The organism is Flavivirga amylovorans, from assembly GCF_030540875.1.
GTDB classification, from domain to species: domain Bacteria; phylum Bacteroidota; class Bacteroidia; order Flavobacteriales; family Flavobacteriaceae; genus Flavivirga; species Flavivirga amylovorans.
In genome coordinates this window covers 1-57671 of record NZ_JAUOEM010000011.1, presented here as the reverse complement: position 1 = coordinate 57671, position 57671 = coordinate 1, and the positions used below count along the sequence as shown (strand labels likewise).

44 protein-coding genes, 1 tRNA gene and 2 pseudogenes (1 of these 47 running past the window's edge) are annotated in these 57671 nt (G+C 32.9%); 16 read left to right on the top strand and 31 right to left on the bottom strand.

The features are described from left to right. The 4 genes from Q4Q39_RS20330 to Q4Q39_RS20315 form a co-directional block, all read right to left on the bottom strand. Positions 1–324: the beginning of an alpha-E domain-containing protein gene (locus tag Q4Q39_RS20330; RefSeq protein WP_303284439.1), read on the bottom strand. Its footprint begins 654 nt before the window's first position; the window shows 324 of its 978 coding nt (coding positions 1–324); its start codon is at positions 322–324; the stop codon falls past the left edge of the window. Positions 325–337: 13 nt separating this feature from the next. Continuing rightward, positions 338–1771 (bottom strand): circularly permuted type 2 ATP-grasp protein, encoded by a 1434-nt coding sequence (locus Q4Q39_RS20325; protein ID WP_303284438.1) that lies wholly within the window; start codon positions 1769–1771, stop codon positions 338–340. 114 nt (positions 1772–1885) lie between these two features. Further along, positions 1886–3154 carry a serine hydrolase gene (locus Q4Q39_RS20320; RefSeq protein WP_303284437.1) on the bottom strand — a complete coding sequence of 423 codons (1269 nt, stop codon included), beginning with the start codon at positions 3152–3154 and terminating at the stop codon, positions 1886–1888. Positions 3155–3158: 4 nt separating this feature from the next. Continuing rightward, positions 3159–6071, bottom strand: a complete 2913-nt coding sequence (locus tag Q4Q39_RS20315) for a PEP/pyruvate-binding domain-containing protein (protein WP_303284436.1) — start codon at positions 6069–6071, stop codon at positions 3159–3161. Between the two features lie 470 nt (positions 6072–6541). Here Q4Q39_RS20315 and Q4Q39_RS20310 point away from each other — a divergent pair, with 470 nt between their 5' ends. After that, a complete protein-coding gene (locus Q4Q39_RS20310) occupies positions 6542–6973 on the top strand; it encodes a tellurite resistance TerB family protein (RefSeq protein WP_303284435.1) in 432 nt (143 codons plus the stop codon). 10 nt (positions 6974–6983) lie between these two features. Further along, a complete protein-coding gene (locus Q4Q39_RS20305) occupies positions 6984–7820 on the top strand; it encodes a hypothetical protein (protein WP_303284434.1) in 837 nt (278 codons plus the stop codon). A gap of 100 nt (positions 7821–7920) precedes the next feature. Here Q4Q39_RS20305 and corA read toward each other — a convergent pair whose 3' ends face one another. The 18 genes and pseudogenes from corA to Q4Q39_RS20215 all read right to left on the bottom strand — a co-directional run bounded on the left by corA (position 7921) and on the right by Q4Q39_RS20215 (position 40119). Continuing rightward, on the bottom strand, positions 7921–8985 hold the full coding sequence (gene corA, locus Q4Q39_RS20300) for a magnesium/cobalt transporter CorA (RefSeq protein WP_303284433.1): 1065 nt from the start codon (positions 8983–8985) through the stop codon (positions 7921–7923). 5 nt (positions 8986–8990) lie between these two features. Next, positions 8991–9479: a mechanosensitive ion channel domain-containing protein gene (locus Q4Q39_RS20295; RefSeq protein ID WP_303284431.1), complete on the bottom strand. Its 489-nt coding sequence runs from the start codon at positions 9477–9479 to the stop codon at positions 8991–8993. A gap of 257 nt (positions 9480–9736) precedes the next feature. Beyond that, complete coding sequence (locus Q4Q39_RS20290; protein ID WP_303284429.1) at positions 9737–10144, bottom strand: hypothetical protein; 408 nt, start codon at positions 10142–10144, stop codon at positions 9737–9739. 1347 nt (positions 10145–11491) lie between these two features. Next, positions 11492–13768, bottom strand: a complete 2277-nt coding sequence (locus Q4Q39_RS20285) for a right-handed parallel beta-helix repeat-containing protein (RefSeq protein WP_303284427.1) — start codon at positions 13766–13768, stop codon at positions 11492–11494. Positions 13769–13836: 68 nt separating this feature from the next. After that, positions 13837–15420: an alpha-L-fucosidase gene (locus tag Q4Q39_RS20280; protein ID WP_303284425.1), complete on the bottom strand. Its 1584-nt coding sequence runs from the start codon at positions 15418–15420 to the stop codon at positions 13837–13839. A gap of 35 nt (positions 15421–15455) precedes the next feature. Then, positions 15456–17816: a glycoside hydrolase family 3 N-terminal domain-containing protein gene (locus tag Q4Q39_RS20275; RefSeq protein WP_303284424.1), complete on the bottom strand. Its 2361-nt coding sequence runs from the start codon at positions 17814–17816 to the stop codon at positions 15456–15458. A gap of 100 nt (positions 17817–17916) precedes the next feature. Beyond that, positions 17917–18204 (bottom strand): annotated as a pseudogene (locus tag Q4Q39_RS20270) (alpha-L-fucosidase); the annotation flags it as partial. Between the two features lie 91 nt (positions 18205–18295). Then, on the bottom strand, positions 18296–20647 hold the full coding sequence (locus Q4Q39_RS20265; protein ID WP_303284422.1) for a DUF5703 domain-containing protein: 2352 nt from the start codon (positions 20645–20647) through the stop codon (positions 18296–18298). 629 nt (positions 20648–21276) lie between these two features. Next, a complete protein-coding gene (locus tag Q4Q39_RS20260; protein ID WP_303284420.1) occupies positions 21277–22953 on the bottom strand; it encodes a RagB/SusD family nutrient uptake outer membrane protein in 1677 nt (558 codons plus the stop codon). A gap of 12 nt (positions 22954–22965) precedes the next feature. After that, on the bottom strand, positions 22966–26391 hold the full coding sequence (locus Q4Q39_RS20255; RefSeq protein ID WP_303284419.1) for a TonB-dependent receptor: 3426 nt from the start codon (positions 26389–26391) through the stop codon (positions 22966–22968). 177 nt (positions 26392–26568) lie between these two features. Then, positions 26569–27708, bottom strand: a complete 1140-nt coding sequence (locus Q4Q39_RS20250; RefSeq protein WP_303284417.1) for a FecR family protein — start codon at positions 27706–27708, stop codon at positions 26569–26571. Positions 27709–27888: 180 nt separating this feature from the next. Continuing rightward, positions 27889–28461: an RNA polymerase sigma-70 factor gene (locus Q4Q39_RS20245; protein WP_303284416.1), complete on the bottom strand. Its 573-nt coding sequence runs from the start codon at positions 28459–28461 to the stop codon at positions 27889–27891. Between the two features lie 495 nt (positions 28462–28956). Beyond that, a complete protein-coding gene (locus Q4Q39_RS20240; protein WP_303284415.1) occupies positions 28957–30348 on the bottom strand; it encodes a 3-keto-disaccharide hydrolase in 1392 nt (463 codons plus the stop codon). Positions 30349–30866: 518 nt separating this feature from the next. After that, a complete protein-coding gene (locus Q4Q39_RS20235; RefSeq protein ID WP_303284413.1) occupies positions 30867–33086 on the bottom strand; it encodes a glycosyl hydrolase family 95 catalytic domain-containing protein in 2220 nt (739 codons plus the stop codon). A 171-nt stretch (positions 33087–33257) separates the two neighbouring features. After that, positions 33258–33434 carry a DUF5703 domain-containing protein gene (locus Q4Q39_RS20665; protein ID WP_367892722.1) on the bottom strand — a complete coding sequence of 59 codons (177 nt, stop codon included), beginning with the start codon at positions 33432–33434 and terminating at the stop codon, positions 33258–33260. Between the two features lie 216 nt (positions 33435–33650). Continuing rightward, the gene (locus Q4Q39_RS20225) at positions 33651–35861 is read right to left on the bottom strand and encodes an alpha-galactosidase (RefSeq protein ID WP_303284411.1); all 2211 of its coding nucleotides are present in this window, start codon (positions 35859–35861) and stop codon (positions 33651–33653) included. 273 nt (positions 35862–36134) lie between these two features. Then, complete coding sequence (locus tag Q4Q39_RS20220) at positions 36135–37634, bottom strand: alpha-L-fucosidase (RefSeq protein WP_303284410.1); 1500 nt, start codon at positions 37632–37634, stop codon at positions 36135–36137. A gap of 28 nt (positions 37635–37662) precedes the next feature. Further along, positions 37663–40119, bottom strand: a complete 2457-nt coding sequence (locus tag Q4Q39_RS20215; protein WP_303284409.1) for a glycosyl hydrolase family 95 catalytic domain-containing protein — start codon at positions 40117–40119, stop codon at positions 37663–37665. Between the two features lie 895 nt (positions 40120–41014). On the opposite strand from Q4Q39_RS20215, the pseudogene Q4Q39_RS20660 reads away from it, so the two are divergent. The 6 genes and pseudogenes from Q4Q39_RS20660 to Q4Q39_RS20190 all read left to right on the top strand — a co-directional run. After that, positions 41015–41149: pseudogene (locus tag Q4Q39_RS20660) on the top strand (AraC family transcriptional regulator); the annotation flags it as partial. 321 nt (positions 41150–41470) lie between these two features. After that, complete coding sequence (locus Q4Q39_RS20210) at positions 41471–41731, top strand: LysR substrate-binding domain-containing protein (RefSeq protein WP_345075355.1); 261 nt, start codon at positions 41471–41473, stop codon at positions 41729–41731. Positions 41732–42003: 272 nt separating this feature from the next. Next, positions 42004–42828: an RsiV family protein gene (locus tag Q4Q39_RS20205; protein WP_303284408.1), complete on the top strand. Its 825-nt coding sequence runs from the start codon at positions 42004–42006 to the stop codon at positions 42826–42828. Between the two features lie 18 nt (positions 42829–42846). Next, positions 42847–43164, top strand: coding sequence for a hypothetical protein (locus Q4Q39_RS20200; protein ID WP_303284407.1), 318 nt, complete (start codon positions 42847–42849; stop codon positions 43162–43164). Positions 43165–43174: 10 nt separating this feature from the next. Then, a complete protein-coding gene (locus tag Q4Q39_RS20195) occupies positions 43175–44089 on the top strand; it encodes a YitT family protein (RefSeq protein WP_303284406.1) in 915 nt (304 codons plus the stop codon). A gap of 24 nt (positions 44090–44113) precedes the next feature. Further along, positions 44114–44923 carry a carbonic anhydrase family protein gene (locus Q4Q39_RS20190; protein ID WP_303284405.1) on the top strand — a complete coding sequence of 270 codons (810 nt, stop codon included), beginning with the start codon at positions 44114–44116 and terminating at the stop codon, positions 44921–44923. Between the two features lie 155 nt (positions 44924–45078). On the opposite strand, the gene Q4Q39_RS20185 is transcribed toward Q4Q39_RS20190, so the two are convergent. Continuing rightward, a complete protein-coding gene (locus Q4Q39_RS20185; protein WP_303284404.1) occupies positions 45079–45363 on the bottom strand; it encodes a hypothetical protein in 285 nt (94 codons plus the stop codon). Between the two features lie 225 nt (positions 45364–45588). Beyond that, positions 45589–47103 (bottom strand): NADP-dependent isocitrate dehydrogenase, encoded by a 1515-nt coding sequence (locus Q4Q39_RS20180; RefSeq protein ID WP_303284402.1) that lies wholly within the window; start codon positions 47101–47103, stop codon positions 45589–45591. A gap of 405 nt (positions 47104–47508) precedes the next feature. On the opposite strand from Q4Q39_RS20180, the gene Q4Q39_RS20175 reads away from it, so the two are divergent. Beyond that, positions 47509–47594: transfer RNA gene (locus Q4Q39_RS20175), tRNA-Leu, on the top strand. 58 nt (positions 47595–47652) lie between these two features. Here the strand turns inward: Q4Q39_RS20175 and Q4Q39_RS20170 are convergent. Next, positions 47653–47823: a nitroreductase family protein gene (locus Q4Q39_RS20170; protein ID WP_303284401.1), complete on the bottom strand. Its 171-nt coding sequence runs from the start codon at positions 47821–47823 to the stop codon at positions 47653–47655. Positions 47824–48110: 287 nt separating this feature from the next. On the opposite strand from Q4Q39_RS20170, the gene Q4Q39_RS20165 reads away from it, so the two are divergent. The 7 genes from Q4Q39_RS20165 to Q4Q39_RS20135 all read left to right on the top strand — a co-directional run bounded on the left by Q4Q39_RS20165 (position 48111) and on the right by Q4Q39_RS20135 (position 53391). Next, positions 48111–48488, top strand: coding sequence for a PaaI family thioesterase (locus Q4Q39_RS20165; RefSeq protein ID WP_303284400.1), 378 nt, complete (start codon positions 48111–48113; stop codon positions 48486–48488). 59 nt (positions 48489–48547) lie between these two features. Further along, positions 48548–48700, top strand: a complete 153-nt coding sequence (locus Q4Q39_RS20160) for a hypothetical protein (RefSeq protein WP_303284399.1) — start codon at positions 48548–48550, stop codon at positions 48698–48700. A 268-nt stretch (positions 48701–48968) separates the two neighbouring features. Next, positions 48969–49868 (top strand): MerR family transcriptional regulator, encoded by a 900-nt coding sequence (locus tag Q4Q39_RS20155; protein ID WP_303284398.1) that lies wholly within the window; start codon positions 48969–48971, stop codon positions 49866–49868. A 44-nt stretch (positions 49869–49912) separates the two neighbouring features. After that, positions 49913–51376 carry a bifunctional phytoene desaturase/3,4-desaturase gene (gene crtID, locus Q4Q39_RS20150; protein ID WP_303284397.1) on the top strand — a complete coding sequence of 488 codons (1464 nt, stop codon included), beginning with the start codon at positions 49913–49915 and terminating at the stop codon, positions 51374–51376. 2 nt (positions 51377–51378) lie between these two features. Then, positions 51379–52218 (top strand): phytoene/squalene synthase family protein, encoded by an 840-nt coding sequence (locus Q4Q39_RS20145; RefSeq protein WP_303284396.1) that lies wholly within the window; start codon positions 51379–51381, stop codon positions 52216–52218. A gap of 9 nt (positions 52219–52227) precedes the next feature. Continuing rightward, complete coding sequence (locus Q4Q39_RS20140; protein WP_303284394.1) at positions 52228–52677, top strand: sterol desaturase family protein; 450 nt, start codon at positions 52228–52230, stop codon at positions 52675–52677. 3 nt (positions 52678–52680) lie between these two features. Continuing rightward, positions 52681–53391, top strand: coding sequence for a lycopene cyclase domain-containing protein (locus tag Q4Q39_RS20135; protein WP_303284393.1), 711 nt, complete (start codon positions 52681–52683; stop codon positions 53389–53391). On the opposite strand, the gene Q4Q39_RS20130 is transcribed toward Q4Q39_RS20135, so the two are convergent. The 6 genes from Q4Q39_RS20130 to ruvX form a co-directional block, all read right to left on the bottom strand. Beyond that, positions 53369–53932 carry a TlpA family protein disulfide reductase gene (locus tag Q4Q39_RS20130; protein ID WP_303284392.1) on the bottom strand — a complete coding sequence of 188 codons (564 nt, stop codon included), beginning with the start codon at positions 53930–53932 and terminating at the stop codon, positions 53369–53371. The genes Q4Q39_RS20135 and Q4Q39_RS20130 overlap by 23 nt on opposite strands. Positions 53933–54007: 75 nt before the next feature. Then, entirely contained in the window at positions 54008–54901 is an 894-nt protein-coding gene (locus tag Q4Q39_RS20125; RefSeq protein ID WP_303284391.1) for an anti-sigma factor, read from the bottom strand. A gap of 73 nt (positions 54902–54974) precedes the next feature. Further along, positions 54975–55646, bottom strand: coding sequence for a Crp/Fnr family transcriptional regulator (locus tag Q4Q39_RS20120; protein WP_303284390.1), 672 nt, complete (start codon positions 55644–55646; stop codon positions 54975–54977). A 96-nt stretch (positions 55647–55742) separates the two neighbouring features. After that, on the bottom strand, positions 55743–56174 hold the full coding sequence (locus tag Q4Q39_RS20115) for a DUF5606 family protein (RefSeq protein WP_303284389.1): 432 nt from the start codon (positions 56172–56174) through the stop codon (positions 55743–55745). A gap of 57 nt (positions 56175–56231) precedes the next feature. Then, entirely contained in the window at positions 56232–56822 is a 591-nt protein-coding gene (gene def, locus Q4Q39_RS20110) for a peptide deformylase (RefSeq protein WP_303284387.1), read from the bottom strand. Positions 56823–56911: 89 nt separating this feature from the next. Beyond that, on the bottom strand, positions 56912–57322 hold the full coding sequence (ruvX, locus tag Q4Q39_RS20105; protein ID WP_303284386.1) for a Holliday junction resolvase RuvX: 411 nt from the start codon (positions 57320–57322) through the stop codon (positions 56912–56914). Positions 57323–57671: the final 349 nt, after the last annotated feature.

Sequence of the window (57671 nt, the reverse complement as noted above, 5' to 3'; positions counted from 1 at the left end):
TTGTTCCCATAATTCTTTAGTAATCTCTGGCCTAATGGCACGGGCATTTTCCCTTGCTTTTACAATACTGTTGTATATCGAATTCTGATTTTCTATGTCAAAACCTAAAAAATAAATAACTTTGCTCTTTTCTGCATCACCATACAACGATTCATACAATGCCCAATCTCCAGTGGCATCTACCAATGGTTTCCATTGTTCGGAAACTTCGGGAGGTAATTCTAACGAAAGATTAAAATTTACATCCATAAATCGGGCGTAATTCTCTGCTCTTTCAATGTATCGATTCATCCAATACATGGTATCTGCTACTCTACTTATCATTTTTTCTATTTTTTTATGCTAAAACCCAAGTGTCCTTACTACCGCCACCTTGTGAAGAATTCACAACAATTGATCCTTTTTTTAACGCCACACGTGTTAATGCCCCTGGTATTATTTTTATGTCTTTTCCATACAAAATATATGGTCTTAAATCTACGTGCCTACCTTCAATGGCATCATCTGTTAGAGTAGGCACTCTTGATAGGTTAATCATGGGTTGTGCGATATAGTTTCTAGGGTTATTTTTTATTTTTAAAATAAATGCCTCTTGTTCTGCTTTTGTCGATTTAGGACCTATCAGCATGCCGTAACCTCCCGATGCATCGGTCTGTTTAATAACTAACTTATCAATATTCTCAAGAACATATTTCAAATCTTCTTCTTCTGCACATATATAAGTAGGCACATTGGCTAACAATGCCTCTTCCCCTAAATAATATTTTATAATTCTGGGAATATAGGCATATACTGCTTTATCATCTACAACCCCCGTTCCCGGAGCATTCACCAATACCACATTCCCTTTTCTATAGGCATTGAACAAGCCTGGAGTACCTAAGAGAGACTCTTTATTAAACGTTAACGGGTCTATAAATTCATCATCTATTCTTCTATATATCACATCAACCCGTTGCAATCCCCTTGTGGTAATTTTATAAACAACATCATCTTTTACCACAAGGTCCCTACCTTCTACCAAATCTGCTCCCATTTGTTGTGCCAAATAGGCATGCTCAAAATATGCAGAGTTATAAATACCTGGGGTTAGAACCACAATAGAGGCCGGTGTGTTATTGGTTAGGGATTCCAACATATCCCTTAACTCATGTGAATAATTAGAAACCGGTCTTACTTTTAGTTTTTCGAATAATTCGGGGAATGTTCGTTTAAGAATTTCCCTGTTTTCCAACATATAGGATACTCCGGATGGGCAGCGCAAATTGTCTTCCAGCACATAGTATTTACCGTCTGCCCCACGAATCATATCACTACCCGTAATATGACACCAAACTCCTTTAGGAGGTTTCAACCCTATACATTGTTTTAAGTAGGATGCACTAGACAATACCAATTCCTTTGGAATTATATTATCCTTTAATACTTTTTGATCGTTATAAATATCATCAATAAACATATTAAGAGCTGTTACCCTTTGTTTGAGGCCTCTTTCTAAATAATCCCATTCTTCCTTGTTTATAATTCTAGGGATTATATCTAAGTGCAGTATTCTTTCTACACCCTCGTTATCACTATATACATTAAATGTCATCCCAAGAGATAATTGAGCCCTGTCGGTAGAATGCTGGAGAAAGTTTAGCTTTTTCCAGCCCATTTTCTGCAAGCGCTCAAGAAACAATTTATAGTACGGACGTATATTTTTATTTTCATCAAACATTTCATCATAAAAACCAGACGTATTATAGTTATCAAAATTTATTTTTGCCATAGTACTTTTTGGTTTTTAGGATTATATAATGAACTCGTTTAAAATCTTTTGATTAAGATATCGAAAATTTCATCTTCTTCACTTTTTTTCGCAAAGAATTAACGTTTAAATATCTTATTTTATACTTCTAATGGCTTTATCAATTTTACTAGCCAGTGCCAGATGATCTCCAGCTGAGTTTTTACTGAGTACATTACTCATCAAGCATACCATATAATTAGAACCATCTGAATGCTCTACAATGGCAACTGAATTCATATAATTAAAAACATTGCCCTTGTATTTGCCACATGAAGCATCTTTAGTTTTATCGCATTTGTATAAACTTCCAGACTTGAAATATACTGCTGCATCTCTCAATTCTGGAGCTTGGGCATACCGAATTCTTCTATCGGTCATATACATTAGGCGTTTTATCTCCAGGCTTGATTTTTCATCTACAACCTTTCCTTGTTCTAATTGCAACATCCACTTCATCAATCCTAACGGCGAACCTATACTACCGCCCTTACTTCCTACATATGGATTAACACCTCGTGTAAAAAATGTACCTAATCGCCACTCGTCTTCTGTAATCCCTAATTTTCGCAAGGGCTCATTGGCAACCTTAATAGCTAGGTCGGTAATGTCGTTTTTCGGACCTTTTTTAAAATAGGCATCAGCATCTTCCTGAGTCATTGTAGGATATTTATCACCAAAGGCTGCCATTAAAAGTGCCTCACGCCATACCACACTCGCCGCTCCATTATTGCTTACCGATAAGGCATGGTCTGCCCATTCAAATAAAGAGAACACATCGCTCGCAACAGCTTGTCGTTTTACCAGTTTATTGGTGGCAATATCAAAAACGGGTATGGTATGCTCATCAGTTAATACCCAATTACCGCCTTTTACCATTTTAGATTTTAATAGCTCCACCCGTTTATTGTAATCATTAGGATAAATTTTAGCAAGTTGGTCAAAAAGTGCAGTAACCACTACTAATTTCCCCACACTTCCAGGTTGATACCCTCTGGTTTCGTTTTGCTGTGCGTAGCGCAATTTTTCAGCATTAGTGATATCAAGTACGGTAACAGAATAACTTTTATCCAATCGGGGAAATAAGGCATTTATTTTCTTTTGAAGCATTTCATCTTCTACCAAAACATCCTGGGAGCTGTATTGCTTTTGTGAAAGCAAATTCAACTTTATATCATTGATACTTTTGTATGCTCCTGCTGGTAATTTAGCATCTGGCAGGTCACCGGAAAGAGCGAGTTGTAAACGTTTTAATCGTTTAATACCTGAATATTGATACCCATCTATGGGATATATAGTATCGTTTACAGGTATGGTGAACGCCATACATAAAAGTGCTAATGGGATGATTTTTAAAAGTTTCATTCTCTTATAATTTTGTGCTTAACGCAATTTCTTGATTAAGATTTATGCTTGGGGTAATGGATTGTAAATATGCTGATCCTAGGGCATGCTTGTTTTCTACAAATGGACGTATTTGAAACAACCATAGCTCATTGTTTTTAAAACCCAATTCTACATCGTAAGCACCTTTATAATCCGATTTGGTTTTCTTAGCGAGTGTTTTTCTTATGCTTGTTGACAATGTTATGATATCTTCTATATTTTTAGCATTGAGAATAGGTTTTTCGAAAGTAGCTATTTTTCTTCCTGTTCCCCCTGTTAAAGGTAAAGTATTGTGATAGGATTCACGTGCTGGTGCAATGAGTTGGTAACTTCCATCTGCTTTAATGGTATAAGATTCTGCAGCTTGACCATCTACGGCACCGCCAGCACCACGGCTAAAGGCAATGGTTAAATCGGAATCATTTCCAGAAACAATACCTTTCGTAATAAGTACACCGCTATAATCTACATCTACTGATGGAATGACAAGGATAGACGGAAATACATTCTCAGGATTTAACAAATAGGTTTGTCGCCATTTAAAACTACGCTCAGAATATGGTGACGCCCATACATCACGAATCCCTTGTAAAATCTTTTCTTTTATTACGGCATTGAATATGGTCAGGTTCAAACCTGCACCCGTAAAATCCTTAAGGTCTTCCATATTGGTATCGCTTCTTAAAAAGACTGGAACGCTACCCAATGGTTTTCCGAAAATCGTTTGAAATGAGGTCTCTATTTCCTTCAAAAAATCAGCTTGCAAAGGCATTGTCTTGATAGCTGCCCTTAGAATTTCCAATTGTCGCAACTGATAGTTTTCTACTTCTTTTTCCGAAATTCCTTGTTTTCGCTTAGATGCTGCTGCTTCAAACGTATCATTTAAAAAATTCCAGTAACTCTTATTATATCCAGACATAGGTTGGTCCATATGTGCTCTAAAAATCCCGAAAGGAATCACAAAACCTTCTATCACCTTGTCTGGAAACATGGCTTTTAATTGACCCAAATTTGCTGCTTTGGGGCCACATAACTTACCCGAATCTTTTGCATCAACCTCTCGTAGATTTACGATTTTAGATTGTTTGAGTTCTAGATTTTTTACGGGTACCAAAATTTTCTCTTCATTCCGTACCTTTTTTGTAAAAAGTGCCTTTTCGTCTGCCGTCATTTTTGAAGCTTCTTTCAAAATAACAGTACCTCTATTGGATACCGCATAAAATACCTCTTTACCATTAAATGCTTTGAGGTCGTTTAAATTTTCGTCGGACAGTGCTGCGTTGGGAATACCTAAGTTTCTAGCCAATAATTGTACATGGGAGACCAGATTCCCTTCATTTACCGTAGCAATACCTGCCACCGGTTTTAAATCTGATGGTGCCCGCTCGAAAATATATATCTTACTACTTGAAACTTCTACAGCATCAAGATTTTCAGAAATAACCACTAATTCACCAAAAGCATAACCCGGATTTAATCCACGAAAACTACTTTGATTACTTAGTGAAAACACACTGTTCGATATGGCTGATTCTTTGGCTATAAAAACACCTAAATCGCCTACGGCTTTACCAAGTTGCAGTGCTATAGAAGAACGAATACGATCGTCTATAAAACTATATGCTTTAGGCTCAAAAGTACTATACTCGTTAACGACATCTTGATAGGTCGCTTTTACCATTGCAGCACTCCATTCCACCACACTACGGGCAGTCTGTAATTTTTGATTGAGTTGACCCAGTGTTATTTTATCGGAACTAGCTGGATTTAAAATAGGCTGTACCTGTCCCCACTCCCAGAGTTCAATACTTCCACTTCCAGCAGATGCCATAGTTAAAGCGTAAACTTTTTCTAATTGCTCTTTCAGCGTTTCAGGCTGCCATTGCAAGGATGTTTTAAAAACAATGCCCTGTAACTGGTTAGCAATGTCTAATAACAACATACGCTGCGATGCGCTTTTTTCTTTGGTTATTTGTTTACGAATTGACAATAAAAGTTCGGCTGATGACGAAACAAACGCATTATGCTCTATGCCAATAGCATTATTATTAATATAGTTCTGAATGTTCTTTTTAACAGGACTTGTTATTGAGAGTCTTTTTGCTTTAACGGCAATTCCCTTTACATCAACTGGTTGGTGAAACTGTTGCATTGTTTGTATTAAAGCTTGAAACTTTTTAGACTGTGCCGCAGTAAGTTTTGAAGCATTTGTATTCACAAAAGCCATGGTTTTTTCAATATCAGATGGTTCAGGATTGCTATGTATTTTCACTCGTAAATCCATAAACCTCCCATACTGATCGGACAATACTTTAGATTCTGCTCTCATACGTTGCGAAAGGTCATCATCTCCTTTGTGTGGAATATCCTTTAAAGATTGCAGTACAAGAAAATAGTTTTTTTCAAGAATTTCATCTTTGCTTAGTAACCATTTATAAAAGTCAATACCCCATTGTTCTTCATCTTCTATTTGAATTGCCCCTCTGTAGTATTGTCCTTTTCTATTAACCCAACCATCATCAATGTGTGCTAAATATTTACCCAATTGATACTGCTTTAACCGAGAATGATTTTTTGAATCATCCCAAAAATCAGATTTATCTGTATAGGCTAGAATCTGCCCTAAATAAATATGATTAGATTTACCCAGAGCAACAACGGCATCTTTGTAAGTTGCATGTTGTATCCCACCTACAGTATCCAGACATGGGTCTTTCGCTCCACGTATAGTTCCATCTTTACAAAACCATTGTATAATTTTATAAGGGCCTCTAATATCATTTTTATACCCCTCTAATTGGACTTTAATCTTTTCAGGGGATAATTTTTGGGCATTTGTTTGTGCGCAAAATGAGAATATGACCAAAATAAATAATTCTAAAACTCTTTTTTTCATTGTCTCGTGTCTAGTTAACTGTTTAGACAAAAAAAAACTAACAGGTCACTTAAAAAAAAGTAATATTTTGGTGTATGGCGACCCTAAAATAGAAGTTAAGGGCTTAACCGATAAATCAAAAATCATTAAAAAATAAAGTTGAATCGCACTTTAAATAATAAAGTTGTTTTCACTTGGAGCTTCCTAAACAGGAAGCTTTTTTATGATAAAAGTATATGTAATAATACGACGTTTCTCTGCAAATTTATTTCTACTTTAAAAAACAAAATTTTACCCAAAGTATAATGACTACTGGTACAGAAAAATTTGAACGTCTTAAAACAATTCTCAAAGAAATCCTATTTTTTCTAATGTACAAGATGATGCCTTGACTAATATACTTAAAAACCTTAAACATAAGAAATGAAAAAAAGGTGACCTAAACCTTAAAAAACAGTCATAATATAAAAATATTATAAACTATTAAGATTATGTCAATTTCAAAATTATACGAATCAGAAACTCAAAAAAATAATATAGCCTATTTTGCAGCTATAGCTAATATTGCTACAGTAGATGGACGAATAAATGAAAAAGAATTTAACCTACTGTCTAAATTTGCAAGTAAGCTGGATATTAGTGAAGAACAGCTTAAAAATTTAATCGCCAACCCAAAGGGATACTCCATAACTCCTCCAAACTCTAAAAGTGAACGATTAGAATATCTATTCGATCTATTTAAAATGGTTTTTGCAGACCATGACATAGATGATGAGGAAATTAAACTGGTAAGACGTTATGCTATGGAATTAGGGTATACAAGTGATATAGCCAAAAGTATTGTAGAAAATTCTATAAAAATATTTAGAGGAGATGTTAGCTTTGAAGATTATCAGTACCTTGTAAATAAAAAACCCAATTAAAAAGGTTATTATGAAACACATTATGCTTATTGGAAATATAGACGGTAAGTCTGTAGATCTGTTACGATACGCTGGTAAATTCTGCAAAGACTTAAATTTGAAATTACATATTTTACAGATAACACCAAGTAATGAATCCATATTTATTTCATCACCTTATTACTATAATAAATCGGGTTTCATTTTTAATCAAGATGACTCTGTGAAAAAAAAGGAGCTAGAGGCTTTTGTAAATGAGCATACTAAAAACCTTATTGATTCTGAATGGGTATCTTGCAAACTGGTAAAAGGAAATATAGAGCATGCATTGGAGACATTTATAAATACAGAAAAGATAGATTTACTATTAACCAGCCAAGCTTTGTTTAAAAATAATGTAGGAGATAATGACGCTTTTAAACAAGTTCTACTAAATGTTTCTGAATCACCTACTTTGATTATTCCTGAAAATCAAAGCTATTGCAGATTTGAAAATATGGCCTATTTTTCAATCTTCATGAAAAAGGATTATGAGAATTTAAATTGGCTGACTAAGAGTTTTCCCGTAACGCCAATTAATTTAATTCATTTTTCGAAAGAACCAGATTCTATTTCAAATGAGAAATGGATTAAATTTTTAAAATCTGAGATTGAGCATAATCTGATTAGCTATCATAGAAAAGATGAAAAGCTTTTAGATTTTATTAAAAGAGAGTCTAATATTTTAACACCAGAGTATGGATGTATAGCTTTAACAACTCGTAAAAGAACTTTTTGGCAAAGAATATTCGATCCTAGTACTACATTAAATTTAATTACTAAAATTGAATCTCCAATACTCATATTTAAGTATAAGGATGTAAATTGAAAATTTAGCTCAGAAGTAATTCAATCTATTCCGGAAAAGTCTTGTATGCATAGATCTATTTTTGTAAAAAGTATTCTATCACTAACAAAACACCAATATTCTACAACCACTTTTTCCTTTTAAAATAGTAAAGCATCCCTAAAAAGATAAGAATCATAACTCCCCAGAGGGTATAATAGGCATATTTATATTTTAACTCTGGAATATTTTCAAAGTTCATCCCATAAATTCCAGCTATAAATGTTAATGGGATAAATATGGTAGCTATAATAGTTAATACCTTCATGACTTCGTTCATTTTATTGCTCAAAGTAGTAAGATGCATATCCATTAAGCCCCAGATGATTTCTCTATAAATATCTATATTTTCTGAAACTTGAATGATATGGTCATGCAAGTCTCCCAAGTATAAATGTGTTTTTTCTTTTACTAAAGTAGTATCTACTTTATTTAATCCACTAACCACTTCTCGCAAGGGGTAAACTGCTCTTCTAATTTTGAGTATTTCTCTTTTAAAATTTTGAATTTCAAAAGCAGTCTGGTTATTTTTCGATGTATTAAATAAACTGTCTTCTAATATTTCTGTTTTTTCACTCAAATTATCTATTAAAACAAAATAATTATCTACTATAACATCGATTAAAGCATATAAAAGGTAATCTGCGCCCATTTTTCTAACCACCCCTTTAGAAGTCCTTAGACGGTCTCTAATAGGTTCAAAGACATCGCCTTCGGACTCTTGAAAGGATAACATATAATCTTTACCTAAAACAAAACTTACGTGCTCAATTTTTAAATTGTTTTGATTGTCGAAGTGAAGCATCTTTAAAACAACAAAAACATAATCTTCATATTCGTCTAGTTTTGGACGTTGATGGGTGTTAACAATATCTTCGATTAAAAGTGGGTGCAATTCATAATGATTCCCAAGTTCTTTTATATCTTCTACGTTATTTAGACCATTTATATTAATCCAAGTAACATTGTTTTTGTCTTCATAAGAAAATATATCTTTTACATTATCTGTTCTTTCTTCTTTTAAAGTCTCATGGTTGTAATCAAAAATTTCAACATATAAATCCTTTTCTGTTTTCTTGCCCATATAGACAGCAGTACCAGGAGCTAGACCAATGTCTTTGCGTTTTAAAGGTTTTCTAGATTTCATTTTCTTTAATTTATTAATTCTATTCCTTTGTATAAAATTGTTGTATTAGGTATAGTGATAATTCGCTCGTCATCAGTTTTCATAAGTACATAAAACCCCGTAATATCCTTCACTGTTCCACAAAAATTTATTTCACTATCTAAAATTTTAATTCTACTACCTATACGCAATGGGTGATAAAAAAATAAAATAACACTAGCTGTTAAATTAGATAGCATAGACCATTGAGCAAAGAAACTAATACCAAGCACAGCTAAAACAGAGGAAGCAAAAAGACCAAATTGGTTAAAATCCACTCCTACTATTATTAGTATAACAAATAAAGCAATTAGATAATAAGAAGAGTAAATTAACCCACCAACTATTTTTCTTCTGTGAGGTTCAATAGATTTTAATAAAGAAAATCTTATAAGTGCTTTCTTAGTCAAGAAAACGACTAATGTTAATACTACGATTAACAATAATATTAATGCTAATTTTGTTTTTAAATCCATCTTGATAAAATAAAACTAATTTACGAATTAGTTTATTATCAAATTCTCTTTTGATTATTAATTATGTTTAAAATAATTTTGTTTGAAAATAAAAAGTGTATTATTTCTGAAAACACAAAATTTCATCTTAGTTGTAATTTATTTAAATGCATAATATTTGATTTTTATACATGTAATGTATGCCATGAGTATGATTAAAAAAGAAAACCTGCTCTTTTTTATAGAACAGGTTTTTACATTTGAAGAATTTAAAATTACTAGAGTTGAAACTGTACAATTTGTTCTTCTATTTCACATTTACGTTGCTCCAACGTGGATTGTAAATGCGAAGTTACTAACTTAATTAAATTGGTATTAGTAGTCTTAAATTCCAAATTGTGAGAATCTCTCAAGTAAAAAGAACTTGAATCGTCTTGATTGTAATTGAATTTGGTGAGTTCACTCAAGGTTTGTGTTAACCGTTCTCTTTGGGTTGCTAGTCCTCTTAGCTTTTCAAACTTCTGAATTCTGTCTTCTAGATTAATTACAGGTTTTTCTGTAATTGCCTTCTTGACTGGATTAACAGTTTTCCCAATAGCTTCTTTTGTCAATTTGCCCTTTACTTCTTTTTTAACTGTGGCATTTTGTCTTTTTACAGTTTCGTTTTGTTTCACTTTTGTTTCCATAATTTAAAAATTTTAGATTAAACAATATTTGAGCATCAACAAAACGGAAGCTAAAATCTCAGCTCAAAAGGAATCGGAATAAAAAGAGACGTAGGAACGGCTTTATGCCGAAGTCTTTTGATGGGAGTTTTTACGAGTTTATTTTTCGAATATATTGTATGAATATATCTCTTAATATTATTTTACCATATTTTACATATTTTAATGGAGTTACAATCAACATTAACTATATTTGAATTTTGAATGCAAATACATTCATTTAAGTTCATTATTTATTAGAAATCTTTTTGGTGCGTTATTCGGTGCGCCTAAACACTAAGCATAGTTTAAACTTTTGAATATCAAATAATTGAAATACAGGTTCGAGCCCCAGCCCGGTCACTGGAATAATTTATAGATTATTCAAAAAAAGCCTGAAAAATTAATGTTTTCAGGCTTTTTCGTTTTCCTTACTTTCAATTGATATCAAATGTTACGGATCATGCCTAATAGTGGATCATGCCTAATAGTTGTGTTTAAGCAAAAATTCTAGTTAATCTAAAGAGGAAGAATTCGGATCAAGATTAATTGTTGTGTTTATGATTAATTCAAAATTTCGCATTTTAAATTAATTATACTGTTTAATGATTTACTTTTCTTTGCTCGTCCAAAGAAAAGTAACAAAAGAAAGGACGCCCCTTCGTAGGAATTTCTTCTTTTGCTGTCGCTCAAGAAGAACCAAGCCCAAAATTTTGCGTCGCTCCATCGCTCTACCCAATGCTATGCTCCTGGTTTTCAAAATTTTGTTCTTTATTCTTACCAAGGGTCTGGGCTAGCCTCTTTGGTCTGTTCTTAACGATTATCTTAAAGCCTTGTAGAACGCAAGAAGAAGGATAATACCAGAGTGCTTTTAATCGTAAACAGCAAGACACCGTTTTTGCGAGGACAATAGGACGAAGCAATCTGTTTAATAAAGAACCCTTGGAGGTATTTATAAATAATATAAGGCTTATTAAGAGAAAGTAAAACACAGAATACGGATCACACACAACTTTTGTGCATGATCCCATTTCCTTTTAAAAATCTCCAACCTACATTAAAATTATAAACTGAACGACCACTATCTAACACTTCCCAAAACCCAGCTTTTGAAAAGGATTTTTTTTGGATGCTTATCCTATCTATTAGTGATAAAAGTTACTTTCTCTTGTGCAAATAAAAAAACAAATGGCAGTAATAAATTACATATCGGCAAAAAATAGAACTTCATGATTTAAGTATAATAATTAATTTATAATTTTTTAAATGCCCGTAATCAATCATAAAGTGTTGCCAATTGATACGCTTTTTCCTTGAAAAGTCATCTTACTAATTATCTTTTCTAAACTCATCACGATAGAGCCCCATTTTATCAAAGGGCACTGGTTTAAAGCCTTTTAATTTTTTATAAACTTCAGCATCTTCTTTTAGCATAAAATTCTCTTCTGCCATATTAACAAAACCAGGATCTTTAGTTGTTTGATAGTTATTAATGTTCTCAAAAATACCAGATTCACCTTTTGAAATTTTAATTGGATTTTTACTTCCTCCAAAAATGATGTTAGTAGAGAAAACATTGCGCCTTGCATTCATACCTTCCCATTTTTCTCCTGGAATAATCTCATTCATGAAGTTGCTAAGCTGAGGGTATCGATCACTATAGGGCGGTTCCTGTATATTTATATCTTTAAACAGTCGTTTTTCAAAAACCTTTCCTTTGCCAAATGCTATAGGAGCTCTTCCTTTATACCATGTATAATAATGTTGACTCAATACGACAGAATAGGAATGTGGTTCTATAATAATGTTATTTTTCATTGTTAAATCCCAACCTGTATTAGTGTACAAAATACCTCCTACAGTGTTCATTTTATAAAACACATTACCAATCACGGTAATACCAGATGAAGAGTCATCACAGTAAATCCCATTGTTGCCCATATCGGCATTTCCACAATGATGAAAATAATTATAACGTAAAATATGTCCCCTATCGCTTGGATCACGACCTATATACCAAGCAGATACATCATCTGCATGAAGCGTTACATGATGGATGTGATTATACTCAAAGATATGCTCATTGCCATGTGCATAAATAGCCTGAAAGTTTGAATTATATATTTCGCAATGTGCAATACGGTTTCCTACACCATCAATATTAATTCCTGACCAAAGAAATTTATTACGGCGGTTATAGTCATGTACCTTACAGTTTTCTACCACATTATTACCAGGAATCAAATCTCGCTTATTTCCTCCACTTAAATAAATACCACCACTACCTGTATTATATACATCACAACTCAATATTTTATGATTTTTACCTGCTTTTCTATCCCATGTTGTATTGGAATAAATATGTCCTTGTAAATTTCCGATTCTACGAGAAACTGGAACACCTTCATAATGCTCGTGTGTAATATATGGAACCGTTTGTTTTGCTCCTTGCCCCATAAAAATTCCACTTGTACCAATATTTCTAACGGTGCAACCGGCAATTAGGTTGTTTTGTCCACGCTCAAGATATATTCCCATTCCTCGTCCCACTTCTACAGTAAATCCTCTGAACACAATATGACTTGAACCTTCTATACTTACTACAGGATCTTCCAACATAGAAACTACAACTTTAGAATTCTTAAGATTGGAAGGAGGATAGAAATATAATATTCCTGCTTCTCTATCTACATACCATTCTCCAGGCATATCAATTTCATCTAGAATATTTAAGGCTACATAATGATTGTAAGGCTTTTTGTTTCCTACACCGTACATATGCGGATAAGCTAGTTTTACTCGTTTATTCTCAGCATTAATAGATTCTACCAATATCTTATCATCAGCATATCCATTTTTAAAAGTTCCCTGAAACCAAATATCTTTTTGTCCTGCCCAAACTTCATGCCGTTCATCTGAATATTCAAAAACAGCACCTCGTTCTGAGTAGTCTCCTGAACGTGGTGTTGAACCACCATCAATTACATTTCCTATTTGAATATAACCTGTGTTGGGATAACGCGCCAAAGTCATTGCTTCCTCATTATAAAAAAGTTCTAAAGGAGCAGGACAAACAGAAAGTGCATGCCCATATTGTTGATGCCTTCCATAATCAGTGATACCCAATTCTTTTAGATTTACCTGATAAATTTTTGATGCAACCTCCTTTCTGAAACGTGCTTTAATATTTTTGTTAGTAACTTTTTTAAACTGGTTTTGTGGAATTTGTATTCCTCCTGAAAGCGTAACCTTTTCTCCTTCAACTGCTCGCCATATCACTGGACGCCCTGGTTGACCAGAATCATTTTCATTTAAAGCGAAAGATTCTGAAAACTCATATTCCCCACCTGAAACCCAAACTGTAAACCCTTTATCTGGATAAGGATTTGTTGTTTTATAATGACGGATTAAGTCCCTAGCTACTTCAAAACTAGCAACTGGTTTATCTTTAGTACCCGGATTAGTGTCATTTCCATTCAAGGATACATAAAAGGATTTTCCAAGTTCGGAATGAAGGGTTTGATTTACTTGACCAAATACCTGAATGGAAAGCATCAAAACTACAATTATCGATTTAAGCTTCATTTTAATTCTATTTGCTATCATTTTTTTTCATTTGGGTTCGGTTCAGAGGCATGCCTCTTTATTCCTTAATGACAATCAATACTCTTTGATTATTGACTAATATTCTTAATCTTAAAGGTCCAAGCAAAATTGCAAGGGACTTCTGATATTGTCAAAGGAGGAACATTGATAACAATATTTCCCCCTTGTTTTTTCCATTCAAGAGGTTTATCGTATCCTAACATTTCAACACCTTCAACTATTTCTGTATCCAAATCCTTTATTATCAATTTACCCTTCGGATATACAGGGCAAATACAGTATAAATCGTTTTCCTTTTGGGTAAAGAAAACCTCTTTGCTAGCCATACCTTCTTTAGGCTCTACAGTTAAAGCCATGACATCATATTCTGCCTTAAAGCCCCCCCTAACTTCACTTGGCTTTTTACCTGCACTCCACTGACAAGTTCTCCCAAAAGTTTTAGTGCCATATATGGCTTCTCCATTTACATCAAGCCAATCTCCAATATCGATTAAACGTTGCTGCATAATAACTGGAATTAAACCATCGGCTCTTGGGCCTATATTTAGCAAGAGATTTCCGCCTCGACTAACAATATCAATCAATACATAGACCAGCTCTTGAGAGGTTTTGTAATCTTCGAGATTTTCAATGCGGTTATAACCAAACGAATGCCCAATACCACGATTTTCCTCCCAGGGCTTATCTATATTGTCAAAACCAGAACCATACTCCGTTGTGTAGTATCCTCCATGCTCTCCTCTAACTTGCCCCCAACGATCATTAATTACAACTTCATCTTTATTTGGGGCATTATTGAATAACCAAGCTAACAGTGGTCTTGTTTCCCAAAGATCATCATTCATCCACCAATCACCATCGGAAAAAATTAATGAAGGCTGATAATTATTTACAATCTCTTTGAATTGAGGGTACATTACTTCATGAATGTATTTTGACAACCCATCCATTGACTCTTTAACTTCTTTATTACTAGACTTTGAGTGTGCTTCGATGTTATTCAAATCAACGGCCAAAGTACCAGATTTCAGTGCTTCTTGCTGTTCTGCAGACCAATACGGGTTGTACCAATCCCAGATACTATAGTATAAGCCCATTTTAATTCCTTCTGCACGCACCGCATTGGTTAGTTCACCTACCAAATCTCTTTTGGGACCACTTTCTACGGAGTTCCAAGGAAGTCCGAAACTTTTGCTTGCTTCCTTACTTGGCCACAAACAATACCCATCATGATGTTTAGAGGTAAGTACCACATATTTGGCTCCCGACTTCTTAAAAACTCCAGCCCACTGTTTTGCATCAAATTCATGGGTGGTAAATAAATCCCTGAAATCGGAATACTTAAAATCCGCCCCATATACCTTGTCCTGATAGGACTTTGCAGCTAAGTGTCGAATTGAGTCATGTTTACTTGACTTTTCATTTAACACTTTCTTTAAATGATTTCCATACCATTCTGCATAATTACCTTTTGCCGTGTAGCCAGGTACTGAATAAAGCCCCCAGTGAATAAATATGCCAAACTTGGCATCGCTAAACCATTCTGGGTCTTTTCTGCTGTCCAATGATTCCCAAGTAGCTTCATATATTTTCTGTGCTGTAATTTGTTGCATAGCAAATACAATAAGCATAATCAATGTTAATTTTTTCATTTTATATTTCTTTATTAATTGCTAAACTTTAATACTTATTCATTTGTTGAAAAGAAAACTTCTCTTCCGTTTTTAAGTACACGTTTTTCTCCTTTTACTTCAACCTTACCTTTTAAACGGATATCGATGCAGGAAGCTCCAACTTTAAACTCGTAAATACCTGGTTTTATAATCCATTCTTCATTTTTGAATTGGGTTAATTGTTGAAGAGATACTTTGAATCTGATACGTTTTTCTTCGTTTGCTTTTAAGTCAACTCTGTTAAAACCCTTTAGTTGAATAGGTTTTAAGCCCAGTTCTTCATTTTCTGGAGATACATAAAGCTGCACAATTTCTGCTCCATCTATTTCTCCAATATTTTTAACCTTCAAGGAAATCATTATATATTCATCTGTTACCTTGGCCTTTTTCTGAATTTTTAAATCGCTGTACTCAAATTTGGTGTAAGAAAGACCATAACCAAAAGGATATTGAATCTCTGTGTTTTCATATCCATTTTTATAATTATTTTCCGTTTTACTTTCATTAGCTGGGTAGGTAACACATAATTTACCTGAAGGGTTTACATTTCCTACTAAGATGTCGGCAATCGCATTACCACCTTCTTCTCCCGGGTACCATGCTTGAACAATTGCAGCACATTTATCTTCAAATTTGTTTACAAGTTGCTGACGACCTCCAAAAACAACCAGAACTACAGGTTTACCAGTATCAACAAGCTTTTGCACAAATTCTTCTTGTTCTCCGGGTAAGCGTATTCCTTTACGCAAACGGCCTTCGCCACAGAGGTATATGTTTTCACCCACAGCAGCGATAATGACATCACTTTCGTTTGCCAATTTTAACGCACGTTGTAAATCTGGTTGTGGTAACCCTTTAAGGGTGTACATCTTTAGTTTACTTAATCGATCATCACCCAAACCGTCTGATTTTATTACCGCCTCCAATGGCTCGCTCCAGTCACAACCGCGTTCTTGCATAATCTCAACGTCATTACCTAACCTAGAACTCAACCCTTCGTGTAACGTAAACAATTTAGGATCTTCTGGGTCAAAGGTTTTACTCCACCAAAATGAAATCATAGATTGATAAGTATAATCACCTAAAAGACAATACGGTGTTGATCCATTGGGACCAAGTAAAGCGATATTCTTAATATCTTCTTTTAATGGTAATATGCCATTGTTCTTTAGCAACACAATCGACTGACTTGCAGATTTGTATGCTAAATCCCTAAAGGCTGGTGGGTCAAAATCTAAATCCCCATCTTTCCCAATTTGAGGATTTTCGTCTAACAATCCCAGCTTAGCTTTCATAATTAGTGAACGCTTTACCGCTGCATCTATAACATCTATAGAAATCATTCCTTCTTCTACTGCTTCAGGTAAAAATGGAAATCCCCAAGCATAAGACACTTCAATATCTGTTCCTGCCATCATAGCTTTAACAGCTGCTTCTTTTTCTGTTTTAGCTAAATCGCTTATTCCATGAAATAAACGAATTGCACCATAATCACTTATTACCACACCATCAAACCCAATATATGTCCTTAAAATATCAGTAAGCAACTCTTTACTGGCTACAACAGGTATATTTTTATATTTTCCATAAGATGGCATAACACTTTTGGATCCTGCTAACTTTATTATAGCTTCATGTGGCATAATATACTCTTCATATAACTCCTTAGGATTGCTATTTTGTGTCCCATATCCAGCAAAGTGTTTGGTGGTTGCTGCAACTCCTGTTCTAAAATCATTTCCCTGTAGACCATTAACAAAGGCTACCCCCATACGTGATGTCAAATAGGCATCCTCACCATAGCTTTCTTCAATACGCTCCCAATGTGCAGTCCTACTAATATCTACCATAGGTGATAATGCATAAGTTGCACCACCAGCTCGCATATTTATTCGTGTGGTATTAGCGCACTCTTCAATTAGTTCTGGATTCCAGGTACATCCCATACCAATTTGTTGAGGATATGTGGTGGCTCCTTTTGTTGCAAAACCGGTGATCGCCTCTTCGTGAAAAATAGCGGGAATTCCGGTTCGGGTTTCTGTCATTAACCAATCTTGTACCTCACGTACAAAATCTCTTAGTTCGTTAGGCGTGAATACAAGTTGCGACGAAAATTGACAAAAATGTCCCATACCAAGTGGCATTGCCTCTTTTGCCTTTTCAGGAGAGAACTTTCCATCTTCCATTATTTCACTGGGTCGGATACCTCGAATCTGAACAATTTTTTCCTCCAAGGTCATATCTGCCATGACTTGTGCTACTAAGGAATCTATTTCGGGTGTTGAATAGGGTGCTATCGAATAGCTAACTTCATTCTTTGTAGAATCACAGCTTGCTAACAAAACCAGCACTATTATATAAATGATATGCTTCATAAAATATATTACTTTAATTATCAATTTTGATATTAAATAGACCTAAACTTTTTTTATACGCTTTCTATTTATTCTTAAAACAATTTAGACTATTGAATTTTTAAACAATATGCCTCATTAAACGGATGTTCCACATGTCGAAATTGTCGTGATGATGAACCGTAGTTAAGAAAAACTTTGCTCCTCCCTTTTTATAAATAGATATTAAATAATCTGCATACTCAGATGTAAACTTTTCTGCTTTCCAGGTTTTAATCACATCTTTATATCCAAACTCTGAAGGATGTTCATAATTCTTGATATGGGATTCGTATTGTCCGCGACTTCCTGGCTGACCTTTAGGAATATACATCCCTTTAGCGTACCAATTGCCTTGTTCTGCTGCGGACTGAGGGTCCCAAAGCTTTCATACATTCTTATATTATCTCAATATTTAATTTGAATTTACGGTACTCTTACACTAGGAATAACACAAAAAATTACTTAATCAAAACCTGAATATCTTTTTCCCTATTCTTTGGGGTGACATTTAACCTCACCAACTTCCCTCCTTTTAATTCAGCTTCTACAACTGTATTATTTGGTGCATGCATTTTAAAGTGCACGTCCCAATCTTTTGGCCATGATGGAAATAACAGGATTTCTTTTCCATCTGTTTGCATCAACATTTCTTGCAAATTGACCATACCTGAACCTCCATGATCTACATCCGGTACCCAATCCGGGCCAGGCCCCCAAAATGCGGGAAAACGACGTGGGGCATCTGCTAATTTGATTTTTACCAAACGTTCGGCTTCTTCGGTTAATCCCATACGAGCCGCAAAAATTCCCACTTGGCTCCAGCACACTTCAAATTTTCTTTTTTCTTTAGATTCACCGTGCCAGTAAGTATTAATGGCCACATCCAAATCGGGTTTATTTATACCATAAATACTATAAGGATAAACCGTATATAACTCCGGCACCTCCTGATTGGCCACATATTCCCAGCTTTCGGCTGGTTTAATTACCTTATGGCCTTCTTTTTCATCGAATGTAATTTCGGGTACTCTTTCCAAAAATGACTGATAATATTTCTTTTCGTCTGTAGCAACCAATTCATCAGGTAGCATTATCATTCTTGGCAAAATAGCTTTTAATGCGGAAATGACATCGACCGGATTTTTAGCAATTTTATACATCTCAGCTGCTGTTGAGGGGTAAAAGACTAATTTTCCCTCTTTATCCAACGTCTCACCTGTTCTTTGCTTTTGACGGTATTGATAGTGCTCGTCAAAAAATTTCAACGAACTTTTTATAAATGGCAAGTACTTGTTAATATTTTCACCTGAAAACTGATAATAATCTAAAATCATTAAAGAGAATTCAAGCTGGTTTACATAGTGATGGTTAACATATTTGTTGGTTTGCACTCCAAATTCTGTTTCTGGTTGTCGTTTTCTGGCTCCTGATTCAAATCCCCAACCTCCCGCAAATGGTAAACCAAAGTTTTCGAGTTGCTCAGTAAAACAAGCGCCTTCGTGTCCCCAATATACTTTGGTACGGGCCTCTGCACTTGAAAGGATTCTTTCATAGTAATTAAATTGAGGTGGCATCATATCAAAATCACCACTTTTCAACATGGGCCAATATACCAAACGTTGATTTTGTGCTGTAAAACTTCCGCCTCCCCATTGCCTAAAATCCGGGGTCCAGTCAAACTCTTTTTCAGTAACAAAAACCGGATCTACCGTAAACAAGCTACCATTAAATTTACTGGGATAATCACCATATGCATTGCAACCTAACATATATCTAAATAACTGATAGTTACGCCCTACTTGCCATGCAGCATCACCTGTATCTGCTTTTTCCGTATTTATACCAATGTAGCTTCTTTCCCAGTATTTATGCCACCATTCCTTAGTTTTTCTTTTGGCATCTGCTGTATTTTTGGAGGTTTTTTCAACCAAATTTTGCACCTCTTTTTTCCATTCATCTGCCGAATCGCAAATATCGGTATGTAAATAAAGCTGAACAGTATTTGAAGTTGTTTTTTCTGAAGTTTTAAGATGCCAGGCCTTAAAGTTTGTTGAAACATATTTACCGTTCGAAGTACCCGCATCAACCATGCCTTCGCCTTTTAATATGCCTCCAAAAGTTCTTCCTTTTTGGGTATTGACAATCTGGTCTTTTACACCTTCTAATCCTTGTTGCTTAACACAGAAGTCATAAAGTAATCTATCTTCCCGATTGCAATGAAACCACATGACTTGATTATTATTTGCCTTAATTTCATCTTTATAGGTTTTTACTTCACCAGGATAATTTGTTAAACTAAAACTGGCATGACGCATACCTTTTGGAACAACGATATCTTCTGTTCTCCAAGATTCATAACTTGCTGTTACTTCTACAGGAATTGTACTTTCGGTTTCAATATGTACTACAGGATGAAAAACATCAACCCATAAATTCATGGTAATTTCATGGCCACCTTTTTTAGCCTTAATTATTATGTTTCCATCTTCTAAAACTAATTTTTGAGAAAACGAGTCACCGTCTTCAAACGGATTTGGCTCAACATTCATACGTACCCTACCATGTTTTAGCATTTGGTTATTCTCATCAAACGTTCCGGATTGCGAAACATAAAACAATAATTCGCCATTTTCGACCCAAACATTAAGTCCAACATCACCTCCTCCCAAAGGCATTGATTCGCTGGAGTTTTTACTTTGACTATGCCAAATAATGTTGTAATTGCTCAAATTCAACTTGGATGATTGCCCACTACATACTGTAACAATTAAAAGCAAAATACTAATTTTAAGTATTCCAAATATTCTCATATTTATAATTGTTTTTATTTGTAATTATTTAACATAATTGATGATTTAAATTACCTTATCTAAGCTATTTAACCATTAATTTCAAATATTTAAGACAGATGTTATTTAGCATCACCAAATTCTATAATCTCTTATAACTTTTCTGTGTTTTACACACAAGAAAATTTCTGTAATACATGCTTGGATTTAGATCAATAAAAACATAATTAATTCTGCCTAATTCCACAGATTTCCATCCTGTATAATGGGGTTTATGATTCTATAAAATTAATATCCAAAACTCCTAAGACAAATAGATTTTCCTATTATAATACTAGATTATTTTCTTGTTTAAAAAAGTTATAGTGAGAAAAAATGACTGTCTTTACAGGAAATAAATTCTCGAAGGAATCGCAATTGATCCATTTAGATTTTATAATAATTATCGTTTTTTTAGAAAAGTCAATATTACCTAACAATTTATACCTAAAATCACTTAAACAAAAAGCTTAATCACAAAATAAAAATGAACTAGCTATTTTTAAAAATGAGACCTGTTATGAAGCAGGTCCCATTTTAAACTAACTCAAACTAAACTAACAACTACTAAATAATTCTTTATTTAAAAAATAAATTATGGTTTTATCTTCTTAATTATACCCAGGGTTTTGTTCTAAAACTGCTTCGGTATTTGTTATGATTTCACTAATGGGTATAGGCCATAAATTTTGAGTATCATTAATTATAAATGATTCATATTGCCCATTGTGCATAGGGTTATGTTGTCTTACTCTTTCAACTATTTTACCCATTCTCATAAGTGTAAGTAGTCTGAATTCTTCAGTAAAAAGCTCTCTAGCCCTTTCATCTAACAAATAATCCATATCTACATCGGCTTCCATTACAGGATCTGCATTAACTCTAGCTCTAACCGCATTAATATCAATGGCTGCACTTGCTTGATCTCCTTTTAATATATATGCCTCTGCTCTTAATAAATAAGTTTCTGCAAGCCTCATCATATATCTATCATTAAATGTACTACCCGCTCCATTATTTGTTTCTCCTGTTTCAGGGTCTGCAATAACATCGTCAGGGAAATTACCTATTGGGTTACTTTTTGCGAAAATCGCACTCCACCACCTATTAATTGTATTAGGATAATTATCAATTGCTCCACTAGCCACCATCATTTGTCCAAAGTATGCGGAATTTGGATTATCTACAACCACATCACGAATAATATTATATTCTGAATTTCGCATATCGTTATTAGAGTTTGCCCAAACTTGATTCAACATATAATCTGAAGCGGCCCACCAACCTATACCACGACCACCATTTTGACTTGAATGGCTGAAAAATATATTTTCTCCATTATCATCCTTTAACTGCCAATACAAGGGTGCTAAAAATCGGGCAAAATTATCTGGGTCACCTCCTCCTAGAGCAAGGTGTTCATATTGAGCAACCCAAATGGCTTCTCTATTTACTGAGCTTCCTTCTTTACCTCTATTGACATTACCTCTTCTAAACAGATCCCAATATACATCTCCTGGTTCTGAGATTCTTGACCCAAAACGTTGTGTCATTAATTCATAATTTGGATTATCGATAACCGCCGTAGCCGCAGCAATAGCCTTATCATACTCTTGATTAATAATGTACATCTCTGCTAAAAGATGATTAGCCGCTCCTTTAGATATTCTTCCATCTTGTTCCACTTCATCAGCATCCGGTAAATTAAGAACAGCTTCTTCAAGATCATTAATAACCTGAGCAAACACATTAGCCTGGGTATCTCTTACAAAATCTCTCTTAGGAGCCGTTATTTCTTCCAGTGATAGAGGTACTCCACCATATAAAATCCCCAAAGTTCTATAAGCTAAAGCCCTAAAAAACTTAGCTTCTCCTATTTTAGCATTACGTGCAGCCTCAGAAGGGTATTCTACGGCACCAATTCTTGATAGAATCGTATTCGCATTGGCTACTATTTTATATAAATTCTCCCACATCCATTCTACTTCACCTGTTTCTGGAGTTATTTTATCTGACCATGAGTTTAGCTGGTGTGTCGTCGCAATAGCATCGTACCCTACATCTGTAGTATAAAAAAAAGCAAAAGTATTTACAACACCTCCAACAAACACAGTCTGGCTATCTTTATACAACCTTACAATTGCCAAATCTATCTGATCTGGTGTTGTATATGAGTTTTCTGGCGAATAAAAATCAAAAGGTGTTTCTTCCAAAAATTCCTTTTCATTACAGGATACTAATATCACAGCTAAAAAAAGCACCTTTACTATATCTCTTATATTTTTCATAATTATTTTTTTTTAAAATTGAACATTTAAACCCATGGTATAACTTTTAAGTAATGGGTTATCTGGTCGAAATCCAACCCCAGTTTCTGGGTCACTACCATTCCATTTAGTCCAAGTAGCTAAGTTTTTACCACTAACAAATAATTTAAGGTTGCTAAGGCTTAATTTTTCGATTAGCTTATTAGGAAAATTATAAGAAATCGTAACATCTTGCAAACGAACAAAACTTCTTTGAGTATATGGTGTTCCTGGAAATTGACCAGCATCATCCAATCTACGATACTTCGCATTAGGGTTTTCTGGCATCCAATAGTCCCAAGCACCCTTTGGAACATTGCTATATGATAATTGGTCTGCTTTGTTCCAATTACCAGTACTATGCGGAGCATCATCACCAAAATAATAATCTTTACCTCCTTGAATGGAATTTAGAAAAACATACATGCTTAGGTTTTTATAAGAAACTGTATTTGCTATACCAAATCGGTAAGACGGATCCCTATATCCAATAATTTTTCTATCGCTAGCCAATGAAATATCATCACTACCATCTAAATCATTCAATTTATAGGTACCAGGTAAAAATCCGGGCCAAATAGAGCCATCTGCTGCATCTGCCAACTGCCACATGCCTATTATTTCATAATCATAATAAACCCTTTGAGGCTCACCTATAAACAGTCCATCAGTTCTATTATTTGAAATTAAATCGTCTTCAATCCCATCACCATCATTATCGACTCCTAATATTGATTCTACTTTGTTACGAACCCTATTGAAATTGACAGAAGTATTCCATTTCCAATCCCCTTTATCTACTATGTTACTTGATAATGTTAATTCTATCCCAGAGTTAGACACTTCTGCTAGATTAGTATTGATATCTTCAAACCCAGTAATTACTGGAAGATCAATTTCAAAAAGTATATCTTCTGTTTTATTAGAATAATATTCAAAGGTTCCATTTATTCGGTTATTAAACAGTGTAAAATCGAGACCATAGTTAGCACCTGTGGTGGTTTCCCATCCTAAAGAATTATTAGCTAAAGTAGTTGGCTCTTGCCCTAAAAAAGTTTGACCGCCATCGCCAAATACAACACTTGGTGTAGAATCTACTTGGGCTAAAGTATCATAACGACCTACGCCACGTCTGCCAGATTGCCCATAAGAAAACCTGAATTTTAAATAATTTAACCAGCTTGAATCGTTTGCAAAAGATTCTTCGGTAACAACCCACCCAATAGCAGCAGAAGGAAATACAGCTGTTTTATTATTAATACCAAAACCAGAAAACCCATCCCTTCTAACAGTTCCTGTAAAAAAATACTTATTCTTGTAATTGTACAATAATCTACCCATCTGGTAAAGACTTGATTCTTCTTCTTTACCTGAAAAGACTTGATTAAGAGATGAATCGCCCGCTTCAAGCCTATTATATCCTAAAATTTTTACTACAAAATTACTAGATCTAGCATCTGTACCATTAAAATGTCTTTTTTCAACACCATATACAAAAGTGGCATTAATGTTATGGTCTTCGGCAAACGTTTTTTTATAGGTTAAAATATTATCGAATGACCAATCCCAAGCTAATGAATGGGTTTTAAAAGCTTCTCCTTGAAAACTAGCGGCAGAAGGATCGAAATTAGCTAAATCTCTCGTTCTATAGTTATTTGAATAATTTGCTCTATAACTAAGTCCTTCTATAGGTAGCTTAATATTGGCATACAATACGCTAGATAGATTTAAACGCACATCTGAATTATCTACTTCGAGTGCTAAAAAAGGATTTAACCAACCGCCTTCTGGGTTAGGAATTAATACATCTTGATCATCTCTTATAGGTGCCCAAGGTTGAAGATAATAATAAGCATGCTGGCTGTTGTTACTATTATTTAATGGAGTGGCATCATAATTCGCAGATTGTCCTGAATAATCACTAACAGCAACAAAAGTCTGGGTTCCTATATTCAACCAATCATTTAGTTTAGCATCTAGATTAACTCTAAAATTATACCTTCTATATGTATCATTTTTTATGAATGCTTCCTGATCTGTAAAACCGCCTGAAACAAAATAACTTACAGATTCACCTCTACCACTTATACTTAAGTTATGCGTTTGCTGATGACCATTACCTGTTAACAAATCATTCCATGGTGTATCTAATCCAGCAGCATAACCTTCTGATATTTCGGTAGTCTTAAAATTATTTTGCCAAACATAGCTGGGATCTACCTGTAAAAAATCTGGTCCTATTCTACCGCCTCTATCCCAAAAAATATCGGGATAAAATTCTTCATATTCAGCCGCATTCATAGGTTCAAACCTATTGGAAGGTGTTTGAACCGTATAACTACTAGAGAAATTAAACGTAGGTTTAGAAGACGTCCTTCCTGTTTTACTAGTTATTAAAATGACACCATTGGCAGCCTGTGATCCATAAATAGCTGTCGAACTAATATCTTTAAGGATATCCATAGATGCAATATCGTCAGGATTTAAATCAATAATACTACCTCTGTATATAATACCATCGAGTACTATTAATGGAGCATTATCACCACCATTACTAGATAAGGTGTTTTGCCCTCTTATAGATAATGAAGGATTTTGTCCTGCACTAGTAACAGCACCAACGTTTAAACCCGCAATGGATCCTTGTAGTGCCTGTACAATTGACACATTTGAAGTTTCTGTAGCAGTCTCAAGGTTAGCATTTGCTACCGAACCAGTTAAATCTCTTTTTGTTGTAGAACCGTAACCAATGACTACAACCTCATCTAATGCTGCGGCATCTTCCTCTAAAGTGACATTCAAACTAGATTGACCAGCCACAGAAACCTCTTTTGAGGTGAAACCAAGATAAGATATGACTAGAGTAGCATTTTGGCTTGAAACATTTAATGAGAAATTACCGTCAAAATCAGTAACAATACCATTCGATGTTCCTTTTTCTATGACATTGGCACCTGCCAGAGGTTGTCCATTCACATCTTTAATAGTACCATTAACAGTGAATTGTTGATTTTCATCTTCATCAACTACCTTTTCAGGTAATACTATATCTTCAAATTTACTACGCTTTAATATAATTTGTTTGTCCAATACTTCAAAAACAACATCTGTATTTAAAAAGAGTTTCTCTAGAATATTTGAAACGCGTTCTCTTTTGGCATGTACAGAAACTATTCTTTGGTAGTTCACTTCACTATCATTATACATGAATTTGAATTCTGTGAGTGACTCTATACTATTCAAGGCATTTTCTAAAGATACATTTTCAACGTTCAATGTAATTTTAGTCTTTTGACCATAGGTTGTATTTGCATGGATTTGAAATAAGGAGACAATCAGCAAAAATGTTGTAAGCCTCATTTTTAAGTCAAATTTTGGTATAAAAGCACATGGCTTTAACAACCGAGTTAATTTTTTCATACTTTTGTTATGTTTTTCGTGGTTAATTAAATTTAATCACACCTAAATCGGGAAATGTTAGCGCATTTTCCGGTTTTTTATACCCCTTTACATTTAAGATTAATGAGGTTATATCAGTTATGATTAGTTTCTTTTAGTTTAGTTTAGTTTTTACATAGGCAACTAGTTGTTTATTAGTTAGTTAATAATCACTTCATTATTTAAAAAGGTATATTCAATACCATAATTTTTATCAAAAGTTTGGAGTACTTGCTCAATGGTTTCTCCATCAAAACTTGCCGTAAAAAATTCTTGATCCAGAGTACTTCTGTTATTTTTAATAACGACATTATAATGTCTTTCTAATTTTTTTCTAATGTTTTTGAAACGCATATGCCTAAAAACAATCTTACCTTCCACCCAAGCTGTATACAAGGAAATATTAACCTTTCCTATAGAAACCTGATTATCTGTTTTGTTCCACTTAGCATTATATCCTGGTTTCAAAAATGAAGGTTCTAAGTTATTATCACTACCATTAACAGTTACCGAACCCTCTACTAAAGTTGTATTTATAGCATCATCTTCTGGATATGATGACACATTGAACTTTGTTCCTAAAACCTTTACATCTATATTATCTGCATTTACAATAAAGGGATGATTGGCATCTTTAGCTACATCAAAAAATGCTTCTCCCGTTAAAAATACTTCACGATTTTTTCCTGGTAAAAATTTAATTGGATATCTAAGAGTTGTCCCTGCATTTAAAAGTATATGAGTACCATCAGATAGTTCTACATCAAATCGTTTACCATAAGGAACGATAAGTGAATTGTAAACCAATTTATCAACAGCCATTTCCTTATCATAAATAATTTTACTTCCTTTTTGTAATCCTACTAATTTCCCATTAGAATCAAATACATTTTCTACACCATTCTCTAATATAACTTTAAAGCTACCATCTTCCAATTGCAATGTAATAGCATCTTCTGGAATTGTTTGCAAACTCTCTAAATTACGACCTGAAAACACATTAGTACTTACATATCCTATCACAAACAACAATAATAATGCTGCATACTTAAATACAGGTTTTAATACATGATACATAGTACCAGATTTAGCCCCTTGTTTGTTTACAAAATTGATATATTCTTTATCTACATTAATATTTTTAGAAGTTTCGTCAAATGTAGAAGCAATATGTTGTGCTTTTAATAAATTAAACTTTTTTGCATTTTGAGGTGATGCTATAACCCAATCTTCTAATGCTTCCGATTCTGCAGATGTAGTCTCCCCTTTTAAATATTTTATTATTTGATAATCTTTCATAATACACCTTAATATAAGTAAGACGATTCAAATTGGTCTTATACCTAATTAAAAAGCAAAAAAAATGCCTAAATTTTATTAAATGTGCATTTTTTACCCTGTTTTGAAATTAAAAAAACAAAAGCAAACCGACTAAAATAGAGGTTTCTGTTTCAGATATAAAAATTTCGGAGTATTTATTTAAAAAATAAAAAAATAGAGAAAGATGGTTATAAACTCTTTAAGATGAAGTCTAAGATATTTCAGAGCATTGGAAATATGATTGTCTACCGTTCTTTTTGAAATACCTAACTCATGGGCTATTTCATGATGCTTTAGACCTTCAAATCTGCTTTTAACAAAAACTCTTTTGCATTTTTCAGGAAGTTGCTCAATAGCCTTTTGAATAATTTGTTCTAATTCTTTTTCTAAAAGTAAGGATGCCGCTCCATCTTTTAAGAATTGTTTTTGGATGGCATTCTTTTTTTGATAACTATTGACTAAGTATTCAGTTTTTATTTTTTCATGTTTAAGTTGGTCTAAACACGCATTTTTGGTCATTCTATAAAGGTAAGAATTCATGTTTGATACATGCTTCAAAATAGCTCTATCTTCCCATAACTTTAAAAAAATGTTCTGAACAATATTTTCTGCATCTGCTGTACGCACCAAATAACCACCTGCAACGTGCACAAGTTTATCATAGTATAATTTAAACAAGGCTTCAAATGCAACTATTTCTCCTTTTTCTAATTGAGAAACATAAAAATTCATATAATTATTTTTTTAAAAAGAATACAAATTATAAAGGTTGAATTTATAAAAAAAAATGATATTTTCTTAAAAATTTAACAAAAAAACACGCTTTAATCTTATTAAATAGTGCATAAATTTAGAATATGAAAATTAATCTTACACTAGAAGCTTTTAAAACCTCTTTATTATTTTTCATATCATAAAAACAGTATCAACATTTTTGTCATCTAGTATTTTACGAATATCATTCTCTAGCTTGGGCTGATAATTAATTTTCTTACCAAATTCTATTGCAACCTTATCTTGCTTATTTTTTTTCTAATAATTGGCTCGATAAAAGCACCATATCTTCCTCCTAATCCTTAGGTTGCTACATTAATACGATTATTAGCTCCTATAATATTTGAATAACTTTTTGTGGACATGTGGCAATAACACTATTACTAAAAGCAATTCCTATAGCTCTTACCGTTGTTTTTTTATAAAATTTCTTCTATAAGTACCCATATTTTATTATTTTTCAGTGTTATTAATAGCACGTATTTTCATGTTTTTAAAGGACACATAATCCCCATGATCTTGTAATAATATTTGTCCACTAATTCCTTCTCCAAAATTTGGCCATTTATGATATTTACTTTCGGACACCAATTTGAGGTAGTTATCACTTTTTCGTTCATATTCTAAAACTTTCATACCATTTAGCCAGTGCTCTACGTGGTTATTTTTTGAAATAATATAAGCACTATTCCATTCTCCTATTGGGTTTACTGGCTTATTTGGATCTGCTTTAATTAAGTCGTAAAGAGACGCCATAGTTCTACTTCCTTCATGATTTCCAAGTTTAGCATCTGGATGTTTTGCATCATCAAGAATTTGATATTCTAATCCAATAGAAGAACCTTCCCCTTTATTTAATTCAGTATCTACGTAATATTTAATACCACTATTACCTCCCTCCCGAACTTTAAAGTCTACCTTTAGTTCAAAATCAGTATATAATTCAGTAGTTACAATATCACCTCCTGCTCTTGATTCTGCACCACCAGATGACAAAACTGAAAGCTCACCGTTTTCAATAACCCAGCCTTTTTCAGGAAAATGATCTAATTTAGCTCCTCGCCAACCATGAGTTGTTTTACCATCCCATAACAATTTCCAACCATTTTTCTGCTCATCAATTGTTAATTTATTTTTAGTGATAATTGGGCTTAAAGGTGATTTTCTAGAATATTTTAATACATTTTCTGTAAGTATGTTAATGTTTTTCCAACTAATTTCTGTTCCTTCTTTTTTGTCTTTAGTTATAAAATGTACTTGCAGCCCTATAAAACCTCTAGCTGTTTTATCATCTATAAGATAGGCTGCTGGTACATTGTTTACCCAAGTTTTTATAGTATCTCCAATAGCTTCAATACGATAATGGTTCCAATCGTTTTGCTTAAAAGCTCTTTGGGCCTTTGGATTATTTTTTAAATTATTCAACCAACCTCTTCTGCCTTCCTCATAAATACCGCCACTCCATGCACGGTCTGATGGATCAATCTCTACTTGATAACCATGAACTTGTCCTTTTCTGTAATTTGGGAAACTATTACTTCGTATCTGAATACCTGAGTTCATTGTAGAATCTACTTTATACTCTAACTCTAGAATAAAATCCCCATACATTTTATTGGTAGTTAGAAAAGAATTAGGCGTATTATAAACCGTACTTCCTATTATCATTCCATCTTTAATTTTATAATTAGCTTTACCTCCTTTTTGAGTCCAACCATTTAATGTCTCCCCATCAAATAATGATACCCATGGAATATCATCTTTTTTATTTTCAGAGCAACTAAAAACAAATAATATTAAAAAAAAAATAATTTGAAATTTTAAAGTATCTAATTGATATTTCATTGACTTCTTATTTTAAATGAATAATTATTTTTAGGTTATCAAAATTTTATTAAAATGAAAAAACATTAAGTTTTTATAGTATTTCTTTACACTATGCGAGAATAATGAAAAGTAACGATTATCCTTATATCATGTTTTTCGGTTGATACAAGAACATCTTGTTTAAACCCTTTATTCAATCTCTTCTATCTTGATTTTATTACTTATTTTCGAGTCTTTTCTAATTTTTAGTTTTAAATGCAACATCCTGAACGGGAACCTATAGTTTTTCATGATTAAGCACTATTGATTCCTTAAGAGGATCTCACATTACCATTAGCTTGTATTCCATTTCCAGCAATAGGCCCATCTTGCCACTTCCTAGCGGGCTTTTTACTTATCACTAAACATCCTTAGTTTTTGATACAAAACATGATATAAATGCGCTAATAAAAACGAAAATTAAACCTCCATAAATCATACTATCAAAATATTAACTGTTTATTACCTAATACTTTTATCAAATGGTATTCTTAAAATCAATTCTCTTTAGAAACTAAAAGTATTTCGTCATTCTTTTTCAATTTCAGCTCCCACAACCCTTTTCCTAAAGCCTTCATTTCAGCTTGCCCCTTAATTATTATAGGATTAACGATGTCCGATTTAAGATAACAAGGCTCACCTGCCAAACTTTTTATCCCAATTGATGTTGTTTTTCCATCTTCTCTTGTAGCGTCTATTAGAAAAGCACCTTGAGTTCGTAAACTTTGAAATGATACATTTTTCCATTCGTTAGGAACTGAAGGGAAAACTCTAATGGTATTTTCCCAATCTTGTATTAACATCGTTTGAAGACCGTTAGCAAAGGACAAAGAAGCCTCAATACATGGCGGAGAATGCCAAAGTCCATTGGGGTGTAAATCTCCAGCTTGCTTTTTCAAACCTTCTAAAGCTAAATCGCTCCTCCCAATCGCAGCGGCTAAAGGTACCGCATGAGTCATTACCATTGCAGGAAGACCAGGTGTTGAGAAAAAACGTTCTACAGATGCGTTTAATACTTCTTTTGTATTTGGTTGATCAATATTTACCAAATAGAACGGATATATCATTAACAAGTGTGAGCCATGTCTATGATTAGTTGGAGAACTAGCATCGGTTCCTAATCTAAAACCATATTCATCCTTAGGGTAATCTACCAACTTCTCCAAAACAGCTTTCCATTTCGGAATTAGTGGGTCATCAATTTCTAATGTTTCACAACTTTCTAATAATGCCATGCAGCCCCATCTAAATAGTCCCAAATCAAAATTGTTGTTTTGGTGTGTGCCTGTTTCTGGATTGTACGTTGGAGGCAGGCCTAAACGCCCATCCTCTCTTTCTTCTAACATTTTAAAATACAAGTTTATACTTCTTCTTAATAAAGGAAAAAGCTTTTCTCTAAGCATGTTCTTGTCCATACTATACTTGTATTGCCACCAACAATTATGTAGCGCCCAAGGAAGGCACCCAACTAAGTTCCAATAACGCATATCTTGATCACGAGAACCAACCATATCTGGTGCCGTTGAAAGCGCTAAAAATGCGGTATCATCTTGCCATTCTACTGGCCTTACGTTTTTGATCAAAGTTTCCTGAGCTCGGTGTAATGCATCTAGCAATTCTCCTGATTGTTCCAATCTATTAGCTGCTGGTAATGCCCAATGGGAAGTCTGTGTATTATAGTCATTAGTTATATAAGGCCATTGACCGCCTTGAAACCATAACCCTGATGTATTGACTATAGAACGTCCTTGTCTTGCCGTAGCTCCATAACGGTAAATCTGATTCCAATACAACTTTTGTAATGCTGCATCTGGAATAGACACAAAACTCTGTGGGTAGTAATTGTGCCACCATTTTCTATGGCTATCTATTAAATCTTTAGCGTTCGATTTTTTAGCATTTAGAACAGATGAAACCGCATCTGCTGTAGCTGTATTTTCAGGGTATGTGCTGGCTATACTTACATATAATGTTCGTTTCTCATCATCATCTTCTGTAGCTGTCCAAGCAGTAGTATATTGTCCTCCGTAGCTTAAGTTTTGTTCCCACAGTTCAATATCTTCTTCTCTTTTTTGTATCCCTTCTGGGTTGGGTTCAAATACTTTTAAAGTATTTACATAGTGTTCACCATATGTTTTTGCAAACTTCTTAATTTCTTCAGGTTTTTTAGGGTATCCTCCACGTTCTGTTTCAGCCTTCTCTGGATGCCATGACCAATTGGCTTTAGACTCTCCTTTACTTGTCCATACTTCAGTTACTACTACCATATCTTCTGCATGTACATAGTGCCGAAAACGAATCTCCCCAAGATTTGTCTTAACTATTCCATTGAGTTCAGCATTCCAAATATCCAAACGCCATTGTCCATCCAATATATCACCAACAGTATTCAAGTTTAAAGATCCTATTTCAAATCGGGTTCTACTATAGGCTGTCCAACCAAAAGTATTATCTCTATGATCGTTAGCATTTGCATGAAACAAATGTAATTTAATGGCTTTTCCTTCTTGATATAACATAGAACCTATAGTTGCATTCCCTAAATGTGGTGCTTCTTTCCAATTTTGGGGAATACTATTCCAGAGCATATCATTTTGTTTTAAACACTCCGCCCAGTTTATCTCTTTTTTGGCAATAGTTTGTTTGTTACGAGAATCGCAATTATATAAAAAGCATGTAACTATTACGAGCAGTACTAATTTATAAGAATATGACATTGTTTTTATTTTTTTAAATAATTAACCAACATGGTTTACAAGTTTTCATATGGTTCACAATAAAAAAAACCATCTATTTTATTTCAACAGGTTTTACAACCGATTTCAAACTAATAGTGTGCGCTCCTTTTTTAGCTTCAATAATACATTTCCACCTTCTAAAAACAATCTTCAAGAAAAAGAATCGCCTTTTTTAAAAGGATTTGGGCTAAAATTTATGCGTACAAGATCGTGCTTTAACATTTGATTATTTTCATCGAATGTCCCAGACTGAGAAACATAAGATAATAACTCGTCTTTTCTACCCAAGCATTCAATCCAACATCTCCATCCCCCAAAGGCATGGATTCACCAGGGTTTTCACTTTGGGTATTCCAAGTAATATCGTAATTACTCAAGTTTGAATTGAGCGATTGCCCGTTAGAAACTGTTATAATTATCAATAAAACACTAATTTTAATCCTTTTATTGTTTTTATCTTTATAATCTAATATTTCACTTAACTAAAATCCATTTCATCTGCCTATAAATAAGACTTTATAATTAGTTTTAAGCGTTCAATTCTTATTTAATTTCTTCTAATACCAAGGCCGCACTATCAAATTTCCTAGTAAAAATTAAAGGAATTCCTTCTTTCATCCATCTGACACCACTTTTACTAACAGTCTCCTCCTTTACAAATCTTTGCTGAGTATCGCCTTCTGGCAGATTAATTTCTTTTAAACGATAAGTTTTGCTAGGATCAAGACCTGAAACTGCGGTAACGAATTTTACCGGAGCTTCTATTTCTCCTTTTTGATAAGCTAAAACAAGGCAGCGTTTCTTATCTTCTGAAACATAATTCAGTGATGGAGTATCTGAATCAAATGGGCTTAAATGCCTATACAAATCGCCATGCTGAACTATATCACGAACCGATTTATAAGCTGCAATTCCAACTTTGGAAGCTTCCACATATTCTTTAGAGCACTTTCTGGTATCTACTTCCATACCCAATTGTCCCATCATCGAAACATCAAAACGATATTTTGGCTTGAAATGATCTCCTTTATTGGCTGCATGAGTAACATGTGTTGTTGTTGCAATAGCTGGCATAAAAACAGAGAAGTTCCATTGGGCACCAAGTCTGTGAGTAGGCCTTGTATTGTCACTTAACCAATGCGTGTGACTGTAGCGCAAAGCGCCATAATCGGAACGACCACCTCCAGAGGCACAAGCCTGAAAATCAACATTTGGATGGTTTTTAACCAAGCTATCTATTACTCCATAGTAACCTGCCATGTATTCATTAAGCATATTACCTTGCCTGCTTGCTCCCAAATAAGGAGAATATGTATTATTGATATTTGCATTGGCATCCCATTTTACAAACCTTATACCTGGATTATTGATAAGTACTTTATTTACTGAATTGAACATAAATTTCTGAACTTCTGGGTTCGCAATATCAAGTGTCAATTGATCCCTTTGTAATGATGTTTTCTTACCAGGTAAAGTCATTAACCATTCTGGATGTTTTTCAGCCAGTTCACTTTTGGGGCTCACCATTTCCGGTTCGAACCAAAGACCAAAGTCAATACCGAGCTTTTTAGCACGTTTCACTAGGTAACCAATGCCATTAGGTATTTTTTTCTTGTTAACTTGCCAATCTCCCAAACCAACTTTATCATTATCTCTAGGGAATTTATTCCCAAACCAACCATCGTCCAGTACGTATAATTCAATTCCTAAGCCAGCACTTTGCTTCATCATTTTTGTTACATCTTCTTGGGCTACATCCATACGGCAACCTTCCCATGAATTATTATCAACCAAGCGTAAACGGTCATTCCCAGGAAGTAAATGCTTGCGAGTCCATCTATGTAAATTTCGACTTGCTAAACCTTTACCTTTAAGACTAAAAGCATAAACTACTTCTGGAGTGGAAAAAGATTTACCAGATTCCAATGTCGGCTGTCCTAATTGATTTACTCCTATTGATGCTTCTAAAACGTCTTTACTATTTATCTCAAATGAAAAACGACTACTGCCCGACCAGGTAAAAGCCATTAGCATACATGGTACTGAATTTTCGTCTGGATAATCACCAAAACCAAATACAAGATGCGGCATTGGACCTTCTTTGTGTCGGTTTCCATTTCTACTTTCAAGAGATTTTTTTCCGTAAGTCAATTTTTCATGTAAGCGTCGTTCTGCCTCATGAGCCTGAACGCTTTCATACCATTCTAAGTAAATTCCGTCTTTGGCATTTGCCTGCCAGTACATGGCATCAAGTCGTGGAACTTTAATGTCTTCCTCAGTTGAATTTTTAATGACGGTCCATTGCTGAAATACATCCTGAGAATTATAAGCTCTAACATGCAACTCTACTTCAATTGGATACGTTTTATCCTCTAATTTTATAATTAAGTGTTTTACGTCTGAACTTTCTTGTTTTATGCTATGTGATTTATAAATCGGTTCAATAGCAGTTTCTCCATTTTTTGTAAGGATTTCAATAGCACCCTGATAGCGAACTCCATTTCCACTCCAACCTAGTGCCCGATGAATACTTGGAAAACGCTCACCCTTTAAAGGGCTTTTCCATAAACCATTAACATGCAATATATTACTCAGGTATAAAGTACCATTTTTCTTTACAGAATAGTCTATCTGAAAACTTTTAGTTTTTATTCCAAATTTGATGTTTTTTTTATCTATTTCATGACCATAAACTAGTGAAATCGATAAAAAAGCAAGCATTAAACCAATAACTATACTCTTTTTTCTTTTCATATTTATACTATATTTTGTTATTTCATATTTATAATAAAAACCTTTGTCTGGTTTACTTTAATAAATTTTGTAATTAATTCCATAGTATTCTAACCACTCCTAATATGAGGATTTTTTGTGCATTTTGATTTTTTACACTTATAACATCGTCAAATACGAATTATCATATTTTAATATGTTTCGAAAATACTGTAAAGGTTCTTTATTATCATTTTTTCTTTTATAACTCTAATACCATAAGATTTACGCTCATATTCTTATTTTTCAGCTTTTTTATTCCAATTCAAATTTAAAGACCGTAGCGATGTTACTCATTGCTACCTTTGGCATTGTTAGGTAAAAAACACTTGTATTCAACTCCCAATCTACTTCAGTATTAGTGCCTAATAAAGTAACACGTTTTATGGGCGAATCAGGATGGTATTGATGCTTTCCCAAAGGCCCCATCTTTATACGCTTTCCTGGTTCTGGTTTACCTAAAAAGAATACATAAAGTGTTTTATTGTCTTTTGAAATAGTGAAACGAACATCATTAGCCGTGTATTTTGTTTTGGCTGATTGCCCTCCATGAGAACCAGCTTCTGATGCCGCTGTACCATATCCATAAATTGAATATGGACGGGTATTATAAACTGCTTCTCCATATTGTTTTAACCAGTCTCCAATTTCTAACAATACACTTTGCTGTTCTTGAGGAATAATACCATCAGCACGAGGTGAAATATTTAACAATACCACACCATTTTTACTCCAAACATCAATCATATTTCTAACAACCAAAGACGCTTCTTTATAGGTTTGTCCTTCAATATAGCTCCAAGATTTATTACTCAAAGTAATATCAGTCATCCAAGGCATTGGATGAATCTCTCTACGTCCACCTTGCTCAAAGTCTAATACACTACAAGACATAGGCATATCGGTTTGTTTATGACAGGTAACTACTTCTTTATTATTTTTGATACCGCTGTTAAAAAAATGCGCGGCCATTTCTTGTCTGTAATTTTCAGGAATAAGATTTAACCATGCATCATACCAAATAATATCAGGGGCGTATTTATCAACTACTTCATTTACCTGATCTAACCAATATTTATGAAACCCATCCATGGTTTCAAAATTCCCATATAACTTTCGTAATTCCGGATCTGTTGTTGAAGTGGGTAAGTCTGGTGAATATGGATAATGACTATCATAACCAATATTCCAATATTCAGGCTTTTTAGCATTGCGTTGTCCGGTACGAGAATGATGAAAAGTCGCAATTGTTTTCATCTCACGTTTTCCTAATGCTTTAAAAAGTTCTCCTAAAATATCACGTTTAGGTCCTTTATCCATACTGTTCCACGGATTAACATCACTATCCCACATAGCATAACCATCATGATGTAACGCAACGGGTCCTGCAAAACGGGCTCCTGCTTTTTGAAATAGGCTTGCCCATACTTCAGGATCAAATTTTTCTGCTTTAAACATAGGTATAAACTTATCATAGCCAAATTCTTTTGGATCTCCATAAGTCGCTTTATGATGCTTATATATCTTATCGCCTTTCACAAACATTTTACGCGGATACCACTCGCTTAAATATGCTGGCACACTGTAAGGTCCCCAATGAAAATATATACCCAATTTTGCGTCTACAAACCACTCAGGTGCAGCCTTATGTTTTGACAAAGACTCCCAATTTGGTTGGTATTTATCTTGAGCAGATAACTGACCTACTATCAAAAATGTTACAATCGTTAATATACGTTTTGTTATAAAACTCATCTTAAATTCTATTTTTTTAGCTTTGTTACTACTTTGAATATGAAATCTCAATTTCTGTTGGTTTATTTTTATTTAATTTAAGGAACCTATTATCCTCATTATCTGATACACCATCGCCTTTGATATTGATAATTGTTAATCTACTCTCTATTGATATAGATTGATTTATATGGCTGCTCAACTTCATTTTGATTTTTTTAGTCTCATCATTCCACGATAATTCATGAATAACAATGGCTTTTCTAGCAAGAATTCCAGTCAGTTTACCTTTAGGTAATTTATCTAGGGGAATTCCAGGTAAAACATTCAATACGCCAGGACGAGAATAGATACACATCTCACTTAAAATAGCAGGCATTGACAGCGTAGCATCCAAATTGTAAATTCTATGCTTAGGATTATGTGAAGTAATAAAGCTTGAATACAAAAATGATTCTTTTGCTATGGTGTTAAACGAATTCCAAGGAATAGATGGATCCTGTAAGCGTGCGCCAAAAAAGCCTTGATACATAAAACCATGAGCAGATCTGTCTCCTTGACCAGTAGCCAGCCTCTTTTGAATGGCCATTTTTGAAGCATCGTACAATTCTGGAGTCGTAGGATTGATATCAATACCAGGATACACAGCATATAGATGCGAATTGTGTCTATGATTATAATTGTCTTCAAAATCAGGGTGAATCCATTCAGCAATGGCTCCATCTTTATTTATTTGATATGGTGGTAATTTATCAATAATAGATTTTAACGCTCCTATTCGGTCTTGCTTTAAGTCTAACAATCTATATGCTTCTATTAAACTCACTAGACTTTGTCTAATGATTGCAATCTCGGACGCTGCATTAGGAGCGGTTCTAAATTCACGAATACCATCCATATTAGAAGGTCTATTTTCAGGAGATACACTAGGATATATTAAATAATGTCCATCATCACCTTCCATACCTTCTAAAAAGTCTTCGTAAAACAAAGCAATATTCTCAAGTAAAGGCACAACCCTGTTTTTCAAAAACTCTTTATCATTTGTAATTTCATAGTATTCAATAAAATATGCCGATAACCAGCCTGCAGCACCAGTCCATTCATGCCAACCAGCAATTGCTAATCCATGTCTCCAACCATGTGCAATTCCACCCATATAGCCTCTTGCTCCGTAGAGCCTTTTAGCATTTCTTTCCCAATATGGATAAAGTGATTCGACCCAAGAGAAATAAGCTTCCATCATCTCTGGCAAATTACCTGTATTCCCATGAGACACAGCCAAATTCAAATTAGAATCGTTGGTATAATGCCCCCACCAAGCAGGTTGCCAAGTTTTTCCCCAAATCCCCATTAAAGTTGGTGGCAATTCCCCAGAGGAAGAAATAAGTGCATATCTACCTACCGCATAAATACACTCTAAAAACGCTGGCGAAGGGCCATTCTTTTGCGCTTCACTTATGAGTGCTTCAGTATCATATATTTGTTGTTCTTTATCTGTTAACCTGAAAGATACACGTTCAAATAATGCTCTGTGAATTTTATCGTGACTTGCTAAACTTTTATCGTAATCTGAAATAGCATCTAATTTAGCACTCAATTGTGCTCTTGATTTTTGAGAGTATTTAGGAAGAAAATCGGTGATTGTTTTTAGAATTACTTCATTAGCACCTTCAATCTTAATTTCTCCGTCATCAAAGGTTACATTTCCGCCTTTTGCATCAATTTTTGTAAGGATATGATAACCTTCTGGCTCTTCTAACCAATATTTATTTTTATAACTTGTATGGAAATAAATGCCATCAGCATCAACAACCACTTGAGGTTTATTAATATCATTTATATCGTAACCGGGGATTTCTTCAACAAGAATAGCACAATCAATTTTAGCATTATTCTCATTTTTAATGCTCATGATCAAGGCATCTTCACTTCTAGATACAAAACAATTTCTACTCCAAGTACCTTTGTCATCAGTCCAACGAACAGCTATTTCTCCGTTACTTAAATTAACAGATCTAGCATAATCCTTGATCTCACCATTTTTTGGCATTTTAATATTAAGATTGGCTCCTGGGTGTACATAGTTCAGTCCAAAACGAGGACTTTGTTTCCCTTTTAATCTTTTAAACGCTTCTTTTGGAAACATTTTTGCATTCTCCTCTCCAAATGCAGTGTATAGTCTGGTACCAGCAGCACCAAAATCTCCTTTCTTTGCCAATGCTCTTACTTCATCAACAACCTTAGTCATATCCGGAACATCAAAAGCAACATCTTGAGCAGGCACCCAAAGTTTTTCATGATTGAGTACTATGGATTCATTAAGTGGATCTCCCATAACCATAATACCTTGGATACCATTCCCTGCAATAAGGCCATCTTGCCATTTAGGTGCTGGTTTATGACTTACCAATACTATATCATGACTTTCATCAGATGTATAGCACGACATCAGCATTACAATCATAGCAAGCACGCTTAGTCTATTTATTATATTGATTTTCATGTTTTATAATTCCTATTGTTATTTCTTTATTAGTTGTACTTGTGGTATCCTTATTAAATGCATTATGCCGTTTGCACCCGTCCACTCAATTCTGGCTAAATCATTATTTTCAAAAAGTCATTTTCAAGAAAACAACCTAACCATTCTTTATCTATTTTCTCATTATGAATTTTCTCAATAGTAGGATTAGGATACATTTTACCACTACTGCCTTGATACACACGTTTTTCTAAAAAAAATTGGATTTTTTTCAGGTTCACCAATCTCATACGTGGGAATCACAACTTTTCTGATCTAACTCTCGCTTTCATCGTATTGACTGACGTATTTATATTTTTTTGGACTATTATTTATTGATATTACACAGTACAACTCAATATTTTATAAAATTAATAGGTAGTCACCTAAATAGGAATAGACTTTTTTACGATAAAGATAGATTATTTTACTATTTTTAATAAAAATGCATAATGAGAAAAAAGGACAGTCTTAAAGGAGATAAAATATTAGTAATTCCCAAAAAGTAAACCAAAAACTTAAAAAAAATAAATTTACTAAGAATTTATATATAATAGACATTGTTTTTTTTCCAAATGCGAAGTATTGAAGTCATTTAAACTTTTTCCATTTACTAAAAAATTGCCCTTTTTAGTTCATTTTTGTCTTTTTTGCCTTCCGTAGCTCTGCTATGCAACTTAAAAAAGCCTTCAAATGATTCAAAAAATGATTAATTTTCGCTTAAACACAAAAAGTTTAAATCACTTCATTATTATATAGAAAGAAATCAAAATTGTTCTGAATATATTCTTATTTTTTTGCATAAAAGGAGCAGGTTGGATAGAGATCATTCGCCTATTGAACATTTGACATTTCTTAGTATACAAAAGCCTGTCATCTATTAAATTTTAGTAATCTAAGAATTAATGAAATAGCTAGAATCATAGGTTATGAAGACCCTTATTATTTTACAAGAGTGTTTAAAAACATTATGGCTAAATCGCCTTCATCATATAGACCCCAAAAAGATTAGATGAACCTGAGTTTCTATGCTAAAAACCAAATAAAAAGGCATTATTAATCTACTTTATTGCATTAAAAGACTATCGGAATCTGATTTAGTTCCGTTATTATGTTTTTCAATTTCTTAATAACCTACATCCCGGACTTCTACGAGCAGACTAACTTGGCTACTAGCTGCAATTTTGTATTATGGATAAGTAGGAAGGGAGCTGTAAACTCGACAAAACAGACTTCTCAAAATAGAGTGCTTCAACTCACGTGAACAAGGGTCAGGAATTAGATATACTATGGAAAAATTTATTGAAAAGAATAATCTTCCGGTAAGAAAAAAATGGAGCTTACATCTAACGAAGCGGAAAAACAGGCAGTAATTTCAGGGCTTGGATATTCTATTATGCCACTTATCGGAATACGAAATGAACTTAAAACAAAACGTTTACAGATTATCCCAGTAGAAGGTTTTCCTGTGAGATCTAACTGGCATATTATTTGGCTTAAAGACAAGAAATTCTCGCTTGTTGCTAATGCTTTTCTTAAATATTTAAAAAAGGAAACAAATGTAATAATCGAAAAAAAATTCGAAAGTTTATAAATAATGGTTTACTATTCTCTTGTAAGCTTATTCTTTTTTTAAATACAATATTTTATTTTAAATATCTGATTAACAGATAAATACTATTTTATCGTCATTTAAAATTATTTTTTTTTTTTAATAACACTATTATTCATCTCGATAATTCATTCTTGAATTTAACTTTCATATAAACCATTTGCATAAAATATTCTTATGCAAATCATTATAAATATAAATAAAAATATATGAATTATTTTATTGAAATTTGTGATAAATAAAAACTTTAAAAGATGAAAAAAATAATTTGTATTTCTTTGGTAGCTACTTTTATATCATGCAACATGATACCAAATGATAAGCGTATTGCAATGATCGATCAAGATTCAAAAGTTAGACAAACCCTTAATGATTTGCCTCATGATGAATTAACCGATTTTTTAACGGTAAAACAAAACACATTATCATATAATTATATTAGCACTCGAAAATTTTATAAGAAAGAAAATTCATTGATTCTTAGTTATAGATATCCGCATCTCGATGAAAATTACAATCCCATATTCAGCAATTTCAATTCTTACATAAAAAACACTTATTTAAAAACAGAAAATTCAATCCAGAAAGTGCTTGACAACGATAATTTGTCCTGTGATCCTTTGTTTATTGATGCTGAAAGAAACAGAAGAAATATTGATTATAAAATTTATACTAAAAACAATCAATTTCTAAGTATTCTGTTGCATAAAGCTAATTATTACGATCATACAGATCATAATTCTTTTATGTTTAAGGGTCTTAATTATGATGTAAAAACTGGTACATTTATTACTTATAAAGATATATTTAAGAATAACAGTGACACGTTCTTATTATCTAAACTAAATAAAGAATTACAAACACGTATTGAAGAACAAGATTCTTTTATTGATTGCTGGGAGTTGACTCAAGATAAATTTGAGGTATTCAAGAACAACTTTGTTATAAATTCAAAGTACATAAAGTTTTATTTTGATGATTGTACAATATGCCCAACATATTCTGGAAACTATTTTCTGGAAATGCAGATAGAAGAGCTATATCCCATTTTGACAGAAAAATCAAAGATGTTATTTTAAATCTTAAAATAAAAAGTTATGGTAAAAATATGCATCATCCCTAAAAATAAATCACAAAAAGATGAAATCATCGAATTCTTACTAAGAGGTAAATATCTTTTAACAGTTTTATCTATGGAAAACTGTGTATTGACTAAAATAGGCACAAAAAACCGAACAGTTAGGTTAAAAAAAATAGTAATCTCTGGAATAATTAGACACTTACAATTTAACAATCTTAATGATAGGCTTAGAGAGATGTATCGTTCTAATATGCCAATTTTATATTCGATTCCGATTATACAGATGGATCCACAGCAGTCAGATGCCATTGCAAACTATATAACTGTATTTTAAAAAGATTTATATGACCAAGCAGCCTACCAAAGATAGAAATCGAATGATACGTAATACTTTTGAATACTTAAAAATTGCCTTAGGCGTATTGTTAGCTAGCATCGGATTGAAGGCTTTTCTTTTGCCTAATGGTTTTTTGGATGGAGGCGTTACAGGAATTGCTATTTTACTCAATACACAGTTTGATGTTAATATGTCTTTAATTTTGTTACTTATTAGTATTCCATTTCTGATCTTGGCTTATTTTACGATTTCTAGATATATGTTTTTTAAATCTTTGATAAGCATCATCAGTTTAGCAGTCTTTATTCATTTTGAAAATTTTCAAGTGATCACTAATGATAAATTATTGATTTCTATATTCGGAGGGCTTTTTCTGGGATTGGGAATAGGAATTACCATAAAAAATGGTGCAGTTTTAGACGGATCTGAGATTTTAGGAATATATCTCAATAGACATTTTGGAATAAGTATTGGAAAGGTCATCTTAATTTTCAATTTTATACTCTTTGCTATTACAGCAATAATTTTTTCAAAAGAAACTGCCATGTATTCTATTTTGGCATTTTTGGTAACCGCAAAAATAACAGATCTTACTATAGAAGGATTTGAGAATTTTATTGGAGTAATGATTGTATCAAAAAAATATGAACAGGTCAAGGAAGCTATTACTTCTGAATTAAGATCAGGAATGACCGTATTTAATGGTATTTATGGATATGGAAACCAAGGAGTTAATACAAATTTTGAAGTAATTTATACTATAATAAACCGAATTGAAATTGGTAAAATAAATAAAATCATTGATCAAATTGACCCTCATGCTTTTGTTATAGAATATGATATTAACCATATTAAAGGAGGTGTTTTAAGAAGATATCTTTCTAACAAAGAGAAACATGCTTTAAAAATCTTAAAAGTTTAGCTATTTAATTAAAAACTTATAAATATGAAATTATTATCAAATAAAATACGGCTTCAAGATACCGTAAAAACACACGTTATGAGATTAAAAGTAATTTTTGTGTTAATTATAATCTTAGGGGTTTTTATTTCTTGTAAAAAAGAAACATCAGTGGAGAAACCTATTTTAAAAGACGAGACCGAACCCACCAAAGAAGTTGTTGTAAAAAGTGTCTTGACAGCAAAAGAACAAGCTTCGATGTCTTCAGAAGAGATTATTAATAGACTTCAAGAAGGAAACGAAAACTTTGTTAATAACAACTTAACTCAGAGAGATCATTCAGAGCAGAGGCGTATTGCTGCCATTGGACAATATCCAAAGGCCATTGTTTTATCATGTGTGGATAGCCGTGTACCTGTAGAGGATGTTTTTGATCTGGGAATTGGAGACATTTTTGTAGCAAGAGTTGCGGGAAATATCGAAAATAAAGAAATTATTGGATCTATGGAATTTGCCACGGTAGTTGCTGGATCTAAAGTAGTTATAGTACTTGGACATACAGCTTGTGGTGCCGTAAAACACGCCATAGATAATACAGACGCTGCCTCATTGGGACTAGACGCTCTACAAGATTTATTAAACGAGATTCGACCAGTTGTTAAGAGCAAAGAAGGCGTCATAGCGAATTCTAAGGATGAAAGCTTTACCAACCATATCATTCATCAAAATGTAAAAAAAACGATAGCAGATATTCGAGAAAAATCTCCTAAGATGAAAGAAATGGAACAAAACGACATTCTAAAAATAGTTGGTGCTGTTTATAATATGAAAACAGGAGAAGTGGAATTTTTATAATAAAAATAATAATGATATAGTATAACTCTTAGTTTTATTATATTTATGTAATCTTCAGAGAATGACCGATTTTTTTTTATTAATTAAAATTTGGCAAGTCGATTAATTCGTCCGGAAGTAATTGATCGTGCCTTTGGAGATTATACCTGCTTCTATTATTTTTTAATCATTTCAATATTTATTATCCCATCTATTTTCATATAATATCCTTCGTCACGTGCTTTAATAATCAACTCAGTAATCAATTTTCGGGATGCTTTAAGATCCTCTATCCTCATTTTCGCGTGGACTATTTTTGGATCATTTTCGTGCTTCGCATTTAAGATCTGAAGATTATGAAATTTCATTTTATCAGCTATCAGGGATAATAATACATCGGCAGAATTAACCGGGGAATAAATACCTTCAACCAATTTAATATTATTATAAATATAGTTCATTCGTTATCTTTTTGCGTAATTCTTTTTAATAAACTCATCTTGACTTTTTCTATTTCCTAAAAAATGGTCCAAATTCCTTCATATTTCGTTGTTTTTTTCATCCGTAGCGATGCTATGCCTTTCTAAAAGTGCCTAATCTGAAGAAATTTTTCCTCATTTTCGGTTAAAAATAAAAAGTCAAGATGAGTTCAATTATAAATCTAGTCTGACATGGAGTGATTATTTTTATTCACCCTGCCCAAGGGAAAAACCTCTTTTTCCATCAAACTCATAAAGATTTTCTGTTTTTATACAATCAAACCCTTTAATTTGTAGCTTAGATAAAAGTGCTATTATTTGTTCATAGTTGACAGCATGGTAAACAGGAACTGCTTTTTGTATTTCTGAATCTAAAGCTACAAATCGACACCTCCAATGATCAGTACAATAAGTCTCTTTTAAACCGTTGGGATATACTTTAACGCCACGGTTTGTAATCATTTTTAATTTTAGATTATACGAATTAATCTTAGATAAAGACTGTCCTATTTCTTTTGGGTTTGACCCCTCCCAATGAATAAAAACATCTACTCCTACTAATACCTTAGTTGTTTCTTTTCTTTTGTACTCGAAAGTTTTTATAACTCCCGACCCTTCAGTTAACTTGCTTACAGATAGTTTTTTTGGCAGGTTTCCTAATCTGGATATTACTTCATTTGCAAATTCTTCCGTAGAGACTTTCTTTTTACTAATACCTTCCTGATAAATATCTGATGTATGGTAACCTTGCTCCAGTGTTGCTAACCAGGCATTTTTAATTTTATCGGCAATCTTTATTTGCCCAATGTGAGCCAGCATCAATACGGCAGCATTAATGAGCCCTGAAGGATTTGCTATATTTTTCCCTGCAATATCAGGTGCTGAACCGTGAATTGCTTCAAACATAGCTACATTAGCACCAATATTTGCAGAACCTGCCATCCCTACTGAACCAGCTATTTCAGCTGCTATATCTGAAATAATATCTCCATATAAATTAGAAGTAACAACAACATCATAGTTTTCTGGATGTGCAGCAAGTTTTGCAGCTCCTATGTCTATAATCTGAGAGTCACTTTTAATGTCATCATAATCTAATGCTATCTCATTAAAAACTTGATGAAACAACCCATCTGTCAATTTCATGATATTATCTTTCACCATACAGGTCACTTTTTTTCTTCCATAGGCCCTCGCATATTCAAATGCATATCGAATAATTCGTTCACAACCAGGTCTTGTAATAAGTTTGAGACATTGTACCACATCTTGTGTCTGTTGATGTTCAATTCCAGCATAGAGGTCTTCCTCGTTCTCTCTTATAATTACCACATCCATATTCGGAAAGTGTGTCTTAACAAATGGGTATAAAGAACTAACAGGACGAACATTTGCATATAATCCAAGTGACTTTCTAAGTGTTACATTTAAACTTTTATATCCTTTACCTTGTGGTGTAGTTATTGGAGCTTTTAAGATAAGCTTAGTACGATTTATTACATCCCATGATTCCGATTTAATACCCGATGTATTTCCCGACAAATAAACCTGTTCTCCTAGTTCGATAAGTTCGGTCTCAATATTGGCCCCTGCTGCTTTCAGAATATCCATAGTAGCCGACATTATTTCTGGACCAATACCGTCACCTTCTGCAATGGCAACTTTTACTTTTTTATCTGTAATTTCTGCATTCGATTCTTGAACTAATAGGTTGTTTTTCATCTTTACTTTTTTTATGATTAAAGCAAAGGTCTAAATTATAAATCATAAATTTTTATTTATATATTTTATGAAATACATAAACAAAACATATAACTCATATTATTTGATTTAATTGAAGCGAAAAATAAAACTCTTTTAATAAGAACATAAAAACCTGTAAATCAAAACATCATATATTTAATATTATAATATTAATAAAATTTAGAATACTTAAAAGAGCAAAAGCTGATGGTTCTTATTTTAAATAAATTGATAAAATAGAAAAGCTAAATAAGTGGAATAACCAGATTAGTTAAATAAATAGCATCTAAAAACCACCTGTTTCACTCTATAAATAAGAGAAAATTGGTAAATAAGAATGAAGTAATATTGCTTAACTTTTTCTATTTTTGCACAGTTCATTTTGCGCACGTGGCGGAATTGGTAGACGCGCTGGCTTGAGGGGCCAGTATCCGTTTTAGGATGTGGAAGTTCGAATCTTCTCGTGCGCACAAGTATATTTTATAACCCTTCAATAATATGCATCGATTATTGAAGGGTTTTTTAAAATTAAATGTCTACAAATAAACGCTCAAAGGGTTTTCTAACTTTTAATCTAAACCGTGCTACATCTTCTGCAGACCTATACCCTACCTTGGCTAATACAGGTTCACTAAGACCTTTCTCTTCAAGATTCAAAATCTCGTTGTACAGTTCAGGTTCAAAACCTCTATAGGACAAGCATCAATTTTTAATTCTGCACAAGCCATCTATAAATTTGATAGTGCTAAATTATGTTTGATTTTTTGACCAAGACTACCATTCCATATCGTTTTTTTTCGATAGACTGTCTTTCATGAAATATAAAAACATTTATAGTATCTACTGGTTAGTGTCTCTTTTCATTATAATCCTTTCCTTTTGTATCTTAGCTATCATAGGCAGATTTTATATAGAGAATGGATTTCAAACCAAAATTTACTGATTTCAGGAAGAAAGTTGAAGAGAGTTTTCAAAGGCAACAGTTCATGACATTAATCAATGCTAAATTGATTGATGTAAAACCCGGATATTGCGAAATTCAAATACCATATGATGTAACGCTAACACAACAACATGGTTTTTTTCATGCTGGTATAATAAGTACCATAGCAGATAATGCTGCTGGTTATGCTAGTTTTTCATTAATGGAAGAAGATTCTTCCGTGTTAACTGTTGAATTTAAATTAAATCTTATGTCTCCTGGAGATGGAGACCTCTTAATCGCTAAAGCTAACGTTTTAAAAAACGGACGTACATTAACCATTTGTAGATCTGAGGTTTTTATAAGAAAAAATGATAAAGAAAAGCTTTGTGCAGCTTCGCAAACTACTTTAATTGAATTAAAAAACAAACCAGACAAATAATTAATGTCACGTTTTTATTGTTCAATTTGTCACTTCAATAGAACTCAAAAAATTTACAATTGAAAAACTGTCAAAACTTATTATTTCCTTACGCTCATAATATTTTAGGATCTGTTGAAGATGTGAAAGACGCCATCCAGGATGTTTTAACGAAACATCTTTCTACTAAAAAGAATCATATAGAAAATGATATTGGGCATTTAATCAAATAGGTCAAACCAATCTAATAATATTAAAAAGAGGACTAGTAAAATTAAAGTGTACTCAATATGGCTCCCTGAACCTTTATCTACATAAAAAGCAGATTAGTAATAATGATTTGAATTTCATGCCATTAATTACTAGTATATTTTTGGTTAAACAGCATCAATAATTGCATACACCTCCCCATACTTTATACCTAAATATCAATAGTTTTATAGTTTTTTTACGTTTTATCGATTTATTTATGTAATTTTGTTTAACTAAAATAAAAAAACAATGAACAACATTAAGGTTAACTTTAGTATTAAAGACTTAGAAAACCTTACAGGGATCAAAGCTCACACTATACGTATTTGGGAAAAGCGTTATGATTTATTACGCCCAAATCGATCGGACACGAACATAAGAAACTATAGTTTAGCTAGCTTTCAAAAATTGCTAAACATATCGTACTTAAATAATAATGGCTTAAAAATATCAAAAATTGCTAACCTCAAAGAAGAAGAAATTCCTATTAAAGTTAGAGAAATAGCCTCTAGAGCTAAAGTTGAAGATCATGCCATCAATGCTCTCAAAATGGCAATGATAAACTTTGATCAAGTGTTATTCTACAGTACCTATAATAATTTACTAGAAACTAAATCTTTTAGTGAAATTTTCTATACGGTTTTTTTACCACTATTAAATGAAATTGGGGTTTTATGGCAAACCAACACTATTACGCCTGCCCATGAACATTTTTTATCCATTCATATTAAACAAAAGATTCTTTTAAATACTGAAAGGCTACAAATTTTAGAGCCTAAACCTGTTTCTAAAACGTATGTGTTGTTTTTACCAGATAATGAAATTCATGATATTGGACTTCTATTCATTAATTATCAATTAAGAAGCAAAGGATATCATACTATTTTTCTTGGAGAAAGTGTTCCAATGGAAAGTCTTACAGATTTATTAGACTTTTTTGAAGAAATTACTTTTATTTCTTATTTCACCGTTTATCCTCCTGAACAAGAGATTCCAGATTATATTAACAAATTTAATGAGACCTTACTAAAAAGAGAAAGCACAAAACTTTTATTACTAGGAAAAAAGGTATCAGAGTATAACGTTTCTAACCTTCCCAAAAAAATAAGTATCTTCAATTCGATTGAAAGTTTGGTTAATGATTTATAAATATTTTTATTTTGTTTAACTTTTAACTATATTTGTTAAACAATATGAAATCAACTGTAAATATAATAGGTTCTGGATTTTCGTCTTTAGCTGCTTCATGCTACTTAGCAAAAGCAGGATACGATGTAACAATTTTTGAAAAGAACAAAACCATTGGAGGTCGGGCTAGACAACTTATAAAAGAGGGCTTTACTTTTGATATTGGTCCAACCTGGTATTGGATGCCAGACGTGTTTGAGCGTTTTTTTTCAGACTTCAATAAATCTCCTGAAGATTATTATTCCTTAGAAAAACTAAACCCCGCTTACAGTGTTTATTTTGGTAAAGATGACCAAATAACCATAGAAGATACCCTAGAAAAAATAACTATTGCTTTTGAAAATGAAGAACCAGGAAGCTCTAAAAAGCTTAAAAAGTTCATTAATCAAGCAAAGAGCAATTACGATATAGCTATTAAAGATTTGGTCTATAATCCAGGAGTCTCACCTTTAGAATTAGTAACCTTTTCAACTATTAAGAAATTTGATCAATTTTTCAGTAATATAAAAAGGGATGTTAGAAAAGAATTTAAAAGTGATAAACTTATTAAGATTCTTGAATTTCCTGTTTTGTTTTTAGGAGCAAAACCAAGTGATACGCCTTCTTTTTACAGTTTTATGAATTATGCTGATTTTGGACTGGGTACATTTCACCCTAAAAAAGGTATGTATGAAGTGATTTTAGCCATGGAAAAATTGGCAAAAGAATTAGGCGTTACTATTAAGACAGATGCTCCAATAGAAAAAATTGTTGTAGAAAATGGGGAGTATAAAGGCCTTATTTCAAATGGAAAAACATATACGTCTAACATTGTTGTAAGTGGTGCCGATTACCATCATACCGAAACCCTTTTAGAAAAGCCATACAGACAATATTCTGAAAATTATTGGACCAAAAAAACATTTGCACCATCCTCGCTCCTATTTTATATCGGATTTGATAAAAAATTGAAAAACGTAAACCATCATACCTTGTTTTTTGATGTAGATTTTGATATTCATGCCGAAGCCATTTATGACGATCCGAAGTGGCCAGAAAACCCATTATTTTATGCTAGTTTCCCAAGTAAAACAGATATAAACTCTGCTCCAGAAGGAAAAGAGGCGGGTATTTTTTTAATTCCTTTGGCTCCAGGATTAGAAGATACTCCAGAGTTAAGAGAAGCTTATTTTGATAAAATAATGAGTCGTTTTGAAAGTTTAACCTCTCAAAATGTAAAAAAACATGTTATATTTAAAGAAAGTTTTTGTATTAACGATTTTATTAATGATTACAATTCGTATAAAGGAAATGCATACGGAATGGCAAATACATTAACGCAAACCGCTTTTTTAAGACCAAAATTAAAAAGTAAAAAAGTAAAAAATTTATTTTTTACTGGCCAATTAACAGTTCCTGGACCTGGCGTTCCTCCTTCGTTAATTTCGGGGAAATTAGTAGCAGATTTAGTAACAAAACACCATAATTAATTATGAAATTACTATTTGATACAGTCTCTTATAATTGTAGCAAACTTGTCACTAAGACCTATAGCACGTCTTTTTCGTTAGCGACAAAAATGCTTTCTAAATCTATTAGAATGGATATTTATAACATCTATGGCTTTGTTCGTTTCGCTGATGAGATTGTTGATTCTTTTCATGATTACAATAAAGAGCATTTATTTAATAAATTTTCTGAAGATTTAGAACTTGCATTAAAAGATAAAATTAGCTTAAACCCTATACTCAATTCTTTTCAACATACATTTCATAAATATAGTTTAGATAAAAATTTAGTAGATGCTTTTATGAAAAGTATGCGCATGGACTTGCACAAAACAAAATATCTTACAGAAGAAGAATTCAAAGCTTATATTTATGGATCTGCCGATGTAGTAGGACTTATGTGCTTAAAAGTATTTGTAAAAGGAGACCATGTTAAGTATGAAACGCTTAAAGATACTGCCATGTCCTTAGGCTCTGCTTTTCAAAAAGTAAACTTTTTAAGAGACTTAAAAACTGACCATGATGATTTAAACAGAACTTATTTTCCTAAAACAGATCTAAACAATTTAGATGAAGCTTCTAAACAAAGCATTATAGATGATATTGAAGCAGATTTTGCAAAAGGTTTAAGTGGTATTAAAAAACTACCAATAGAAGCCAAATTTGGTGTTTTTATGGCATACAGGTACTATCACCAACTATTAAAGAAGCTAAAAAAGACACCAGCTCTTCAAATAAAAAATACCAGAATACGAGTTTCTAATCCTAAAAAAATAGAAATCTTAATGCGCAGTTATGTAAAATATCAATTAAATTTAATGTAATTTTATAGGATGCATACAGTATTTTGGATATTGATTTTTTTAGGAACTTATTGCTTTATGGAGTTTATGGCTTGGTTTACGCATAAATATGTGATGCATGGTTTTTTATGGTCTTTACACAAGGATCATCACCAAAAAGATCACGAGAGTTGGTTTGAGCGTAACGATGCTTTCTTCATATTTTATGCTGTAGTTAGCATTGTTTTTTTCTTACTATGGAAATATACAAGTTTTTGGGCTGGTTTACCAATAGGTATAGGCATATTTGCTTATGGTCTATCTTATTTTATGGTACATGATATTTTTATACATCAACGTTTTAAATTATTTAGAAATGCCAATAATTGGTATGCTAAAGGCGTAAGACGTGCTCATAAAATACATCATAAACATTTGGGTAAAAAAGATGGAGAATGTTTTGGAATGTTATTTGTCCCCTTTAAATACTTTAAAAAATAACAGATGGATTATTTATATCTGCTATTAAACTTGGGATCTTTATCAATTCCCTTTTTGTTTAGTTTTCATCCTAAATTAAAATTTTACAAGCGCTGGAAATCTTTACTCATAGGCCTCTTAATAAGTATGGCTATATTTATTCCCTGGGATATTATTTTTACAATAAATGGTATTTGGGGATTTAATCAAGATTATTTTTTAGGTTTCAAATTGTTTTCTTTACCTATAGAAGAATGGCTCTTTTTTATATGCATACCTTATGCATGTACTTTCACACATTTTGCATTATTATATTATTTTCCAAATTTGAAATTATCGCGAGCTACGACTAAAACTATTAGCTACTTGCTCATATTTCTGCTAGTAATCCTTTCCGTTTATAATAGTAGCAAATGGTATACATTTATAAATTTTGTATTAGCAACTATTTTAATTGCCTTTGTTATAAAAAGGAATCCTAATTTATTAAGTAACTTCTACTTAACATTTTTAGTCATGCTTATCCCTTTTTTCATAGTAAATGGGGTATTGACTGGTAGTTTTATTACAGACGAAGTTGTTTGGTATAATAATTCAGAAAATTTGAATATTAGGTTGTTTACAATTCCAATTGAAGATACCGTATATGCTTTTACGCTTATTCTTATGAATTTATTTATCATGACCCATTATGAATCCAAAAGAAAACGTGCTAATTCAATAAATCATCAATAGTTTTTCTAACGGTATCACTATTCCAATTCGCAGCGCCATTTTTATCAATTATAATATCTCCTTCTGTATTTATTAAAAACGTTCGTGGAATACTAGTAATATCAAAAGATTCTGGATACTTGGTTAATGGGTTATACACTTTAAAAGTATAACTGTTTTTATTTAAAAATGGATCGATTACAGCGTGATCTTCATTAGAAACAAAAACAAATTCTACGCGATCTTTATAATCATTATAAAGCGCTTGCATACTGGGCATTTCCGCAATGCATGGCGGACACCACGTTGCCCAAAAATTCACTAAAACAACACGTCCTTTTACTTCTTCAAAATCTAAATTTCCACCTTGATTATCTTTAAGCATCCAATCATAGTTTACTAAACTTGTTTGTTTCTCTTGACTGATTACTGATGGACTAAAAAGTGCCAGCCCTTTATGCAAAAGTATTTGTATAGGTTGTCGGGTTTGTGGAATAATTAAAACGGCAATTACAACTAGATACACAATATTCTTTAAACTAATTTTTTTTCTTCTTAACATATATATAAATTAAAAGGCATAGTTTCTATGTCGAAACTATGCCTGAAATCTAACAAAAGTATAAAATTAATTAACTTATCTAATAGCCCATCCTGTTGGAAATGAAGCTGAGCTATATGTAAGATCGTGAGTAGCCGGAGCTGTATCTTGACCTATAGTACCAACTAAAGGTTTTAGAGTAAAAGGTGCAGGAGAATTATCTGGATCTGGTTCTACAGAAATAACAGCCGTAAGACCTCTTACATCTAATGGAAATGTAAATCCAGCAGGTTCATTGTTGAAGAAATCCTCTCCTGGTACTGGAGGTCCAGCATTATTTTCTGTTCCACTAAAATCATTAGAATCATCTACAGCTGTAAAGCTCGTAAACGTTCCTGTTGTTAATGGCCCAACACCATCTACAACAACCCATCCTTCATATTTCCATCCAGCAGGCAAAACAGGTAATCCTAGACCAGCTGTTGGAGGGCCTGTCATTTGTGGTGTTCCAAACCAAATACCGTTTTCATCATTACCGTTATTACCACTTCCTGGCACTTCATCTGTTGGGGTTCTTAGAAAAGCTTTTCCCCAAGAGGCACTAAAATCACCTACAACAGCTGTATTAACAGGTGCTCTATCTCCTGAAAAATCACCTACTAAAATTTTTGTATCTGCTGGTGTTGCTGCAGCTGTTCCAGTTTCTCCTGCTGGTTCAATTGATAATACAAATCTTGTTGCATTTTCTAATTGAGTAGCATCTACTGTAAAAGATTGTGGGAATGTAACCGAGCTAAACGTTCCTGTTGAAACTGGTGCGCCGTCTACGATTATCCAGCCTTCGTAAACATAATCGCTACCTAATGCTTCTAAACCATTCAAATCTAAACTTAAACTGGCAGTCGATGGTGCATTATCATCATCGTTGCTACAAGAACTAGCCAATAATCCTATTGCTAATACTGTAACTATAAACATTTTCTTAATCATTGTGTTTTTTTTAAAGTTTTTAATACTTCAAAATTAAAGCACACAGATTTTATAAAATGTTAGCCATCTAACATTAAGCAATATTTTTATGGATTCTTATTTCTTTTCTAGTAAATTGAATTACTTTTTCCTCCTTTAATTCGTTTAAAAGTATATTTAATGTAGGCCTAGAAGTACCAATTAAAGAAGCTATATCTTTTTGTGTATATGGATGATGAATCACTTTATCTCCCGTTTTTTCACAATCGTATCCATAATCAGAACATAACTCATCTAAAAATTCTATAAGACGTGTTTTGGTATCTTTAAATAGTAATAACTGCAATCGTCGTTCTAATTTTTTTAATTTAAAACCAATTACTTTATACACTTTAAAACTGAAGGTCTGATTGTTTCGCATTAAATCATGCATAGTATCTACACCTATAGGGCAAATACTTGTAGTATTGTCAATCGATTGGGCGAATTCTTCTCGCTTAGATTCTCCAAGAATAGCCGTTTCACCAAATAGCTCGCCACGAGTTAAAATAGCTTTAACAACTTCGTCTCCTTCTTCGCTGTAATATCCTATTTTAACTTTTCCCTTTTCTATAAGATATACTTTGTTTGCAGAGTCTTCTTCAAAGTATATATAGTCTTTCTTTTTGTAAGCATCAAAATCGTGATTTGATTTGTAAGCTTTAAATTTGTGGGGACAAAGCACCTTGAAAAGATTGACATCATCAAAAAACCAAAGTGATTTCATTATTTTATTCTTTTTGTTATCTCGGTTACAGTCGAAAGAGACTAAAAAAGCTTACAGATAAGTATAAAAAAACCTCCAAATTGGAGGTTTAAAATGTTATTCTTCTTCGTCTGATACTGTTTCGGGTTCTTCTTCAGAATCTGAAAAGTCCAACATATCGTGTTTTTGTAATAAATTATACCATTGTATTATTTTTTTAATATCACTTGCATATACCCTATCTTCATCATAATCTGGTAACACATTAAAGAAGTATTCTTCTAATTTGTCTTTACTATCTTTCGGCTTTACAGAAGCTTGTTCGCCATTTTCTTTTTCCTTAATACTTTTAAGAACTTGCTTTAATGGTATTTCTTCTGTTAAAGTGTAGATTGCAATTTCACTTAAAATGCTAATATTGTTTTGTACACTTACAGAAATACGCTTATTGTCTATTAACGACTCTGCAACAAAACCTCCTCGTGTTTGCGCTATTAATTTATATAATCCTGGTTTTCCACCAATTGATAGTACTTTATCTAAACTCATAATTATTTATTAAAAGAGAGGAGCAAATATCTGCTGTTTATTAATTGCTTGCAAATATTATCGCTTCTTTTTTTGATCGGGAAAACGCATTCTATAATCAACACTAATCTTCCCTTTAGATATGTTAGTAAGCCTTCCCTTTATTAATCGTTTTTTTAAACTAGACAGTTTATCTGTAAATAAAACACCCTCAATATGATCATATTCATGTTGTATAACTCTGGCTATCAATCCATCAAAAACTTCTGTGTGCGGCTTAAAATTTTCATCTACATACTCAACAGTTATTTTTGGCTTTCTAAAAACATCTTCTCTAACATCTGGAATGCTTAAGCAACCTTCATTAAAAGCCCATTCATCCCCTTCTTCCTTGGTTATTTTGGCATTAATAAAAACGCGTTTAAAGCCTTTCAATACCTTTTGTTCTTCCTCAGTTAAATCTTCATCTTCAGCAAAAGGTGTCGTATCAACCAAAAATAATCTAATTGGTAACCCTATTTGAGGAGCTGCTAAACCAACACCATAGGCATTATACATAGTTTCAAACATATTATCTAAAAGCGTGTCAAGTTTTGGATACTCTTTCGTTATGTCCTTTCCTTTCTTTTTTAAGACTGGGTCGCCATAGGCTACTATTGGTAAAATCATTATTTGCTCAGTGTTTTATATTTGCAAAAATACTAATACTATAATTTACTGGTATAATTTATATAAGATTTATTCTAAATGAAGCCTACTTACTTGGAATACAAATAACTTTGTAAAATAAGTGTGGCGCTAATTTCGTCTATTAATGCTTTATTTTTTCGCTGATTCTTTTTTAAACCACTATCAATCATCGTTTGAAAAGCCATTTTAGAAGTAAATCGCTCATCAACTCTCTTAACTGGTATATTAGGGAATTCCTTTTTTAAATTCTCTATAAATGGAAGAATGTGAATTTCACTTTCCGAAACGGTATTATCCATTTGTTTTGGTTCTCCTACTAAAAACAATTCAACCTGTTCTTTAGTAGAATAGTCTTTTAAAAACTTTAAAAGTTCTTTTGTATTAACAGTAGTAAGCCCAGAGGCTATAATTTGTAACTCATCTGTTACCGCTATACCAGTTCTCTTAGTACCATAATCTATTGCTAAAATGCGTCCCATATATCTATTTTGTACAAAAATAGTTTATTAAACCCGTATTAAGCATTAGAAAATCTATTACAGATTAAAACTACTGCAAAATCTAACGTTTTACTGTATTTTTTAATTTGACCATAGCGGTGCTATGCTGAAATTAATAATATATAGATTTTATTGCATTTTCAACCTTCATGCCAAAGTTCTAATACATAATCTGGGTTAAAACAAAAAAGGCTGTCTTTTCAGATAGTAGTGGTCGGAAGAAATTCTGACCACTTTTTTTATGTTTCTTTTTTAAAAATCATATTGGGATCACCTCCAGTATGAGTTATAATTATTGCAATTGCAAGGTTCCTAATTTCCATTTTCA

What these genes read in the sequence shown, in the direction of transcription:
- Q4Q39_RS20325 (WP_303284438.1), bottom strand. Translation starts at nt 1,771, where the DNA reads ATGGCAAAAATAAATTTTGATAACTATAATACGTCTGGTTTTTATGAT.
- Q4Q39_RS20320 (WP_303284437.1), bottom strand. Translation starts at nt 3,154, where the DNA reads ATGAAACTTTTAAAAATCATCCCATTAGCACTTTTATGTATGGCGTTC.
- Q4Q39_RS20315 (WP_303284436.1), bottom strand. Translation starts at nt 6,071, where the DNA reads ATGAAAAAAAGAGTTTTAGAATTATTTATTTTGGTCATATTCTCATTT.
- Q4Q39_RS20310 (WP_303284435.1), top strand. Translation starts at nt 6,542, where the DNA reads ATGTCAATTTCAAAATTATACGAATCAGAAACTCAAAAAAATAATATA.
- Q4Q39_RS20305 (WP_303284434.1), top strand. Translation starts at nt 6,984, where the DNA reads ATGAAACACATTATGCTTATTGGAAATATAGACGGTAAGTCTGTAGAT.
- corA (WP_303284433.1), bottom strand. Translation starts at nt 8,985, where the DNA reads ATGAAATCTAGAAAACCTTTAAAACGCAAAGACATTGGTCTAGCTCCT.
- Q4Q39_RS20295 (WP_303284431.1), bottom strand. Translation starts at nt 9,479, where the DNA reads ATGGATTTAAAAACAAAATTAGCATTAATATTATTGTTAATCGTAGTA.
- Q4Q39_RS20290 (WP_303284429.1), bottom strand. Translation starts at nt 10,144, where the DNA reads ATGGAAACAAAAGTGAAACAAAACGAAACTGTAAAAAGACAAAATGCC.
- Q4Q39_RS20285 (WP_303284427.1), bottom strand. Translation starts at nt 13,768, where the DNA reads ATGATAGCAAATAGAATTAAAATGAAGCTTAAATCGATAATTGTAGTT.
- Q4Q39_RS20280 (WP_303284425.1), bottom strand. Translation starts at nt 15,420, where the DNA reads ATGAAAAAATTAACATTGATTATGCTTATTGTATTTGCTATGCAACAA.
- Q4Q39_RS20275 (WP_303284424.1), bottom strand. Translation starts at nt 17,816, where the DNA reads ATGAAGCATATCATTTATATAATAGTGCTGGTTTTGTTAGCAAGCTGT.
- Q4Q39_RS20265 (WP_303284422.1), bottom strand. Translation starts at nt 20,647, where the DNA reads ATGAGAATATTTGGAATACTTAAAATTAGTATTTTGCTTTTAATTGTT.
- Q4Q39_RS20260 (WP_303284420.1), bottom strand. Translation starts at nt 22,953, where the DNA reads ATGAAAAATATAAGAGATATAGTAAAGGTGCTTTTTTTAGCTGTGATA.
- Q4Q39_RS20255 (WP_303284419.1), bottom strand. Translation starts at nt 26,391, where the DNA reads ATGAAAAAATTAACTCGGTTGTTAAAGCCATGTGCTTTTATACCAAAA.
- Q4Q39_RS20250 (WP_303284417.1), bottom strand. Translation starts at nt 27,708, where the DNA reads ATGAAAGATTATCAAATAATAAAATATTTAAAAGGGGAGACTACATCT.
- Q4Q39_RS20245 (WP_303284416.1), bottom strand. Translation starts at nt 28,461, where the DNA reads ATGAATTTTTATGTTTCTCAATTAGAAAAAGGAGAAATAGTTGCATTT.
- Q4Q39_RS20240 (WP_303284415.1), bottom strand. Translation starts at nt 30,348, where the DNA reads ATGAAATATCAATTAGATACTTTAAAATTTCAAATTATTTTTTTTTTA.
- Q4Q39_RS20235 (WP_303284413.1), bottom strand. Translation starts at nt 33,086, where the DNA reads ATGTCATATTCTTATAAATTAGTACTGCTCGTAATAGTTACATGCTTT.
- Q4Q39_RS20225 (WP_303284411.1), bottom strand. Translation starts at nt 35,861, where the DNA reads ATGAAAAGAAAAAAGAGTATAGTTATTGGTTTAATGCTTGCTTTTTTA.
- Q4Q39_RS20220 (WP_303284410.1), bottom strand. Translation starts at nt 37,634, where the DNA reads ATGAGTTTTATAACAAAACGTATATTAACGATTGTAACATTTTTGATA.
- Q4Q39_RS20215 (WP_303284409.1), bottom strand. Translation starts at nt 40,119, where the DNA reads ATGAAAATCAATATAATAAATAGACTAAGCGTGCTTGCTATGATTGTA.
- Q4Q39_RS20210 (WP_345075355.1), top strand. Translation starts at nt 41,471, where the DNA reads ATGGAGCTTACATCTAACGAAGCGGAAAAACAGGCAGTAATTTCAGGG.
- Q4Q39_RS20205 (WP_303284408.1), top strand. Translation starts at nt 42,004, where the DNA reads ATGAAAAAAATAATTTGTATTTCTTTGGTAGCTACTTTTATATCATGC.
- Q4Q39_RS20200 (WP_303284407.1), top strand. Translation starts at nt 42,847, where the DNA reads ATGGTAAAAATATGCATCATCCCTAAAAATAAATCACAAAAAGATGAA.
- Q4Q39_RS20195 (WP_303284406.1), top strand. Translation starts at nt 43,175, where the DNA reads ATGACCAAGCAGCCTACCAAAGATAGAAATCGAATGATACGTAATACT.
- Q4Q39_RS20190 (WP_303284405.1), top strand. Translation starts at nt 44,114, where the DNA reads ATGAAATTATTATCAAATAAAATACGGCTTCAAGATACCGTAAAAACA.
- Q4Q39_RS20185 (WP_303284404.1), bottom strand. Translation starts at nt 45,363, where the DNA reads ATGAACTATATTTATAATAATATTAAATTGGTTGAAGGTATTTATTCC.
- Q4Q39_RS20180 (WP_303284402.1), bottom strand. Translation starts at nt 47,103, where the DNA reads ATGAAAAACAACCTATTAGTTCAAGAATCGAATGCAGAAATTACAGAT.
- Q4Q39_RS20165 (WP_303284400.1), top strand. Translation starts at nt 48,111, where the DNA reads ATGACATTAATCAATGCTAAATTGATTGATGTAAAACCCGGATATTGC.
- Q4Q39_RS20155 (WP_303284398.1), top strand. Translation starts at nt 48,969, where the DNA reads ATGAACAACATTAAGGTTAACTTTAGTATTAAAGACTTAGAAAACCTT.
- crtID (WP_303284397.1), top strand. Translation starts at nt 49,913, where the DNA reads ATGAAATCAACTGTAAATATAATAGGTTCTGGATTTTCGTCTTTAGCT.
- Q4Q39_RS20145 (WP_303284396.1), top strand. Translation starts at nt 51,379, where the DNA reads ATGAAATTACTATTTGATACAGTCTCTTATAATTGTAGCAAACTTGTC.
- Q4Q39_RS20140 (WP_303284394.1), top strand. Translation starts at nt 52,228, where the DNA reads ATGCATACAGTATTTTGGATATTGATTTTTTTAGGAACTTATTGCTTT.
- Q4Q39_RS20135 (WP_303284393.1), top strand. Translation starts at nt 52,681, where the DNA reads ATGGATTATTTATATCTGCTATTAAACTTGGGATCTTTATCAATTCCC.
- Q4Q39_RS20130 (WP_303284392.1), bottom strand. Translation starts at nt 53,932, where the DNA reads ATGTTAAGAAGAAAAAAAATTAGTTTAAAGAATATTGTGTATCTAGTT.
- Q4Q39_RS20125 (WP_303284391.1), bottom strand. Translation starts at nt 54,901, where the DNA reads ATGATTAAGAAAATGTTTATAGTTACAGTATTAGCAATAGGATTATTG.
- Q4Q39_RS20120 (WP_303284390.1), bottom strand. Translation starts at nt 55,646, where the DNA reads ATGAAATCACTTTGGTTTTTTGATGATGTCAATCTTTTCAAGGTGCTT.
- Q4Q39_RS20115 (WP_303284389.1), bottom strand. Translation starts at nt 56,174, where the DNA reads ATGAGTTTAGATAAAGTACTATCAATTGGTGGAAAACCAGGATTATAT.
- def (WP_303284387.1), bottom strand. Translation starts at nt 56,822, where the DNA reads ATGATTTTACCAATAGTAGCCTATGGCGACCCAGTCTTAAAAAAGAAA.
- ruvX (WP_303284386.1), bottom strand. Translation starts at nt 57,322, where the DNA reads ATGGGACGCATTTTAGCAATAGATTATGGTACTAAGAGAACTGGTATA.